Below are 57671 nucleotides of genomic sequence, written 5' to 3' on the forward strand. Positions count from 1 at the left end.
GATGGTGGCGCTCTGCGTCGGGCTCGACGGGGTCGCCGAGATCTGGAGCGACGAGGGCGACCGTGAGCTTCCCGTCGCCGAGCTCGTCACCGGCAACGGCACGACCTCGCTTGAGCGCGGCGAGGTGCTGCGCGCGATCCGCCTGCCGGCGGAGGCACTGCGCTCCCGCGCCGTGTTGCGCAAGATCGCCCTCGCCGAGCACGGCCGCTCGGGAGCCGTCGTCACGGGCCGGGTCGACCCCGACGGCGCCAGCGTCTTCGGGGTGACGGCGGCGACCTGGCGGCCCACGGTGCTGCGCTTCGCTGCGCTGCCGGATGCCGCGACCCTCGCCGCCGCGATCGAAGACTCCTCGGGGTACTACACCGATCCGCTCGGGTCGGCGGACTGGCGTCGGGGCGTCGCCGTTGCACTCGCGGAGGACATCCGGAGGGAGCTCGCATGAAGTGGGTCGTCGACGGCGCCGAGGTGGATGCCGAGCCGCGCCCCGGCCAGTGCCTGCGCACTCTCCTGCGCGAGACGGGCCACACCGAGGTCAAGAAGGGGTGCGACGCGGGCGACTGCGGCGCCTGCACCGTGCTGCTGGACGGCGACCCCGTGCACTCCTGCCTCATTCCCGCCGGTCGCGTCGAAGGCCGACACGTCACCACGGCGGCCGGACTCGCGCCGGGTGACGAGCTGCATCCGGTGCAGGAGGCGCTGGCGACCGGATTCGGGTTCCAGTGCGGGTTCTGCACGCCGGGCATGAGCGTGACGGCCTCGACCCTCTGCGAGAGCGATCTCGACGACCTCGACCGTCGCATGAAGGGCAACCTCTGCCGGTGCACGGGGTATCGCCCGATTCGCGAGGCGATCATGACCGCGGTGCGCGAGACGGGGCGGTCGGCACGGCGCGAGGATGCGGATGCGGCGGCATCGGCATCCGCCGTCGTCGGCCGCTCGGTCGCGCCCCCCGCCGGCCCGCGGCTGACGCAGGGGCGCGAGAGCTTCACGTTCGACCTCGAGCCGGATCACCCTGCGGCCGACGCCCTCGTGCTGCGGCTGGTGACGAGCCCGCACGCACACGCGCGGATCACGGCGATCGACACCACGACCGCCCGCGCGGTGCCGGGCGTCGTCGCGATCTTCACCCACGCCGACGTTCCCGACGTGCGCTACTCCACCGGCCGTCATGAGCACCGCACCGACGATCCCGACGACACCCGCATGCTCGACGACGTGGTCCGCCACGTCGGGCAGCGGGTCGCCGCGGTGGTCGCCGAGACCGCCGAGGCGGCGGATGAGGCGTGCCGGCTCGTCCACGTGGACTACGAGCTGCTGCCCGCCGTCTTCGATCCGGCACAGGCGCGACGGCCGGGAGCTCCCCTGCTGCACCCCGACCGCACGCCCGCCGACCGGGTCGACGAGGCCGGGCGCAACGTCATCGCGAGCGTGCACGCCGGCCCCGACGCCGCCGAGCTCGAGGCCGCGCTGTCGGCGAGCGCCGTGACGGTGACCGGAACCTGGCAGACCGCGCGGGTCACCCACGCGCAGTTGGAGACCCACGGCTCGATCGGCTGGCTCGACGGCGACGGCCGCCTCGTGCTGCGATCGTCGACGCAGGTGCCGTTTCTCGCCCGCGACGAGATCGCGCACATCTTCGGACTCGACCGCGACCGCGTGCGCGTGCACACCGCGCGCCTCGGCGGCGGCTTCGGGGGCAAGCAGGAGATGTTCACCGAGGATCTCGTCGCCCTCGCGGTGCTGCGCACGGGCCGTCCGGTGGCGTTCGAGTTCAGCCGCGCCGACGAGTTCCAGCGCGCGGCCGTGCGGCATCCGATGCGCGTGACGGTCACCCTCGGGGCCGATGCCGACGGACGGCTCACCGCCATGGCGATCGATCTGCTGAGCGACACCGGCGCCTACGGCAACCACTCCCGCGGCGTCATGTTCCACTCCCTCGCCGAATCGACGACGATCTACCGGGTTCCCCTGAAGCGTCTCGATGCGGAGGTCGTGTACACGAACAACGTGCCGTCCGGCGCCTTCCGCGGATACGGGCTCGGGCAGGTGGTGCTCGGGGTCGAGTCGGCGATGGACGAGTTGTCCCAGCGGTTGGGCATCGACCCGTTCGAGCTTCGGCGGCGCAACGCCGTCACGCCGCAGGACGACCCGGGCCACGACGACCTGGTGTGGGGAAGCTACGGCTTCGACCAGTGCCTCGATCTCGCCGAGTCGGCCCTCCGCCGCGGCAACGGCGTCGAGGCCCCCGCGGGGTGGCTCGTCGGCGAGGGCGTCGCGGCGGCGATGATCGCCACGATGGCGCCGTTCGGCCACATCGCGCACACGAGCGTCACGCTCCGCACCGACGGCACCTACCTGCTGCGCGCCGGGACGGCCGAGTTCGGCAACGGCACCACGACGGTTCTCCGCCAGATCGCGGTGACCGACCTGTCCGCCGATCCCGACCGCATCGAGCTCTGGCACGCCGACACCGACGCGGTCGCCCATGACACGGGCGCGTTCGCGTCGGCGGGCATCACCGTCGCGGGCAAGGCGCTGCACGCCGCCTGTCTCGCGCTCGCGGAGCGGCTGCGCGCCCGCGCCGCCGAACTGACCGGCACGGATGCCACCGAGGCGCGACTTATGCCCGACAGCGTATACACGCCGGTCCGCATCGTGTCGCTCGGTGAGCTGACGGCGGACGGCGAGCTCACCGCCGACGGCAGCGAGCGGGGTGAGCACCGTTCACTGGCGTTCAACGTCCATGCCGTCCGCGTCGCCGTCGATCCCCGCACCGGTGTCGTCCGCATCCTGCAGTCGATCCAATCGGCGGATGCCGGTTTCGTGATGAACCCCGCGCAGTGTCGCGGACAGATCGAGGGCGGGGTCGCGCAGGGCATCGGCAGCGCCCTGTACGAAGAGGTGATGGTCGAGGACGGCAAGGTCACCACCCCCGCCTTCCGGCTGTACCGCGTGCCCCAGTTCGGTGACATCCCCGAGACCGAGGTCTACTTCGCCGACACCGCCGACGATCTCGGCCCGTTCGGTGCGAAGTCGATGAGCGAGTCGCCGTACAACCCCGTCGCGCCGGCGATCGGCAATGCCATCGCCCGCGCGCTCGGCGCCCGTCCCTACGAGCAGCCGTTCCGCCGCGACCGTGTCTGGCGCCTCGCGTCACACCACCGAAACACGAACGGGCAAACGCCGGAAATGTGAGGCACCTATCGTCTCCAGAATCACCGCAGCCCGTTCTGCATCCACAGCACATGACACCGCACCCGGGAGACCCGATGCCTTCACGCTCCACCCGCCGCCGCGGCGGAATCATCCTGGCGGTCGCCGCCGCAGCCGCCCTCGCTCTGTCCGCCTGCTCGTCGGCGGGAGGCGCAGCCAGCCCCTCGGCATCCGGTGAGGCCGCCAGCTACGGCGACATCAGCGTGCAGTACTCGTGGATCAAGAACGAGGAGTTCGCGGGCGAGTTCTACGCCTACGACAACGGCTACTACGACCAGGCGGGCTTCTCCAAGGTCACCGGCGTCGCGGGCCCCGACACGGGTGTCGCCAAGCTCCTGTCCGGCTCGGTGCAGGTCGCGCTGACCGATGCCGCATCCGTCGGCGCCGCCGTGTCGGAGCAGAGCGCTCCGCTGAAGATCATCGCCACGACCTTCCAGAAGAACCCGTTCACGATCCTGTCGCTGAAGAACAAGGGCAACATCGCGACCCCGAAGGACCTCATCGGCAAGAAGATCGGCGTGCAGGACTCCAACGCCTCGGTCTTCAAGGCGCTCCTCGCCGCGAACGGCATCTCGGAGAGCCAGCTGACGATCGTGCCCGTCGACTTCGATCCGACACCGCTCATGAACGGTGACGTCGACGGCTTCATGGCCTACCTCACCAACGAGGCCATCACGGTCGAGATGGCGGGATACCCGACCACCAACCTCGCCTACGCCGAGAACGGTCTGCCCTACGTCGCCGAGTCGTACGCCGTCACCGACCAGTACCTCGCCGAGCACAAGGACCTGCTGAAGGCGTTCCTCATCGCGGAGATCAAGGGCTGGACCGACACGTTCACCAAGCCCGTCGACGACACCGTGACGGTCGTCACCAAGCACTACAACGACTCCGCCGCGGCGGGCGACCTCACCTTCGGCGAGCTGAACCCCGCCAAGGTCAAGGCCGGCATCGAGGCGCAGGCGAAGCTCATCTCCACCGACGAGACCCAGGCCAACGGCCTGTTCACGATTTCGGACGACCTGAAGGCCCAGACCCTCGCCTCCCTGAAGGCGTCGGGCTGGGAGCTGACGGCCGACCAGCTGTTCGACACGTCGATCATCGACGAGATCTACGCCGAGCACCCCGAGCTCAAGAAGTACCTCCCCTAACGAGATGTCCGTGTCATCCACGATGGATGCCGGTGCCGGCGCGACGGCCGCCGGTACCGGCATCCAGATCTCCGGGGTCTCGAAGTCGTTCACGCTGCGCGGCGGACGCTCGCTGCAGGCACTGCAGGGCACCGACCTGCACACCGACAAGGGCTCGTTCCTGGCCCTGCTCGGCCCCTCGGGCTGCGGCAAGTCCACGATCCTACGGATCCTCGCCGCCCTCGATCACCCGACCGACGGCGTCGCACTGGTCGACGGCGAGACCCCCGACCAGCTGCGCGCCAAGAGCGAGCTCGGCATCGCCTTCCAGGACCACGCGCTGCTGCCGTGGCGCAGCATCCGAAAGAACATCGAGCTGCCGTTCGAGGTCGCCGGCCGTAAGGTCGACCGCGCCTACGTCGACGAACTGATCGACCTCGTCGGCCTGCGCGACTTCGCCGACGCGAAGCCCGCCCAGCTGTCGGGCGGCATGCGCCAGCGCGCGTCGATCGCGCGCGCCCTCGTGCTGAAACCGTCCGTCCTGCTGCTGGACGAACCGTTCGGCGCGCTCGACGACATGACCCGGCAGAACCTCAACCTCGAGCTGCTGCGCATCTGGACCGAGAAGCCGGCGACGACACTGCTGGTGACGCACGGCATCAGCGAGGCGATCTTCCTCGCCGACCGCGTCGCGGTCATGTCACCGCGGCCCGGACGGGTCAAGGAGATCATCGAGGTCGACCTGCCGCGTCCGCGGACGCCCGAGATGATGCGCACGCCCGAGTTCCACGCGCTCGTGGACCGCGCCTCCGAGCTGCTGTTCGGACACGACGGCCGCGCCGAGGCCGAGGCGTAGCCGTGGCTCGCGTGCGCGTGCCCGGCTGGGTCGCGGGACTCGTCGGCGCCGTCGTGCTGGTGGGCGTGTGGTGGCTGTTCTCGCTGACCGCCTTCCGTCCCGCGGACGGCACGAGCTACACCCCCGTCCCCTCACCGTGGGCGGTCGTGGACTGGCTGTTCGTGCAGGGCAACATCGCGGGCGCCTGGGGCGTTTTCCAGCCGACGATCACTGCGGCGGCGATCGGCTACCTCTGGGGCAACGGCATCGCCCTGCTGCTGGCGACGGTCGTGCTCGTCTTCCCGCGCACCGAGACGGTGATCACCCAGATCGCCGTCGTCACCTATTGCCTTCCGATCGTCGCGGTCGGGGGCATCTCGATCGTCGTCCTCGGTGGCGCGAAGAACCCCGGCGACCCGTCGGCGACCGCGATCTTCCTCGCCGCTCTCGTCTGCGTGTTCACGACGGTGGTCGGCGCGATCCTCGGGTTCACCTCCGCCGACAAGGCGGCGCTGGACGTCGTGCGCGTCTACGGCGGCGGCCGGTGGACCCAGCTGCGCAAGGTGCGCTTCGTCGCCGCCCTTCCGGCGATCCTCACGGCGCTGCAGATCGCCGTGCCGACCGCCTTCCTCGGCGCGGTGCTCGGCGAGTACCTCGGCGCGATCACGGCGGGCGTCGGGCCGACGCTCATCCGCCTGCAGGGCCAGCTGGACTCGGCCGGCGTCTGGTCGGTGTTCCTGCTGTGCGCCGTGTTCGCCCTCGTCGCCTACGGACTGTTCGGCCTGCTCATCAGACTCGTCACCCCGTGGGTGGCCGGAAAGGCGGTGTGAGCGTGGACGTCATCGACACGACCCCCGCAACACCCGCGGCATCCCACGTGGGCACCGCCGACCCCATCGCCGTCGCGCGCCTTCGCGCCGAGCGGCGCCGCGGGCTGCGCCGCACCCTGCTGCGCTCGCTCGGCAACGCCGGCATCACCCTTCTGGTGCTGCTGCTGCTCTGGCAGGCGATCGTGAGCCTCACCGGCATCTCGCCCTACATCGCCAAGGGCCCGCTGGATGTGTGGACGTTCCTCGTCACGGCGCCGAAGGCGGAGGCCAACCGCGCACAGATGTTCCCGCTGGTCGGCCAGACGCTGCTCGACGCGTGGATCGGATTCGTCGTCGGCATGATCGTCGCGATCGTCCTGGCGATCGCGTTCAGTCTCTCCAAGGCGATCGAGGCGGGCGTCATGCCGCTGGTCCTCCTGCTACGGACGATCCCGCTGGTGTCGATCGCCCCGGTCATCATCCTCGTCACGGGACGCGGGACCCCGGCATCGGTCGCCGTCATCGGCACCGTCGTGGTGCTCTTCCCGGCCCTGGCCAACGTGCTGTTCGGGTTGAGCCGCGCCAGCCAGCAGAGCCTCGATGTCGTGCACGTCTTCGGCGGCGGCCGGTTCACGGCGCTGCGCAAGGTCAACCTGCCCGGCGCGCTGCCGTCGGTGTTCGCCGCGGCGCGCGTGTCGGTGCCGGGAGCCGTGACCGGTGCGCTGCTGGCGGAGTGGCTGTCGACGGGCACCGGCATCGGCGGGTCGATCCTGAAGTTCAACGCGCAGGCGCAGTTCGCCCAGCTGTGGACCTCGATCGCGCTCATCACGCTGATCACGCTCGTGCTCTACAACCTCGTGCAGATCGTGGAGAACATCGTGCTGGCCCGCATGGGCATGGCTGCCGGGCGCTGAGGCCACGGGCGCTGACCCCACCACCGCACCGCACCCACCACCAACCACCGCCACCGCCACCGACCCGAACTGCAAGGCCGGCGGGCCGACACGCCGTCGGTGGCGGCGCGGATGCCGCGTGTCGCACGGCATCCCTTGCAGTTCGGCCGGGCGGGGACAGTGCGGGCGGCGGGGGTCAGTGCGGGTGGCCGCGGAGCGGGATCACGGCGGCGGGCAGCTCGTGCACCTTCGCGGAGGCTTCCTCTGCGAGCGGGTTGGTCGAGACTCCGTCCGCGTTCACGAGACGACCGCCGACGTAGACGGCCTTCAGATTGCGCGGGCTCATCGCCAGCACGTACGAGCGCACCGGGTGCCAGAGCGGCCCGACGTCGGGGCGGCGCGGATCGACCACGACGAAGTCGGCGAACTTGCCGACCTCCAGCGATCCGACGCGGTCGGCGACGCCCATGATCTCGGCCGATCCGAGGGTGTGCAGGCGGAGCATCTGCTCGGGCATCATCGACAGCGGATCCTTCGTGCGCGCCCGCTGTGCGTAGATGCCGATGCGCATGTTCTGCCACGGATCGCTGACGTCGGTGCAGGCCTGGTCGTCGAGGCCGACGCCGACCTTCATCCCCATCGCGAGCATCTCGGGCACGAGCGCGGTGCCCGAGGCGAGACGACCGTTGGATGCCGGCTGCCACGACATCGCCGCGCCGCCGGCGACCGACTGCGCGATGATCTCCGGCGTGGTCTGGATGAAGTGGCCGAACACGAGCCCGAGCTCGAGGGCCCCGGCATCCCGGTAGAGCGCGAACTTCGACTGCTGGTGCTCGACGGCCTCGGGCGACTCGAGGAAATGGGCCTGGTTGGTCACGCCGTACCGGCGCATCGCCTCGACTTCGAAGGCCGCGGCATCCGGGTGGGGAGACCACTGCACCTGACCCATGATCGACGAGCCGAGCGCGAAGTCCGGATCGAAGGTGCGGGTGTGGGCGACCTCGGCGGCGAAGCGGTCGAAGACCTCGTCGGGGGTGCCGGCGGTGACGTCCATGCCGGCGGCGTCGACGAAGCGGATGCCGGAATCCCGCGTGCCCTCGGCCTGACGCCAGTGGTACTCGAGGCCCCGCAGGCCCGCGGTGCCGGTGCGCTTGCCGTCGACCATCGGCTCCCACGCCTGCAGCGGGTCGGTGAAGTTGTACGCCGTGGTGACCCCGTTCGAGAGGAAGTCGAGGGAGCCGTGCAGCGTCGCCCAGTAGAGCTGGTCGGCGCTCATGTGCGCAGTGGTGCCGAGCATCGCGTCGCACCACCCGTAGAGGGTGTCGGCGACACCGAGCCCGCGCAGACCGCTCGTGAACAGGTGCGAGTGGCTCGACACGAACCCGGGAGCCACGAAGGCGCCCGCGACGTCGAGGGTCTCGTCCGCGGTCGTGCCGACCGGCGGGGTGCCCGCGCCGAGGGCCGCGATGCGGCCGTCGTCCCCGACGAGCATCCACCCGTCCTCGACGTATCCCGGGTCGTCCGTGCCGGCGGGGACGGTGATCAGGCGGGCGTGTGTGACGAGCAGCGACATGCTCTGCACGCTAATCAGGCCATGTTTCCGACCTGTCACGGCTCGGAAACACCCGTGCACGAAGCGGAAACACGGGCGGATTAGCGTCTGGTCATGTCGCGATTCACGGTCACGGTCTTCTGCGGATCATCCCCGGGCTTCGACCCGGTCTACGTCGAGGCGGCGCGCGCCGTCGGCACGGCGATCGGCCGCTCCGGCATGGCGCTGGTCTACGGCGGCGGCCACGTCGGTCTGATGGGCACGGTGGCGGATGCCGCCCTCGCCGCCGGGGCGGAGGTCACGGGCATCATCCCGCGGGCGCTCCAGGCCCGCGAAGCCGTCAACGAGGACCTGACCGAGCTGATCCTCGTCGACACGATGCACGAGCGGAAGATGCTCATGGCCGACCGCGCCGATGCCTTCCTGGCGCTTCCCGGCGGACCGGGCACGCTCGAGGAGCTCACGGAGCAGTGGACGTGGGCGCAGCTCGGCATCCACGACAAGCCGGTGGGACTGCTCAACGTCGACGGGTACTTCGACCCGCTGCTCTCGTTCGTCGCGAACATGCGCGACCGCGGCTTCACACACCCCCGCTACACCGACATGCTGGTCGTCGCGACCGAGGCCACTGAGGCGCTGGCACGACTGCGCGACTACGTACCCCCGGCACGCACCGAGGCCTCGCCGGGCGCCGAGATGACCGGCGCGATGGCGTTGCCCGTGCGCCCCTGAGGGCGGTTGCGACGGGCGGCGGGCGGCGCTGAGCGAGAAACCACTCTGGTGCCGAGACACCTCCGGAGCGACGGTTTCTCGGCGCGGAAAGTGTTTCTCGGGGCGCTGTGGACCGCGGCAGCGAGCGGAGGCTCCCCGGCACCTCACAGCACTCAGCGGACGTAGCGGTCGCCACTCATCTTCTCGAGCCCGCGGCCTCTGGTCGATCGCGGCGGCGCCCAGCGGCACCTAGCGCCCGATGACCACCCCTAGATTCGCCGGCAGATCGCGGCCAGACAGGTGCCCGCCGGCGACGCGTCGTCGGCCACGCGATCTTCAGGAAGAGAGATCCCGTGCAGAAGAGAATTGTTGTCCTGGCTGCCGTCGCGCTCGCGGTGCTGACACCCGTGGCGATGACCTCCGCCGGTTTCACGGACACGACCCATGCCGCGTCACGTCTCGCCACCGCATCCGCACGCCTCGACGAGCCTCCGGTGTACTTCAACTCCGCCAGTGGCTCGGGGCTGTGGATCACACAGTCGGGCGAGCTCTATCTGTCGGGCGATCGCCGCGCGGGAGACGGGGCGGGCGGTACGACCTCGAACGGTTCCGCGCCGACCAAGGTCGCCATCCCGAACGACGTCCGGATCATCGACGCCGTCGGGGGAAGCACCGACTTCCACTATCCGATCGGCGAGAGCTGGTACGCCGCACTCGATGACCGGGGGCGGGTCTGGACCTGGGGCACCGCGCAGAACGCGTTCAACGGCGAGAAGGGACGCGACTCGATCGGTCGAGGGAGCCTCTTCCAGGGGGAGCAGTACCGCGCGGGGCTGGTGGTGACCTCAGACCGACGCGTGCTCAGCGGGATCGTCCGGATCGCCCGCACCGAGAACCAGATTCTCGCCCTCGACGCCGACGGCAACCTCTGGACCTGGGGAAGCATCGACAACATCGCCCGTCCGGACGGTCGCAACGTCGCCACGCCCTTGCCCATTGTGTCCAACGACACGTGTTGGACGCCCGGGTCGGGGCGGTGCACGCCGGACAGTCCCGACACCGCGGGGAAGATCCGTTGGCGCTCGGTGTGGAACGGGGCGAACCTGGGTCTGGGCGTCGGGCGCAATGGATTGATCTACACCTGGGGGTGGGACAACTCGAACGGACTGAGCTCCGGACAGGTGCACACCTACGCGCCGACCTTGAACGAGGGCGCAAACCTCACACTCTTCGCCGCCTACCCCGAGCTCTACCGCACCGGCGACGGCCTCGTCTACGACCCGAAGGTGCAGACGACGGCGCAGGCTCGACACCGCACGTACGTTGCGATCGTCACGGCGATGAAGGACAAGGTGCTGCCCGGCTGCGACGGAACCCTCGGGCAGCTCGACCGCGTCGACGACACCTGCCCCGTGCGCCAAGCCGCGATGTTCGATCTGGCCGGGAGCTTCCTGCTCCAGAACGGCGCCCTGTTCACCTGGGCCGTCAACGACGCACGTAACGGGTACGCATTCCTCGGCCGCGCGAGTACCACCGACTCGACGTGGAGTCTCGATCCGACCTATCGATACGCCCCCGGACGTGTGAGCGTCGCGGGTCAGCAGACCACGTTCCGCTCCTACAACGCCACCCTGACGAGCGTGACGGCGATCACCGCCGCCGGCGACGTCTACGGCTGGGGTGTCAACAACTACTGCCAGGCCATCGGTCGCCATCTGGACGGTTCCGTGCCGTGCACGACAGGGATCCCTGCCGAACGCGTCCTCCTGCCCACTCGCATCGCGGCCCTCGACGACGTCGCCGTCCGCGAGATCAGGACGGCGGCCTGTACGACCTGGGCGGTGACACGCGACGACGGGCTGTACACGTGGGGCGGCACGCAGAACGTCGCGGCCTACGACTACGCGTGGTGCGGACGATACCCCTCCGGTGCCCAGTCGTTCTCGTTCCTGAACGTGAACGACCCGACCGCGCCGGCACTTGTCTTCTCCCGTCCGCTGGCCGAGGTCGCAACGGGGACCGTTCGGGTAAAGTGACGGCGCGGCCCCGTGAGGGCTCACCGGCTGATCAGCTGGAAGAGCTCCTGCCTGTTCGTGGCACCCGTCTTCTTCAGGGCGCTGTGGATGTGATTCTCGATCGTGCGGACGCTGAGGCCGAGCCGGGATGCGATCGCCGCGTTGGAGTGCGTGCGAGCGAGCAACGCGATCTCGGTCTCCCGCGCGGACAGCGCGTCGGCACCGTCGTCTGCCCCCGCTGTTCGAGAGACCGATGCGGTCAGGGGGATGTCGGCATCCGCTTTCAGTGCGTCGAATGCCACCCGGATGGCGACGCCGAGCTCCGACGACGGGCTCTCGCGCTCCTGCCTGCTGCGCGCCGCGAGAAGGAGCAGCGCCAACGGCACGGTGCGGTCGTCGCCGAACTCTCTCGCCATCGTGACGAGGCGCTGGGGGTCGCTGAAGGAGGCCACCCCCAGCGCGAACAGCTTCTCCGGATCTTGGCCGTACGCCTCGATCATGTAGCTGCGGAAGAGCTCCAAGGAGGAGATGTCCGGCCAGATCGCGAGCCCGATCCGCACGGTCATGAGGGCGGCGAAGAGTCGACGCTCACCCTTCAACCGCTCGGCGAACCCGCGCATCGCCTCCATCGCGCGCGTTGGAGCATCTTGGATGAGGAGCCGGAGGATGCCGCCGAGCTCGCCCTGCATCCCGGGCAGAGCGTCGTCGGAGACATCGAGACTCTCCGCTTCTGCCTCGAAGAAGGCCGCGATGCTCGTGTCCCCGAGCCACAGGTTGATGAAGGAACCCATCCACAGCAGGGATCGGTACAAGCCATTGTTGACGGTGCCCGACGGCCCGTAGGACAACGCCGAGTCGACGACGTCGAGGGCCTCAGCCCAGCGGGCGAGACCCAGCAGCGACAACGACGCGACGTAGGCATGCAGCAGAATCCCGGCATGGTCGCGAGCGTCCTGCGCTTCCTGTAAGCGCGCGAGGCTGCGCTCGAGGGCGCGCTGCGCCTCGCCGCCGACGAGTTCGGTGAGCGCCTCGACGAAACCGACGAAGCGCCGGACGATCTGCAAGCCCGAGTCCGGAACACGCGAGACCCACTCCGCCGCGACCGCGAAGCGTCCCTCGATGAGGCTCGCGTAGGCGAAGGTGGAGATGCAGAGCGCCTCACCGGCGGTTCCGACGATGCCGACGTCGGAAAAGACCTGCGTCGGATCGTCGCCGATGCTGTCGGCGCCGTGCGTGAGAAGCCGACTGAAGATCTCGAGCGAACGCGCCCAGACGGGAAAGAGTGTGACCAGTTCGTGGAAGATCTCCGACGATCGCGCATCACCGCGACGACTGCGCCCCGCCCACAACGAGTGGAGGAAGGCGAAGTCGAAGCCCTCCTCGGGCGTCGCGGCCGATGCCAACGGGGTGACGTCGAAGACGGTGCGCAGGGTGCGCTCGCTGCGGGGGACATCCATCAGCGTCTGCACGTAGGGCAGTGCCGTGCGCACGGTGGGAGTCTGCTCCCAGGCCGCAGCGAGCTCGAGAAGGCGTTGATCGACATGCTCCCGGAAACCCCGCACCGACAGGGCCACGCTCGCCGGGGCGAGAACGCCCGGAGTGAAGGAGGCGGCCTCAGAATCGCCCTGCAGCCCCGCGAAAGCATGACCCGAGGTGTCGAGGAAGAAGTCCTTCAGCGCGGGCGGATTCAGGGCGATGCTGTGGCCTGCCGATGTGGTGATCATCGAGATCAGGCCACGCCCCTCGAGGTCTTTCACGGTCTGCTCGTCCACCCGAGTACAGGCCTCGGGTTGCGGGCGTGAGTGTACGACGGCCAGATGCTCCAGTCCGTCGAACGATGAGGGATCGAGGCCGGCAAGCCTGGTTTCGAGCCAGGCGTCCGTATGGGGGTTGCGGAGGTTCTGGCCGGTCATGACCCATCGGTCCCCGCGAAGCTCGATCAGGCCGTTGTCGCGGGCGCCGTCGAGGGTCGCGAGCGCGAGGCCGGTAATGCCGTGCGACTTGGCGAAGATGCGCGACACGATCTCGGTGTCGGGGCGCCCACCCAGCCGATCCTGGAGCAGCGCCGCAGTAGCGACGAAGTCCAGCGGGCGCAGGTCGACGCGCCGGCCCGGGTCTCTCGTGTAGCGCACCCCGTTGCGCACGAGCGCCCCGATGCTCCACGCGCGAGACAGCACGACCGGTGCCCCCGTGCGGTCGGCGGCCGCCTGGATCACACTCAACGTGCTCCGGTCCACGTTCTCGATGCTGTCGATGATGACGGCGCGCTGCGCAGCGCCCAGAAGGGCAGCGGATGCCGCATCCACGAGACCGGCGTACGACACGGGAGCGCGCGAAGCCGGCAGCGTGACGAGGGACTGCTGTAGCGCGAAGAACTCCCGATCGCGCATGTAGGGCGTTCCGGTGATCACGAGCAGAGTGAAGCCCTCCGCTTCGAGCGTCGTCCGCAGCTCTGTGAGCAACGTCGTCGCGCCCACGCCGCCCGGACCGCAGACATGGGCGGATCGTCCCTCGCGCACACAGGCGAGGAGAGTTCGGAGCTCGTACGTGAACATGAACATCGTCTCCCCACTCTGTCACCGGGGGAACATTTCAACCAGACGCGCGCTCGCGCGCGGGGAGCAACCCGAGGCCGATGACGGCGATCACTGCGACGACGAGCGCCGCCATGATCGGCGGCGACTTCACGGCGACAGCCACGTAACCCGCCCAGGGAATCGCGAGCACGACGCGCTCCGCTGCTCCGACGACATAGGGGTCTGGATCGACCGTGGCGTTGGCGTCCCCTTTCAACTCGACAGTCGCCCGTCCGTCGACGACCGACGTCGTCACCACGCGATGCGTGACGAGACCGCGACCACCCGGTCTGTTCACCGTGATGATGTCACCCGGTCGGATCTCGTCCGCGGCCGTCGGCACGACCAGCAGCAGCGAGCCCACCGGCAATGCCGGCTCCATCGATCCGGAGATGACGACCTGGGGGCGCATCTGGAAGAGGAGGCACACGATGACGATCAGCGCGCTGGCGACCCCGAGGAGGGCGCCGAGCCAGAGACCGGCGCCCCGCAGCATTCGAAGCAGACGCTGGAATCGCCGCGGCGCCGCTGCACCGGCATCCGCCGCGGCATCGCGCTCTGCCATGGGCGAAGAGGGGAGGGAAGTCGTCATGAGATATCAACCGTTCGAGCGTGGTGGAGGGGGGAGGTTGGGTGTCAGGCCGAGCGCCCGACGACCTCCAGGTGGAGTGTGAGGTCTCCGCCGGTCAGATCGTGAAGGCGGGGATCGTCGAGCAGATGCAGCTTCACGGTCAACGTGCGCACCGCACGGGCCGCGGAGCTCGGAACGGTGTCGCCGTCGGCGAGCCGAATACCGGCCGAGGCGACGAGACCGAGGTCGGCGCGAAGGCCGTCACCGCTCATCGCGACACCGGTCGCGGGGGTGTCGGGCGTTCCCGCGAGAACGCTCGACGAGCCGTCGGCATCCATCGACACGCTGTAGCGGACGAAGGGAGCGAGTGTGCCGGCGGCGGTGAGACGAAGGGCCATGCGGCCGTCCGCGGCGAGTGAGTTGTTGAACACAGCCAGGGTGAGAACGGCGGTGTTGCCCGGCACGAGGTCGCCGGAGTCGACGTAGGAGACGGTGACGCGGCCATCGCGCGGCAGGCGCGCGATACCCGCGCTGTCGCGAACGGCGATGCCGAACTGACCGGACGAAGCGACGGTGACCGCCGCCTCGTCGGTGAACGCGGCCCACGATCCGACGGCGAGCGCGCCGACGACGAGGACGCCGCACGTGCACACGGCGACACACGCGAGGCGCCGCGCGCGGCGGTGGGCACCGCCGATGAGCAGCAGACCGGCGACGAGGATGAGCGCGAGGCCCGCCGCGACCGCCACAGCCAGGTGGTCGCCGTTCATGCCCGTCGCCGCGAGGGCTCCACCGGGCCGGATCCCCTCGCTGTCGACGCGCAGCGTGACCTCGCCCGCCGCCGTGCGGAAGGAGTCGTCGGCGGTGGTCGGCATCTGCGCCGTGAGGACCACGCAGGCGCTCTCATCCGCGGCGAGGCGGCCGAGGTCGATGTGGGTGCGGCGCAGCTCGTCGGCGCTCAGCCCGTCGGCGAGTACGAAGCCTCTGTCACTTCGCAGGGTGACACGCAGGCCGTCCTCAGCCGTCACCGCCGGCCCCGCCGTCGACGGCACGGTGAGCGTGGCGGTGCGCGTGAACCCCGGCGAGGGTGCACAGTAGCGCGCATCGACCGCATGGCCCGGCGCCGGCGCACGAACGGCGATCGATTGGCTGCTCTGTGCCGCAGCCGGCAGCGGTACCGCTGCGGCGAGAACGAGCGCACTGCCGAACCCGAACGCCAGGACGGCGGCCGGCCGGCGCAGACGCCCGGCCCTGCGCGCCACGCGCCCGGCCCTCCGCGTCGTCGTCGGGGCGGTCACGAGAGCTTCTCCGTCAGCGTGACGGTGCGACCACCCGTCGTCTCCGCAGTGACGGCGATGGCGGGCACGACCGTCGCGGCAAACGCGGATGGCGGCGCGGCCGGCGCGAGCCACACACACACGGTGAGAGCAAGCCCGTCCGCGGCGGGAGTGGGCAGAGGAAGCCCCGCCCCGCCGTCCAGCGCGGAGATCTCGGTAGCCGTCAGGGGTGCGCCGGAGGGCAGCAGGCTCGCATCCGCCACGCGGACGTCGAACAGCAGCCACGGCGCGTCGGGGTTGGGGTCGACCAGTCGCGCATGCATGACCACGTGCGGGGTCGGAGTGAGCAAGTGGACGTTGACGGTGAAGGAAGCCGTCGCCACCGAGGGCGGCCCCACCGGCGCGCTCGCGAGGTAAGCGACCTTCTGCGCACCGTCGGTGTCCACCGTGATCTCATGCGGATGGGCCGCGTCAGGATAGCGGTCGTCCTCCGACGGCCCCTGGGCGAGACGAACACCGCCCGACTGGGTCGTCGCGGCATCCACCCCGCTGGTGAACGCGGCACTCGTCGCCACGACGGGTGGCACCGACAGAGCCACCACGAGCCCCGTGGCCAGGACGACGAGGCCGCCGCGCCGAGGGCGCGGGCGCTCGGCCCCATGGCGGAAGGCGGTCACGGTGATTCTCCTGTCATGTCAGCGGTTTTCCGCGTGGACGTGAACACGCACGCCGGTGATGCGATCGATGAGGGACGACGGCGCGTCGGCGGGAAGCGCCACCGTCAGGCTGACGCGGCGGACCTCACCGGCAGACAGCTCGCGGTCGACGAGTCCCGCGACGCGGCCGGTTCCCTCGAGTACCTCTCGACCCTCGGTCACGGCGCGGAAGCAGAGGTGATCGAAGAACTCGTCCTGTGCCTCCTGCTGGAGCGGCGGCACGATACTCATCGTGACCGCGCCGGAAAGCTCAGCGCTGGCGTTGCGGATGAAGAGGTACACCGTGACAGCGCCACCGGGATGCAGGTACAGCGGCCCTCCATCCGTGCGCAGCGGCACGACGCTGCGGCGACCGCCACCCGGACGCCAATCCTCCGCGGTCGGGAGCCACCGGTTGTCGGCCGACGCGGCGACCGACAACCGGAAGGCATCCTCTCCGGGTGCCGAGAACACGACGAGACCCTCGTCCGCCCCTCGCGGCACCCCGAGCGTGGCGGTGACCCCACCGGCGCCCAGCAGGACGGCCGCCAGCGCGACCAGCATCGCTGCGGACGAGGGTCGTCGTGCCCGCATGCGATCAGTCCGTGCTCTTCGAGGTACCGTCGATAACCGCCTGGATGGCGACGGCCCCGCCATTCGCAGCGTCGGTCACTGCCTGGGTGGTGCCCTCCTTCAGCGTGAGCTTCAGGTAGAGCACCGTTCCTGATTTAGGGCTCAGCGTGGACAGGTCCACCCCGGTACTGCTCGATCCCGCCTCGGCGGGGATCGTCAACCCCGTCTTGGTCCACGTCGTCGGAACCTTCGATGCATCGGCCGTCTCGGCCACATCGACAGACAGCAGCTTCATGTAGGCGGCGTTGCGGTCGCCCTGATCCGACGTCGACGCCGCCGGCGTCGTGTTCTTGAGGGAGAGCTTGAGCGTCGACTTCCAGTTCTTCGACTCGTTCAGCACGGGGATCTTCACGACCACCGAACCGCCCGGAAGGAGGTTGCTCGCGCCCGGGATATCGGTGATCGCTGCAGAGTTCGGGAACGCTTCGACCCAGGTCTTCACGTCGCTCACCTTGTTCTCCATCCCCGTCGAGACCTGGATGTTGTACTTGTTGTCTGTGCTGCCGAACCCGCCGCCGCCGTTGAGATCGAGCAGCGCGGAGTCGGTGAAGTAGGCGCTCGTGGCGAGCGCACCCACGCCGAGCAGCGCGCCCAGGGCGAGGAAGGCCCTCTTGCGGCCGCGGCGATCATCGTCGCGGGCGGTAGCTGTCGTTTCGGTCGTTGATGTCATCGGGATCAGTTCCTTGTCTGTGTGATGCGCGGTCGTGTCGACGATGCGGGTAGTGCGGGATCACTCCACCGCACGCGATCGCGACAGAGTGCTTCGGGCCTCCGAATGAGCGCCGCGCAGGAGCATGCCCCCATCGAATGAGTGATCGACGCGGCGTCAGGGAGTGTTCGCATCCCCACGCGCGATGACACGCATTGCCCTGCGGAGCCGCGCCGGTTCACCGCGACGCACGGTGGGCAGCGCGATCGCGGCCGCCACTCAAATCCCGGGGCTCGGCACTCAGCGCCGCACTCGGACGCCTCCCACGCACGCGGGAGGCACCTGCGCTCGTGCTGCGGTGGTCTCCGGTGTGCACGGAAGGAAGGGCCTTCGATGCACGAAAGGGGAGAAGACCATGACCGTGAAGCAGACGACGAACCCATGGGGCCGGTCGTTCGAGCGCGAGCGCGACGAGTCCCTCCGCATCGCACGCGCCATCATCCTGGGGCTGATCTTCTCGCCCATCTTCTGGATCGTGGTCGTCATCGGCTCGCGTCAGGTTGGGGCGCTCCTTGACTTTCAGTGACCGCCGGTGCCGCATGCACGCCGCCGGCGATCGAGCAGAACTCACAGACGAGTACGCCTACGTCATCGTCGAGACGGGCCTGCAGTCACGCACCGACGCCGACGCCGAGAACTCCGATCAGATACGACATCGTTGGTCGGAGCTGAACGAGTGGGGCGCGATGGGGTACGAGCTCCTGCACACCGTCACCATCTCCACCGGGAGCCGGACGACGATCTTCGACACCCTGCAGTTGCACGTGCGCCCCTGAGCGCGGCGGCGGGCCGCGCGGAGCGAGAAACCACTCTGGCACCGAAACACCTCCGCAGCGAAGGTTTCTCGGCGCGGAATGTGTTTCTCAGGCGGTGTGGAGCGCGGCGGCGGGTCAGATCCGCTCGGTGCCGCGCAGCAGCACGGCTTCGGCGAGGGCGCGGATGCCGTGGGCGACGTCTCCCGCGGAGACGGACTCATCGGGGTGGTGGCTGACGCCGTCGGGGTTGCGCAGGAACAGCATGCCGACGTCGGTCACGGCCCCCAGCGACATGCCGTCGTGCCCGGCGCGGCTGAAGATCACGGGCGGCACGTCGGAGCGCGGCGGAAGGGCCGCCCGGATGCCGCCGGCCACCACATCCTGCAAGAGCGGTGCGCAGAACACGGCCGGAGCGCTGTGCACTTCGCGCGAACGCCAGCGCAGGGCCCGCCGGCCCATGATCTCGTCGAGCTCGCGTGCGAGCGCATCCCACACGCGGTCGCGCTCGCCGTCGAACTCGCCGCGCAGGTCGAGGGAGAACTGCACCTCACCTGGGATCACGTTGACCGCGCCGGGGAACGCCTCGAAGCGCCCAACGGTGCCGACGATGTGGTGCTCGGCCGAGCAGATCCGCTCCACCGCGAGCGCGGCCTCGCTCGCGCCCAGCAGCGCGTCGCGACGCATGTCGTAGGGCGTGCCGCCGGCGTGGCGGGCCTCACCCTCCACCATCAGCTGGAACCGCCGCGCCGACGCGATCGAGGAGACCACCGCGAGCGGCTCGCCCGCGCGGTCCAGCTCGGGCCCCTGCTCGATGTGCGCCTCCAGATAGCCCACGAGCTCATCGGGCCGACGGGCGGCCTCGCCGACGCGCGCCGGGTCGAGCCCGAACTCGAGGAATGCGCGGCGCAGGCTCACGCCATCGGCATCCGTCAGCTCCCACCACGCATCGCTCCACGTGCCGGCGACCGCGGACGATCCGAGCAGCGCCTTGCCGAAGCGGGTGCCCTCCTCATCCGAGAACGCGACGACCTCGATCGCGAACGGCAGCGGCACGGTCCAGCCGTCACCGGCCGCGTCGCCGTCACGACCCACCGGCACGCGCAGCAGACGCACCACCTCCAGCGCCATCAGCACCCCGGCGATGCCGTCGTAACGCCCGGCGTCGAGCACCGTGTCCAGGTGCGAGCCCAGCATCAGCGCGGGAGCCGCCGGATCGCCGATGCGGCCGACCTGGTTGCCCGCGGCATCCTGCCACGTGCGCATGCCCAGCTCGCGCATCCATTCCGCCGCCAGCCGGTTGACACGGGCGTGCTCGGGCGAGAGGTAGACGCGCTCGATGGATGCCGCATCCGCGCTCACCCGCGCGAGTTCCTCGCACCGCGCCATGACGCGGCGCGCGGCGGCGGCGATGACGTCGGGCGCGGCGCGCAGGAGGGATGCCGAGCTCACGCCGTCTCCGCGGACACGGCGACGGCCGCACCGGCGCGCGGCGCGTGCAGCGCCACGGGCGCGGCGGCGAACACGTCCGCGGCGGCCTCGACGCCCCCACCGGCCGGAACCGCGGCCCCGAACCGGCGCAGCACGCTCTCGAGGGCGGCGAGGGTGGTGAGCACGGCATCCTTCCGGGCGTTGTAACCCATGGTGCCGATGCGCCACACCTTGCTGTGCAGCGGGCCGAACGAGGTGCCGATCTCGATGCCGAAGTCCTCCAGCATGGCCGACCGCGCGGCATCGCCGGGCACGCCCTCGGGGATCTCGACGGCGACGACGTTGCTCATCTTGTGGGCGACGTCGCCGAAGACCACCAAGCCCAGCGCCTCGACGCCGGCGAGCATCGCTCGTCCCGCCAGCTCGTGGCGGGCGATGACGGCGTCGCGGCCTTCGAGAAGCAGCAGCCGCGCGCACTCCCGCGCGCCGTAGAGCATGCTCGTCGCCTCGGTATGGTGGTTGAGTCGGCGCGGACCCCAGTAGTCGAGGATCTGCCCCAGGTCGAAGTAGTTCGAGCGCACGAAATCGGCCGACGACTCGTCGCCGGGCTCGCGGATGCCCGCCTCGACCTTCTTCCGCGAGCGGATCACCTCCACGGCGCGTGCGCTGAGCGTGATCGGCGACGATCCGCTCGGACCGCCCAAGCACTTCTGCAGGCCCGCCGTCGCGGCATCCAACCCCCACGCGTCCGCCTCGAAGGCGTTGCCGCCGAGCGATGCGGTGGCGTCGGAGTAGAAGAGCACCCCGTGGCGGCGGCAGATCTCGCCGATGTCCTCCAGCGGCTGCAGCATCGTCGTCGAGGTGTCGCCCTGCACGAGGGCGAGCAGCGCCGGCTTCACCCGCTCGATCGCCTCCTCGATGACGGATGCCGAGAACACCTGACCCCAGTCGGTCTCGATCGTGTGCACCTCCGCGAGTGCCCGCTCGGCGATCTCGGCCAGCAGGTGTCCGAACCGGCCGAACACGGGGACCAACACCCGGTCGCCCGGCTTCACGAGCGAGACGATCGCGGCCTCGATACCGGCACGGCTCGTGCCGTCGACCAGCAGGGTCGCCTCGTTGCGGGTGCTCCACACTCCGCGATACAGCTCCTGCGTCTCGGTCATCGTCGCCGTCATGAACGGGTCGTATTGGCCGACGAGCGGCGCCGACATGGCGGTCAGGACGCTCGGGTACGCCGAGATCGGCCCTGGGCCCATCAGCAGCCGCGCGGGCGGGGCGATCGGGCCGGGGAGGTTCATCGGGCCGGGCGAGGAGGTGCTGCTCATACGGATTCCGTTTCGGTGATGCGGGCGTGGAGGGCACGGCCGAGGCGCACGAGGGCGATGTCGGTGCCGGCGCGCGAGACGAGGCTGACGCCGACCGGTGCGTCGCCGCGGTCGGTGGCGACCGTGAGCACCGGCACCGACAGGGCGGGCAGGCCGCCCACGGCGGCCGGGGTCGTCAGGCGGAGGGTGTCGGTGCGCACGGCATCCACCTGCGCACCCGTGGCCGAGCGCGAGGGCGCCGGCCCGGGCACCGTCGGCAGCAGCAGTACGGCGTCGCGGACGAGCGCGTGCAACGTGTCGCGGAGGGGTTCCAGGGCGGCTCGGGCGGCGGACTCGTCGGCGGCGGTGACCGCGGCGGCGGCGCGGAAGCGCGCGGCCACGGCGGGTCCGGTCGAGCCGGGATGGGCGCGCAGCCAGTCGCCGTTGTTGCGCCAGGCCTCCGCACCCTGCACCGTCCGGAACGGCACGAGATAGTCGTCGAGGTCACCGAGCGAGACGTGCTCGATCGGCAGAGCGGATGCCGCAATCAGCTCCTCGAACGCCGCCCGCGTGGCCGGCTCGGCGGCGGCGAGCGCCTCGGTCGGCACCCGGAACCGCCACGGGAGGTCGGCGGCGGAGGCCCCGAAGACGGAGTCGGTCGAGTCGGAGCCGTCGTAGCTCAGACACCAGTCGGCGACCGCCTGCAGCGTCGCGCCGTCGCGGGCGAGCCAGCCGACCGTGTCGAAGCTCTGCGCGAGAGGCAGCAGCCCCTGCCGCGGCACGAGATCGTGCGTCGTCCGCAGGCCCCACAGGCCCTGATACGACGCCGGCACGCGCACGGAGCCGGCGGTGTCGGTCGCGAGGGCGATGTCGGCGTGGCCGAGCGCGACGGCGGATGCCGGTCCGCTCGACGAGCCGCCCGGCAGGGCGCCGGGCACCGCGGCGTTCGGCGGGGTGCCGTAGTGCGCGTTGTCACCCGCGATCGAGTACGCGAACTCGTCGGTGCGGGCGATGCCCCGCAGCGACGCTCCGCCGCGCAGCAGGTCGCTCACCGCCGGCGCGCTCGTCGTCTCGGCCCGGGCGGAGTCGAGGTAGGTCGGGTTTCCCGCGCCGATGCGATAACCCTTGATCGCGAAGAGATCCTTCACGGCGACCGTGAGGCCGGACAGCGGCCCCTCCCATGCGCCCTGGTAGAGCGGGTCGCCGACAGTCCGCCAGATCGAACGGTCGAAGGCCACCGAGCGCGGGGTGACGTGCGCGGCGGTGATGAGCCACCGCCCCTCGATCTGCTCCCACACCTGGGTCTGCAGGCCGGTGCCGCCCGCCGCGAACCGGGAAACGGCGACGATGAGCGCCACCCCTTCGGCGAGCGGCCGGTACTCGACGCGCTCGATGGTGCGAGCCGACACCCCGCCGCGGGCGCCGCGGAACGAGCTGATCGCGTCGTGTCCGACCAGCAGCCCCGCGCCGTCGCCGCGGAGCGTGCGGTCACCGGGAGCGAACGCGGCATCCAGGGCGTCGAGGTCATTCGTCAGGATCGCCCGCTCGTACGCCTCGAACGCCGCGCGCAGCTCGTCGGGCATGGTCTGAGCCGCGGTCACGGGCGCCCGCCCCGCTTCATGGCCCCGCGTGCACAACTCCGGAGTTGTCGTCCCGGACGGCCGAAAACAGCCCGGGACGGGCCCGTGGGCACCGAATCTCCGGAGTTGTGAACGGCGGCAGCCGGGCGGGGAGCGGCGGCAGCCGGGCGGGGAGCGGCGGCAGCCGGGCGGGGAACGGCGGCGACCCCGCGTGCACAACTCCGGAGTTGTCCTCCCGGACGGCCGAAAACAGCCCGGGACGGGCCCATGGCCACCGAATCTCCGGAGTTGTGAACGGCGGCGCGCGGAGGCGGCGACATGCCGCGGCGGCGGACGGTCACGAGGCGTCCTCGCCGACCAACCAGGCCGGGCGGACGGCGGCGAAGTCCGCCTCGCGGATGCGGGCGTGCACGCCGCAGACGATGTCGACGACCTGCGAGATGTCGAAGTCGGTCGCGGCCGACAGGTACGCGTAGGCCAGGTGCTCGGCCATGCCATACCGGGCCTGCAGCAGGTCGAGCGCGGCGCGCACGGCCTTGCGCATCGCCTCGTCGAGATCGACGTCGAGCCCCGTGGGCACGAGGTACTCGTCGGTGCGGACGAGCGGGCCGGTCACCTCGCCGAACGACGCGAGCGCCTCCGCGCGCGGCACCACGTCGAAGCGCAGCGTGGCGCGCAGCGACGCCTCGAGCGCGGTCAGCGCGACCTCGCCGTCGCCCTGCGCGAAGTGCGGGTCGCCGACGTACGCCAAGGCGCCGGCCACCTGCACCGGCAGGTACAGCACCGCGCCCTCCACGAGCAGGTTGATGTCGATGTTGCCGCCGTGCGCGCCCGGGGGCACCGAGTGGGGGCGCTCGTCGCCCGCGACGGCGACCCCCATCGTCCCGAGGAACGGGGCGAGCGGAAACCGCACGACGCGCTCACCCCTGTCGACGAGGGGGAGGATGCCGTTGCCCTCCGATACCGGGGTGAACACGCTGACGTTCTCGGGCCCGCGCGGGAGCACCCCGACGAGGGCCCCCTTGCCGTGCCGGTTGGAGATGACGCCGTACGGCACGCGCGGGGCCAGGTCGACGACGGTGATCTTCAGCAGGTCACCGGGGTCGGCCCCCTCGACGAAGATCGGCCCGGTGACCACGTGCGGCCCGTCGAGCGCGGCGTCGCGTGCGACCGTCGCGGCGATCTCGATCGCGTCGGTGAGCACGTGTGCGGCCGGCACCCCGTGACCGGTGAAGTACCCCAGGGGGTCCTGGCCCTGGTCGGGCAGGATGCCTTCGTGGCTGACGGTGTCGATCGTCACCGTCTCGCCGGCGGCGATCCTCAGCACGGGCGCATCGGCGGCGCACGGCAGCCGCCCCCAGAGCACCGTCTCCGGGGATGCCGGGAGGTAGTGAGCGCCGGCGATTCGGCCCGATCCGGGTTGCAGGATGTCGATGGTCTCGGTCATGAAGTCGCTCCTTCGCGCATCGGGTGGGCTGGAGTCGCGGGCGCTGCCCCGGCATCCGCACCGGCCAGCAGCTCGATCCCCGGCCGGGACCGCGCATCGTCGTCGCCCGCACGGTACACGGAGATGCCGCCGACCACGGTGGTCACGATGGCGCCGCGCATGGCGCGACCATCCCACGGTGACAGCTTGTGCCGGTAGAGCAGGCGGTGCGCGTCAACGGTCCACGACCGTTCCGGCGCGAAGACGGTGAGGTTCGCTCGCGCCCCCGGCGCGATGACGCCGAGTCCCGGCATCCCGGCGATGCGGGCCGGTCCGGTGGTGAACAGCGGCAGCAGGCTCTCCAGCGGGATGCCGCGGCGCGCCGCCTCGGTCCAGACGCTCGCGAACCCGGTCTGCACGCCCGCGATGCCGCCCCACGCCAGGCCGAAATCGCCGCCCCCCGCGGTCTTCAGCGCCAGAGTGGCGGGTGAGTGGTCGCTGACGATGGCGTCGATCGTGCCGTCGAGCACGCCCTCCCACAGCAGGTCCTGGTTGGCGCGACCGCGGATGGGCGGGCAGCACTTGAACGCGCTGGCCCCGTCGGGCACCTCTTCTGCGGACAGGGTGAGGTAGTGCGGGCAGGTCTCGACGGTGAGGCGGACGCCGTCGGCCTTCGCCGCGCGGATGGCATCGAGCGCCTGTCCGTCGGCGACGTGCACGATGTGGGCGCGGGCGCCGGTGGCGCGGGCCGCGTCGATGACGGCGCCGATCGCCGCCTCTTCGCTCACCGGCGGGCGGCTGCGCAGGAACGTGTCGTAGTGACGTCCGAGCTCTCCCGCCGGCCCCGCGCCGACGTCGACGGCGGCCTCGTGCAGGTGCGCCTCGTCTTCGGCGTGCGCGATGAGCAGGCCGTCGAAGGCGGCGATCTCGGTGAGCGCGGCGTGCAGACCGGCACGGTCGAGGTGGCCGAACTCGTCGATGCCGCTCGGCACGAGGAAGCACTTGAAGCCGACGACGCCGGCGCCGGCGAGATGGCGCAGACGGCCGAGGTTCTCGGGGACGGCGCCGCCCCAGTAGCCGACGTCGACCGCGAGCTTGCCCGCGGCCGCGGCCCGCTTGGCGGCGAGCGCCTCGGGCGTCGTCGTGACGGGCACCGAGTTCAGCGGCATGTCGAACACGGTCGTGATGCCGCCCGCCGCGGCCGCGGCGGTACCGGTCGCGAAACCCTCCCAGTCGGTGCGTCCCGGCTCGTCGAGGTGCACGTGCGAGTCGACGAGTCCCGGCAGCAGCACCTCGTCGGCGCCGAGCACGTGGAGGTCGGCGGATGCCGCGGCGTCCGCTTCCGCCGAGCGCCCGGTCAGGGTGACCTCGGCGATCACGCCGTCGACGATCCGCACCTCGGCGGGGCGGAACGCCCCGTCGATCCAGGCGCGTTCGGCCCGGATCACGCTCATATCTGCCACAGCATCGCCTCTCGTGCCCTCGGTTGCGGATGCGGCGTCATCGCGGCGTCCGAAGACACGTCCGACGCTATCGAGGCGTCGTTTCGCGGGTGTTTCCGCACGGGCGGGGGCGCGTACTCGCCCCGCCCGCCGGTGCGCACGCCCATGCGTGCCATGCCGATCGCGAGCCCCACGGCGGCGGCGACCCCGTCGATGACGGGAGCGTCGACACGCGCCGACAGCTGCGCGCAGAGATCGGCCATGCCGGCGCACCCGAGCACGATCGCATCGACCGGGTCGCCGGACGCCCCGACCGCCCCGAGGGCGGGAGGATCAAGCGCGGCCCGGCATTCGCGTTCGATGCGGGCCAGGGTGTGCTCGTCGGGCTCCTCGAGGGCGAGCACGGGGATCTCCACGGCGCGGTACTGCGCGCAGGCGCGGTCCATGCCGTAGCGGGCGACGAGGTCGCGGGCCCGTCCGAGCGTGCGTCCCAGCGTCGTCACGATCGCGAAACGGCGCCCCGCGATCGCCGCAACGTGCATGGCGGCTTCCGCGATGCCGATCACCGGCACCTCGACGAGTTCGCGCGCCGCGTCGAGACCGGGGTCGCCGAAGCACGCGAGCACGTACGCGTCGCTGCCGCCGGTGGCGAGGTCCGCGCGGACGAGCTCCACGACGGCCGCGGCCGCCGCCACCTCGTCGACGTGGCTCTCCACCGCCGCCGGTCCCCGACCGGGCTCGGGGCAGACGGCGACGATCTCGGCATCCGCCCCCGCCACCTCCCGAGCGGCGGCCGCAATGGTCGCGGTCATCGCCCGGGAGGTGTTGGGGTTGATCAGGAGGATCCTCACGGGGTGCCGGGTCCCGCCGTCGTGCCGGTGACGGCGGCCACGGGGATCTCGGCCGAGATGGCGGGCGGCTCGGCCGCAGCGGTCGCGGCGGCGCCGTCGAGCGTGCCGTCCGAGACGCCGTCGCTCTCGCCGTCGAACGTCGGCACCCGCGGGTCGAGGCGCTCGAAGAGCACGAACGCGGCATAGCCCAGGCCGCAGCCGATGAACCAGCTGTAGTCGCTGATCCACGAGATGTCGAACAGTCCCATGTCGGCGAACAGCTTCGGGAAGACACCGAGGAAGACGGCGGGGATGCCGGCGACCAGCAGCGCCTTCATCGCGTTCGGGTTGAAGCCGCGGCGGTACCAGTAGGGGCCCGTCGGGTCCATCGTGAACATCGCATCGGTCTTGATGCGCTGGCGTCCGGCGACGTAGTAGCCGGCGATGAGGATGCCGAACAGCGGACCGATGAGCGCACCGAGCAAGCCCAGCGTGTAGTGGATCGCGTCGTCGTTGGAGTACCAGTTCCAGGGGGTCAGGAACACCGACCCGACGGCGGCGATCATGCCGCCGTCACGCCACGAGATCTTCTTCGGGGCGACGTTGGAGAAGTCGAACGCCGGCGAGATGAAGTTCGCGACGATGTTGATGCCGACCGTCGCGGTGACGAAGGTCAGGCCGCCGAGGAGGATCGCGAACCAGCCATCGATGGCCTCGACCGTCTTGATCGGGTCGGTGATGAGCTGCCCGAACACGGGGACAGTCGCCGACGCCGTGATCACGGTGAGCAGTGAGAAGAAGAGGAAGTTGATCGGCAGACCCCAGAAGTTGCCGCGCTTGACCGCCGCGAAGCTCTTGCCGTAGCGGGCGAAGTCGCCGAAGTTGAGCATCGGGCCGGAGAAGTACGACACGACCAGCGCGATCGCGGCGCACATCACCGGGATCGACGACCAGAAGTCCAGCTGCTTGGTCGACAGGTTGAACGAGATGTTCTGCCAGCCGGCCTGCGACACGAGGTAGACGGCGAGCGCGATCATCACGACGTAGACGGCGGGGCCGGCGAAGTCGATGAAGCGGCGGATGACCTCCATGCCGTTCCAGAACAGCAGGAACTGCGCGACCCACAGGATGCCGTAGGAGATCCACCCGAGGGCCGACAATCCCAGGAACGACACGTCCAGCAGCGCGGCCGAGCCGGGGATGAACTTGAGGAACACGATGTTCAGCGACTCTGCGGCCAGGAACGTCTGCACGCCGTACCAGGCGATGGCGATGAGTCCGCGGATGATCGCGGGGATGTTGGCTCCGCGGATGCCGAAGATCGCCCGGTTGACGACGGGATACGGCACACCGGTCTTCTGGCTGGGCTTGGCGACGAGGTTGGCGAAGTACTGCACGATGACGATGCCGACCAGCAGCGCGATCAGCACCTGCCAGCTCTGCAGGCCGAGGGCGAACAGCGAGCCGGCGGTGACGTAGCCGCCGACGGAGTGCACGTCGCTCATCCAGAACGCGAAGATGTTGTACGCGCTCCACTTCTGCTTGCGCAGCGGTGCGAGGTCCTCGTTGGCGAGGCGCTCGTCGTACTGCGGCTTCATGTTGCCGGCGCCCGTGGGCATGCCGGCGGCTTCGACGATGTCGTAGACACCGGTCGACGGTGGGGTCGACGGCGGGGTGAGAGAGGTCATGGGTACCTTCCAGGGGTTCCGAGGCAGTGACGGAGGTGGGGCGGACCGCGACATGGAGTCCGTGGCCTGGGTGGTGCGTAATGTGAAGTTATTGCTTCACGCCTCCCTCGCGATTTCGCTCGTGTAACGGCTGTGTGAAGTTGGACCTTCACATGTGACGAACGCGTGAACCCCGACCGGAGCGGCGCCCGCTCGGCATCCGCGCCCGATACGATCGCGACATGACCCGCGCCCCCGCCGTCGATCCGCCGGAGCTCGATGCCGATCGCGCCGACAGCGCGACCGAGGGAGTCGGTGAGCGGCTGCGCGCGCTGCGGGTCGCCCGTGGCATGTCGGCGCGCGACCTTGCACGTCGACTCGGCATCTCGCCGAGTGCGGTGTCGCAGATCGAGCGCGGCGTGATGCAGCCGAGCGTCTCGCGCCTGATCGCGATCACCGACGAGCTGGACGTGCCGCTGACCTCGGTGTTCGACCCCTCGGGATCGCAGGCGCCGGCCACACCGACGAGCTTCGGGCTGCGCCGGGCCGAGCACGACACGACGATCGTGTTGGAAGACGGCGTGACGTTCCGCCGCATCTCTCCGGTGCCGACACCCGGTGTCGACTACTTCGAGTCGACCTACCCGCCCGGCGCGACCGCCCACAGCGATGCCGGGCTCTTCCGTCACGAAGGCTACGAAGTCGGCACCGTCGTCTCGGGCGAGCTGACCGTCGACTTCGATGACGAACGCGTGGTCCTGCGCCCCGGCGACGCGATCAGCTACCCGTGCTCGCGTCCGCACCGGTTGCACAACACGTCCAGCGAGCCCGTCGTCGCCCGCTGGCTCGTCGTCCACGGAGCCCGCTGAGCATGGCCGCCGAGATGAGCATCGACGCGTTCGACGCGCTGCCCGCGGATGCCGCGGCATCCACCGTCCGCGTGTGGGCGGCGATCCCGACGTGGGTCGACGCCGTCGTCGCGGCGCGCCCCTACGGCACACGCGAAGCGCTGATCACCCGGGCGGACGAGCGTGCCCGCACCTGGACGCGCACCGAGCTCGACGCCGCCCTCGCCCACCACCCGCGCATCGGCGAGAAGCCGCAAGGCGCGGGAGCCGAGGCCGCCGCCTCACGTCGCGAACAGGCGTCGATGTCTTCCGCCGGGGCTGCGACGACGGCGGCGATCGCCGACGGCAACGCCGCCTACGAGAAGCGATTCGGCCGGGTCTTCCTCATCCGCGCCGCCGGGCGCACGCCCGAGCAGATGCGCGCGGAGCTCGACCGGCGGCTCGGCAACGACGACGAGACCGAGGCCGCGGAGGCACTCGATCAGCTGCGCGAGATCGCGCTGCTGCGACTGGAGACGACGATCGTATGACCCACCTGACCACGCACGTGCTCGACGGCTCGGCCGGAGCCCCGGCATCCGGCGTCGAGGTGAGGCTCCTCGACGCCGACGGGACGACCGTGGCGAGCGGGCGGACGGATGCCGATGGCCGCCTCGCCCTCGGACCCGACGAGCTGTCCGCGGGGACCTACGCGCTGGTGTTCGCGACGGGGCCGTACTTCGCGGCGCGCGACACCGAGACGTTCTATCCGTCGGTCACGGTGGCCTTCACCGTCGCCGACACCCGCCACTACCACGTGCCCCTGCTGCTCAGCCCGTTCGCCTACTCGACCTACCGCGGCACCTGACCCCCCTCCCCCCCTCCCTCCCTCCCCCGCGACGTCCGCCCTCCCCCGCGAGACACGGGCTGTGCACCGAGACACGTCGTGTGCAGCGGTGTCTCGGTGCGTGGACCGTGTCTCGCGGACTGCGGGGGCGGGCGCCGGGCGGGCGGGAGGCGGGTGCGGTTACCCCGAGGAAACGTCGCGGTGACACGGCATCCGTAGCGTGGCCGGCATGAAGGTGATCGTCGTCGGAGCGGGTGTCGGGGGAACGAGCGCGGGCATCGCGCTGCAGAAGCTGGGCCACGACGTCGTCATCTACGACCAGATGCGCGAGAACCGTCCGGTGGGAGCAGCCCTGTCGCTGTGGTCGAACGGCGTGAAGGTGCTGAACTGGCTCGGACTCGGCGCCGAGGTCGCCGCTCTCGGCGGCGACATGGCCGACATGGTCTACCTCGACGGGCACACCGGCGAGACCCTGTGCGACTTCTCCCTCGCGCCGGTCACCACCCAGACGGGGCAGAAGCCGTACCCGGTCGCCCGCGCCGACCTGCAGGCGCTGCTGATGGAGCGGTTCGGCCTCGACGGCATCCACCTCGGCAAGAAGCTCGTCGGCATCGCCGACGACGGCACGACCGTGACCGCCACGTTCGCGGACGGCACGACCGACACCGCCGACATGCTCATCGGCGCCGACGGCGCCCGCTCGATCGTGCGCGACTACGTGCAACCCGAGGGGGCGCCGCCGATCGAGCGCGAGTACTCGGGGTACACCAACGTCAACGGGCTCGTGCCGGTCTCGGCATCCATCGGACGCCCGACGGCGTGGACGACGTACGTCGCCGACGGCAAGCGCGCCGCGGTCATGCCGATCGCCGGCAACCGCTTCTACTTCTGGTTCGACATCCCCCAGCCATCGGGTCTGCCGTATGACCCCGCGGAGGGCGTCGCGCCGTTACGCGAGGCGTTCGGCGACTGGGCGCCCGGAGTGCAGGAGCTGCTCGCCGCGATCGACCCGGCCACCTCGCTCAACCGCGTGGAGATCTGGGACATCACCCCGTTCGACACCTGGACGAAGGGCCGGGTCGCGATCCTCGGGGATGCCGCGCACAACACCTCCCCCGACATCGGCCAGGGGGCGTGCTCCGCGCTCGAAGACGCCTTCGCGCTCGGCATCGCGTTCGCCACGAACACGCTGGGCGTCGCCGACACCCTCCGCCGCTACGCCGCGATGCGCGTGGAGCGGGCCGGGGAGCTCGTGCTGCGGGCGCGCAAGCGCGCCTGGGAGACGCACGCGTTCGATCCCGCCGTGACCGACGCCTGGTACGAGAGCCTCCGCGCCGCCGACGGCACCGGCATCATCCGCGGCATCGTCGGCAACATCGAAGACAGTCCGGTCAACCTCGGCGGCGGTCTGCTCGCGGGTTAGCCGCGCCGCGGCATCCGTCGCGCCCCGACGACCCCGTCACACCGCGCCGGCCTCGACGACCCCAGGCCGTCCCCGACCATCCCCCGACCGAAGTGCAAGGGATGCCGCGAGAAACGCCGCGGCAAGGGTCGCCCCGCCGGCGCGGCGGCGCGAAAGCCCTTGCATTTCGAGCAGGCGTGATGCGGCAGACGAGGGCGCGGCCTCAGAGGCGGCGGGCGATGGATGCCGCGACCGTCAGCCACGCATCGCGGGTCTCGGGCGACAGAGCGTCGAAGTCGATCGGACCGCCGTCGACGAGCGCGGCGTCGAAGGGCACGTGCACGACCTCGGCCGTGACCTGCGAGAAGTGGCGCTCCAGGCGCTCGGCGAGCTTGCGATCGGGCTTGGCGGACGGCGCCGCGAGGATCGTGACGGCCTCGTCGATCTTGTGGTCGAAGCCCTTCTCGCGCAGACCGTCGAGCAGCCACGCGGCGCTGGCGGCGGTGTCTTCGCGCACCGTCGAGACGATGACGAGCTGGTCGGCCGCGGCGACGGCAGCGACCCAGTTCGAGGCGCGCATGTTGTTGCCGGTGTCGACGATGAGCAGGCGGTAGTAGCGCGAGAGCACGTCGTGGAGGCGGTCGAAGGCGGTCGCGTCGATGGTGGAGGATGCCGCGGCATCCTCGTCCGAGGCGAGCACATCGAACCGCGCGTCGACCTGCGTGCGCACGTAGGTGTCGAGGGCCGCGAGGCTCGCACGATCGGGCGTCGCGAAGCGGTCGAGATCTTCGAGCAGGTCGACGGCGGTGCGGTGATGCGGCGCGTTCTGCGCACGCCAGCCGAGCGTGCCACGGGTCTCGTTGTTGTCCCAGGCGAGCGTGGCGCCGCCGCGCTGGGTGCCGAAGGTGGCGGCCAGCAGCAGCGTCGACGTGGTCTTGTGCGCCCCGCCCTTCGGGTTGAGCACGACGATCGTGCGCGGCGCGTCGAGGCGGCGCTGCACGAGACGCTCGCGGTCGAGGCGCGACTGCTCGGCCTTGCCCGGGCGGGGGGAGATCGCGCCGCCGGTCAGGCGACGGATCGCGCCGCGCCACCCCTCGGTCGCACGCGGCCGGGCGCGGTCGGCGCGGGAGTTGAGCAGGTCGTCGACGGTGGGCGTCGCGCGCTGGGCGGGTGTGCGCTGCGCGCCCTCGCGGCGGGTGCCCCCGCTGCGAAGGGGCCCGTCGGCAACGGGCGCAGCGGGCACGGCGGTCGCCGTGGCGGCGGACTCGACGGCCGGAGCCGGGTCGGCGGGAACCGATGCGACGAGCACCGCGGAGATCGGTGCGGCGGCCGGTCCCGTCGGCGCGGCCGCCGCCACGGGCACGGCAGCCGCGTCGGAAGCGGGCGCGTCGGCCGCAGACGCGGTGGCCTCGGTGAAGCTGCCGTCGGGGCTGACGACGAGCGCCCATCGCGTGGCGCCGTCGACGACGGTCGCGGTGACCGGCTCTCCCGCCGACGCGGCCATCAGGCGGATCGACTCGACGATGCGACTGCGCAGCCCCTCCTGGGTCGAGGCGAAGACCTCGTCGACCTCACCGGCGAGGTGGATCTCGGCGGCGGTCTGCGAAGTCACGAGAACGGTCGGTTCGAAAGTCACGCCTCCGAGTATCCCATCCGGTGCTGCTCGCCGCCGATGCTCGAGCTGGCGCGTGCGCGTGGCCGCGGTAGACTGGCGGCGCGGCTGCACCCCGCCTCGGGGGCGTCAAGGGTGCTGCGCAGATTCCTGAGGAATCCCAGCAGAGCAGGCCCTTGACCCGCCCTTCGCGAGTCGCAGGGCGGCGGGTATCAGCGGATGGCGATGCATCGACTGAACAGCCGACGACTGCGGAGAGGGCTACCAACGCTTAGCGTTCAAATGGCGGCGTACGACCCACAGGGATGCTGGAAGTGCACAGCACTGCGGCTTGCCGATATCCCGTTCAAGGTCGTCGACGCCCACGCGGCGGGCCTGGTCGACGAGCTGCCCACCCACGGTGCCCGAGAGCTGCCTCTGGTCACGACGTCGACCGGTGAAGGTTGAACAGGGCAGCGCGTCGACGAGCGTAGAGCTGCGCCACGCGAACCTCAGCAGCACGTAACGTTTGCCGCTCAGTCGCCTTCGCGATCGGTGAGGAGGAAAAGCAGACAAGCGGCAACCCGGAGGCTCTCCAAGCTCGCTGGACCAGTGGACGAGGCATGCCGACGCCAGCGGAAGCAAATCTCGTTTCTCGGCGAACGAGGCAGCGGCGAAGTGGCTCTGGGCGGTCGCAAAGCGGCGGGAACGGACGCGACCGAGATCATGACGCTCGCTCTCGTGCTCATCGTTACTCAGCAGAGTTGCAGAATGAGCGTCAGTCAAGCCGACGCTTGTCAGCACAAAACCGCATTGCGGGTCGTAGCCACCCGCCCATGACATGTCCCGAAACTCCCGGTCACCGTTCATCGACCCGAGCGTGAAGGTCGTTCGCCACGCCGGCGATCTTGTTTGCCTCTTGAGCGGTCTCGTGCGCCGCATCCGCGTATACCGCTGATGCGGCTGCCCCAGGGCTGAAACAATGGCGATGACCAGGCTGGGAACGTCCACGCGATCAGCTTCGCTGCTTGCTATTCAACATGGGGCGCGCTGCTAGCTATGTCCACTTGCGTTCAAGGCACCTATCAGCGACCTCGCACTCTCGAAGCTAGGCGCCCCCTCCCATCAGCTCGGGCGGGTGACGCCGGAGGCGAGCCCCTTCCACCCTGGGAGCAGGAGGTCCATTCGCCGCTCCCAGTCCGTGGGAAGACGACCAAGAGATCGATCGACGCGACGATTGGCAAGCCACATGAACTGGTTAGCCTCCGCTGTGTCGAGCGCATTCCGATGTGGCAGTCTTCCGCTTGCGGAAACCCAGGCGCAACACGCTTCCAGTCCTCTCGAGAAAGCCCTACTCGACTCAAGAGAACGTTGCAGGAAGCTATCTAGGTGCATACGCTGCGCCTCGTTCAGCCTGCCTTCGGCGCTGGCACGCTGAACGCCGATGAGCCAGGATCCGAGCTGTCTCTCAACTCCGTTCGACGCCGTCCTATCTGGAAGACGACCGACTCTCCGATACCACGCGGCACAGAGTTCGACTATTCGGGAGACGGCCTCCTGTTCAGGGTCCTGCATACGTGGGCGAGCACCATCTTGCTCGTCGGGTTGAGGCGCCCCCTTCGGCATACCTTCCATCAAATGAACTTCCCTCTCGGACCGCCCGGGGCCGGGGCCCCAAGAAGGCGGGCACTCGCTGGACGGCTCCTTAAGCGGAGTCCGTCCGTGTTGGCGAACTTGCCTGGGAAGCTAAGCCCGCCGGAAGGGGTTGCCCCGGGGGAACCACCCGTCGTCGGATGGGCAGAATGAAATAGTTGTTTCCGCATACGTGGCACTGCTGCTCACAAAATGGTGCGGATGCGTGGGTGCGAATGGTAAGGGAACCCGACTCGTCCCCAGCAACCTCAAACGAGGTCGGCCACCGCTCTACGCTTTGGGGCACCGGGTCGGCCGTTTGTCAGTTACTACATGAAGTTTCACGGAGCGTCGCCTCGCGAACCCTTTCGCATGATGAAGTAGGAAAGCGCCACCGCCCCCGCGATCGCCGCAATACTAAGGACCGACCCCGCGACAGTGTGGGCCCATCCATAGCCTTCGACCCCCCACCACGACAGGGCGGCACCAACGAATGCGATGCGTATCTCGTTCACAGCCACAATCAGACTCACGCTCAGGAGCAACGACACCATAACCCGTGTCACCCTGAACCGCCGCGAGAGCAGAAGGAGAGCCGCGACCACGAGGAAGGGCGCTGTGAGAAAGACGGCACTGCACTCAGTGGTGACCTGGAGCACGTAGGTTGGATCATCCATGTAGACGACGTAGGGAAGCGTTGCCGGCGAGTATGCCGGAACACGGAATATTGCCGTTAGCAACCGCGACGCAAGACCAGCCTCAGCCGCAAGCACACGAGGAAGGAAGCTGAAAGCTGAAACCAGGACGCCCACTACGACTAAGGCAATAAGCCAACGCGGGAGCCACCGTAGGATCGCAGCCGACGTTGCGGGGGCAGACGCTTGAGCGGCCAAAAGGGCTCTCTTTCCGTTATCGATACCAGCAAGTAGCGCCGACCACGCAGGTGGCGGATGGGCCGGCTCGGTCTGAGGCGGCTGAGAGGGGGATGCGGCAAGCATCCCCTCTCAGTCGCCTCTAGTCCGGTTACCGAGTGGCCTCCAAGGCCTCCGCCTGGTCCGCAGACGCCCTGCGTCGACGAGTGATCAGGAAAGCGATCCCCACAGTCATCAGCCCGGCAAACAGTGCTCCACCCGCAGCCGGCCACGAGATCGCCGGAGTACCTACCGTGACAGATCCCGGGATGTTCGTGTTATTCGCAGGGTTGGAGTCGACCCACGTCGACCCGGGAGTCAAACTGACCGTGAACCCGTTGAGCACGGAATTGGCAGGGACCGACGCGTCGATCGTAATCGGGACGTCGAAAACGATACTCTGCGCTGGGGCGGTTCCACTGCCGAAGAACTGGACGCCAGAGCAGATGAGCTCGGTGTTACCGTTCTGCAAAGTGCATCCAGCGGACGTGGTCTCCGCCGTCAGACCGCTCGCCGGATCGGTGTTGTGGAACGTCAGTGGCAGAGAGAACGTAGCGCCCGCCGGCGCGGTGAACTTCAGCGGAGCAACCCACGCGCCGGCGTCCAGGGTGTCGGGACCCAGATTCGTCGCAATCACCGCCATCGTGCCGCTGCCGCCCGGTTGGATGGTAGGAGCGAAGGTGAACAACGCGATGTCAGCGTTGAAGTTGGGAGATGCAGCGCTGGCGCCCGACGCCCCCAAGACTCCGATAAGGACGGCACTTGTGGCAGCGGCTGCTGCGCCTGCCAGGTATCTGCGAAACTTCATGGTTTCCCCTTCAGGATGATGGAGTGGATCTCTTCCAAGAGAGACCAATCAAGCGAGCAAAGTGACGCAGTACCCCTTGAGCGGGGCTGGAATACGAGCCGAGACCGGTCCCCCGGACGATGAGAGCAGAGCGACAGCGCTGGGAGCGTCATCGCCTATTCGCCTCGTCCGGCTTGAGGGGCATCCACGGCCGACTCACACAGCTCGCCAGACCGATCCGCACCTCTCTGAGAACCCATTGGCGGCGCGTTTTGGCGCGAGGTGGGGTCTTTAAGCTGCTGGCACCCGCTCCACCAGTCGGTCATGGAGCGGCTGCGTGGGACGGTGATTGGCTGAGTAACGTGACGTCAGCTCAGCAAGCTGGGAGGACGAGATCGTGATCGGGGTGAGGTAAACGTTCCACCTCACCCCCTCGGTGCACGGCGGCGTGGTGAGCGATCCCTCGTATTGGGCGGAGGGAGATCCTGACGGAAGGAACACGGAGGGATCGATGGGCTTGGTAAGAGCGGTGACATTGTCCGGAGATGCTGAACTGCTCGGTAGCTTGGATAGCATTTCGTCCAGGGCGGACGACGCATCGCCCAGTTGTACCAAAACCCCTAGAACCAGAACTTTCCCATCCACGGATTTGTTGACGAAGTGAAGCTCCGCGGCCGAGTAGCTACCGTCAAGAGTGTGCTCACTCGAGACATGAAAGTGGAACTGCTGCAGATAATAGGTGGTGCCGTCAGCTGTAACTGAGTCGGCAGTAAGGTTTTCTGGGACGGCCTCAACCGCATGACCGGTATTCTCCGCGCTAAAAACAGTGGGTCCATAGTTGACCATCACAGTCTTTGCCGACGTCGCTGGCAGTAGCTTCGCCAGTTGGATGTCAATGGGAGACTCTCGGGAACCTTCGCCGTCCCGGCAAGCCGCCGCTATTTCGCCCCAGTTGTCAGGACCGGCGCTGCCCTCATATGACCACGTACCCATGGTACTGGTTTGGCTCGGAGTAGGCGGAACCACGGCACCCGTGCTGGTACAGGCAGCCACTACCACAACGATGGCCATTGCGGAGCCGAGGGAGAGCAGGTCGCGGACAAGTCGGGATATCATATGTGCCTCTTACGCTGAAGCTCGAGTTGTAAATGTAGGTCCAACGTGGGCTGCTGCCGAACGGAATCCGAGTGAGTCGCCCGGGCCACGATGAAGCCTTGGAGCAGATCCCCGCTGTACCCCTGATGAGAGCGCGATACAGTTACGAAAGTGACGACGAGGGGACAGGACGCTGCTATCGGCCATCGCCACTTGCCGCCCGATCGTGGAGCAGGATGAGCCACAGCCGCCTCCAGTACTTTCGCCCTGCAAGAGCGGGATGGTGCGCCCGAACCACCGGGGAGAGGAACACGGCGGCGAGAAAGATGGTCAGGACGGCAGCCGGCCCCGACCCGGGGGCTTCGGGGCCGGTAAGCACAGACACGTACAGAACCACGCCGGAGAGCGCACTCCCAGCCAGACCGCTCTTCGCTGGGAAGACGCCCGCCGCGAACAGCGCGAACGAAGCCCCTGCGAACAGTCCGATCAAGATGACTGACGCGTAGATCAAAACTGCAGCCACAGCGCTCCTATGTATCGACCGGCCCAGAGGAGGCCGTGATTTCCCAATGTCGTTCCGCGCTTGAGCTGGCGTCCAGCATCGCCGCTACGAATGCAAAGAGCGCGGTCATGAACGCGGCTGAGGAGCACTCGACCGGTTCAATCGGCAGATCGTCGGGCAGTCAACCTGGCCGGCGCACCCACGACTCGCAGATAGCCAAGCTTCTGAAGAGTCGATCGCCTTCTGCCCGCGGCGGTTGCTGCGCCCCTGCTCCTGGGCGAGGCCGCGGGGACGGCGTGAAATCGTGAACGTCTGTCAATCGGTCCCTCACCCCTCCTCCCGGTGAAGTCCCAGGGGTGGGGCCCTGACCGGGGGCAGGGCCCCACCGGCGGACCCGTTTGGGGAGCGAGTCCGCAGCAAGAGACACGCCTTGGGGAGACATATCTCTCGTGGGGAATGCGGTGAATCGCCGAGCCGAAAAGCCCGAGCGCCTACCCGCCTTCTCACTTCATAGAGCGGTTAATGGGCAAAAAGGTGACGCGCTCAACAGCGGTGCATCTGGTGGCACGTGTGCCGTCGGCCGACGTGTTGGCAATGTCGTTTCTGCATCGACACATGCTGGTTCCGAACGGTTCGCGCTCTTCAACTCGTTGATATCGTCCGGCGCGGACGTAGAGCGGCCGAAGATAGCGGTCCTCCACACGACGTCGTTAGGGACTCAGTCACCTGGACCCCCGGCCGTGCTCACTCAAGGTGAGGGAGTACGTCAGCACGTCCTCATAGAGGGAGATCCGCCATCACACCTGCAGTCTCAACGTTCGCGGCAAACACCGTGCTGGGGCAGCGGTGGGTGGCTTCTCCTTGCTCCTCGCTCGTCAAAAGACGGAACAGCGCGGTCCCGGCGTGATCTGAGGTCTGCACGAAACGCCATCGAAGTGACGGGATCGCAGCAGTGAGAATGCTGGCCTGCTGACTGGCCATCGGGGCTCGACAGGAGGTTGAGTACGCCCCGGAGCGGGTCCCAGCCAGCGCAATATCTCCGGTGAGCGCGAGACGAGCCACCAACTTTGTTACGACTCGCATCACCTCAGCCAAGTTTCAAACCTCTCCTTCACAAGGAGTCCCAAACTTGAAAGGACACGTCTCAAATGAAAAAGACCTTCGGAGCGGTGATCCTCGCCGGCGGAGCAGTGTTGGTCAGTGTGATGGTGGCAACGCCGGCACTGGCAGACACAGTCACCACAGGCGGGCTTATCTTCGGCACATACGGTCGGGGGGAGACGGGATATGTCGGGGTGAACATCCAGAACCCACAGTATGAGCTTGAGACCGGGACGACGACGTTCACGCTGAACGCTCCGCCTCATTCCACGTTCACCCAGTCCACAGTGAGCGGGACCCCGCTGCAGTGGGACACCGCGAATGGATACCAGCCGACCGGCGCGGATGAGACGTGGGCGTGTGCTTTGAGTAACGGCAACACTCAACTCACCTGCAGCAATATCACGCTCAGCGTCCCGCAGCTCACGAACTCCTACCCTGGAACTGTTCAGCTGAAGATCCCGGTCGCGATCGACAACACAGCCCCCTGGGCAACCACCGTCTCTAGCGCTTCCGGTTTCAACATGACGGCAAGCCCCGAGATCGGAGCAGGCGGTCTGCCGCGGCTTAGCGCGGCGACTCAGCCGCTGAGCTATCAGATGAAGGCGGACCCGGGCAGTCCCGCGATCCCGGTCGAACCGATCTCTCTGGCAATCGGCGCCCTTGTACTGGGGGCAGCGGCTGCCGCTATTGGCGTGCTCCGCCGGAAGCGCATCGCTACGCAGTAGGAACGGCCTTTTATTTGCGGCGCTGTTCCGGTTCAATCCCGGAACAGCGCCGCAAATCAGGGCCGCTGAGCAGCAAAGAGGTAGTCCGTGACTCAGAGTATGACTACAACAAGGTTTTCATACCGACCCATCTCAAGCATCTCGCGATGGGTAGTCGCTATCGGCCTTCTTTGCTCGATCGTGGCCGGGGTAGCACTGCTCAGCAATGTGCTCGCCTTCGAAGCAAATATTGCGGCTCGCGTGCTCGAGTCGGTCTTCATGGTGCCCGCATCGGCACCATCTGGACAGGCATATATCCGTTACGTCGCGGACTATCCCTATGTCCTCGTTGTGACCCCGGAATGCAGCGCAGTTTTTCTTACCGCGCCTTTCATCGCAGCGAGCGCTTTGCTGGTGCTTTCGGATCGCTTCACCGTGAAGCGGATCATGGCTACTCTATCGGTCAGCATCGGCGTGATCTTAGCCATCAACGCTCTGCGTATTGCATTCATTGCTGCCGCCCTCGCGTGGTGGGGCATGGATGGTTACGGATGGTCTCACACGGTAGTTGGATCCACCCTGAGTTTCATCGCGATCGGGGTCTCCACAGTCATTTTCTACGTTGCACTTACACGCCCGCGGGCTCCACGCCGGCCCAGGACATAGCTGCAACCGGGAAAAAGGAGCCCACCGTGGGACCCGATCGTCACGCTCCCGATCAACCGACGAAGGTGCTGTTAGCAGTCCGGCGACCGTGCAGCGAGGAACACTGGCGACACGCTCGTCCACGAGCACGGGCATCGCTCTGTTGTGAATTCGGCCGGGGAGGGAGCGAAAGAGTCGCGCAAAGGGCGGCGAATCAACCCAAGCTCACAATTCGGCCCCTCGTGAGGCCGGATCCACTGCGATCAGCCAGCTGGCGGTACTCGCAGCAGCAATCCCAATAGACAGCAATGCAGTAGGCAGCAACCCTTGCAACAGCGGCTGCTCACTCCATCCCCACCAGCGCATGATCGAGTTAAGAAAGACAGCCTCCAGCATGCTCGTTTCGACGAGGATTGCTGTTGCGACCGCCAGTGCCTTCAGCACCTTTGAGATCGAGAACCGCGTGGAAAGGACCATCACCGCCCCCGCCATAAAGAAGGGGACGATCAAGAACACGACGGAGGAAGACTCGGCGATGGTGACCGTGAGCGGCAGACTCCCGGAGACGCCAATGCGCAAAGTCAAGGCAGGTAGGACGGCGCTGACTACAACAAGGGGCGCGTTAATCATCGCTGAGGCCGCACTGGCCTCGATGACTCGAATCTGTGGGCTGCCCCAGACCGCGGCAGCGCACAGAAGAATCAGAACGGCGCTGACACCGGCTCTTTGCAAATAGAGATCCGACTCTGTGATGTCCTCATCCAAGCCCGCTGACTACCCTCCGAGGCTCCTCCGTCGGAACCTTTCCACATGATCCTTACTCGACGAAAAGCAGCGCAAACGACCCTCAGCTCCACTCAGTACAAATCGGGCCATTTCATCGAGTTGCACTGCGCGCTGAGGCATCGAAGCTCCTAGCAGGCTCCTCGGCGCTGCTGGCGAGTCGAGAGAGATAGGAAGCCCGCAGCCCTTGCTTTGCTCGGCGTAGCAGAACCGTGAAGCTGTTCGGGGACAGCCCCATCCGTTCAGCAGTCGTCGCTCGAGGCTCTCCTTGGATCACAGAGAACCAGAGGGCGTCCTGCCAGCGCGAAGGAAGATCACCGAACGCAGCCCGCATTTCATCGTTAATACTCTCTGTGGCGTCCGGGACGATCGAGTCAAGTATTTGGTTGTCATCCGTAGGCTGAACCCTCGCGCGCTCCTGAAGAACAGCGCGAGAACGGTTGCGGACAGCAGTAAACAGGTAGGCGCGAAAGTGAACGGCCGGACCGTTTCCGTTCTCGATCGCGGTCACGACGCTGTGGAACGAATCAACGGCCACATCCTCCGCGTCTGCGGCGGAGCGAAGTACGCTCAAGGCCACGCGCTGTGCGGCGCCGCCGTGACGCAGGAAGAGCTCCGCTACCGCCGAAGAGTCCCCAGTCCGCACACAAGCTATCAGCTGCTCGTCATCCAACTGCGGATATTGTGTGCGCGCACGTTCGACGTTCATATCGGACTCCAGCTCTTGCAGTCGCCGAGGGGATGTGCGCCTCGCACCGGCGACTACAGAACATACCCCGCCTGCAGTGAATCTGAAGGATCGCAAGGATGCGGTTTTTCTCACCGAAGGTGTGAGCCGGGGTGTGACCTGATTGACCCCGCGATCCCCGGGATGGGAACGCTCCCGCATCCTCCCTCCGTTCGAAAACCTGGCTTCTCGTCACTCTCAGCCCTCTACGTACCTCTCAAAGACATGACCGCTAAACAAGCTTGGGAGGCACTTTGCGCGTTCGTAACGGATCAGGTGCCCAACCAAACCACATGGTCGACGCTGGACTATTCGCTTCTCAACACTGTCGCTGAACTGGCGAGTGAACGCGCAGTATTACGCCACCACGACCTAGGTCTTGAGATCACTCTGCCTCTTCGTTCGTACGTAACGGAACTCTGGGCGGCGGACGAGGATCTAGCCATCTCCTTCATCGCCGCATTGCTTCGTCAGATCAGAGCCCGCTGGGCGCACCTTACGGAGAAGGAACTGCTCAGGAGCCTAGCCAAGGACCATCTCGCCGGCTGGCATTGCCTCAGCTCATTCGTTTCCAAAGCAGCGTTCGAGCTGCCCCGGTACACACCTGTCGCGCTCTCGGTATCGGAGTGCACCCTGTGAAGCTGATGCCGATCTACGGGACCCGACCAGAAGCGATCAAACTGGCTCCCGTTATAACAGAGGCCTCTCGGCGAGGTCTGGAGTTGTCCATCGTTACTACCGGTCAGCATCGAGAGATGTGCGCCGAGGTCAACGGAATATTCGGAATAGTTCCGGACCACGACCTAGACATCATGAAGCCCAGTCAAACGCTTGCCGAGATATCGAGCGAAACGTTGAGAAAGCTGGCCCCCGTCCTTCTAGAAGAGCGGCCGGATGCCGTGCTCGTCCAGGGCGATACCTCCAGCGCGACCGCTGCGGCTTTGGGCGCCTACTACCAACGCATTCCCGTCGTTCACGTCGAAGCCGGTCTTCGAACCTTCAATCTCTACTCACCGTTTCCTGAAGAGGGTAACCGGCGAGTCATCAGCGCGATCGCGAGCCTTCACCTCGCCCCGACACACCTTTCCCGCTCCAATCTGGTAAATGAGGGCATTACCCGGGAGGCCGTTGTGGTGACAGGAAACACGGTCATTGATGCGCTGGAGTGGGCATCCGAGCAACGCGTAGAGATGACGGATCCTCGCCTTGAGGACCTGCTTCGGAGTTTCAGACCCTTCATCCTTGCGACGGTCCATCGGAGAGAGTCCTTCGGTCGTCCCATGCGCGAGATAGGTACGGCGATCCGTATCCTGGCGAAGCGCTTCCCCCACATCAAGTTCGTGATCCCGAGCCATCCGAACCCGTCCGTCGCCGAGTACTTCATCTCAGAGCTTCGCGGTATACCTAACGTCCTGATCACGCAGCCTTTCTCATACCTCGAGATGGCTCAGGTGCTGCGGGCTGCACATATCGTGATGACCGATTCGGGCGGGCTACAGGAAGAAGCCCCCACATTCGGAAAGCCAGTACTAGTGCTTCGTGAGAGCTCTGAGCGCCCTGAGGCGATCCTGGCTGGCACCTCGAAGCTGGTCGGAACCGACGTCGCAACCATTGTCTTTGAGTGCGAGCTGCTAATCACAGACCAGGGAGCCTACGAATCGATGGCCAGAGCTGCGAGCCCATTCGGGGACGGGCGGGCGGCAAGGCGAAGCGTGTCCGCTATCCAAGCACTACTCGGGGAGGGTACTCACGAGCCCGAGTTCGACCCGCAAAGTCACGGCCAGATCTCCTAGCGCAGCCTCACAGGGAGGAACCCTACGAGATCTCGTCATCCTCGATCACGACGGGCACAGACTCACGTTCACACAGTGGGCATGAGAAGTACCCGATCATGAGGTTAGGGCCTATCCGCCTCGAAGTGGACGCCGGGGGGATGCATCCAGTGCGGAGTGGGCAACTAGTAATAGAACAGCTGGCACGAGCTTTGGCGTTGCGCGACAGATGGTCGGACAGCAGGGGGAAACGCTCTTCAGAGTTCGCGTGGTCGATCACTTCAGCACAATGGGATAGGAAAGGGCGATTTGAATGCATGGGAGCGTCGATGACGGCCCCCCGGCTCACTACGCCGAGACGCTTAGCTCCGGCAAAGACATCCAGGGGCCGAGTCTACAGATGTTTCTTGGGGCAGAGGCCGGCGCCGTCCAACGCGCTGTCCCCTTTCCTCCAAGTCGATTCATAGCACGTCCGCGCGTCACAGCCCGCATACGCGAGGCCCTGACCTGCGGCGTGGCAGTCGTGCGAGCCTTCAGAGGTTCCGGAACGCGAACGGCTGTAGCAGAGCTAGTCAATCAAGACGGCATCGCCACGAAGACAATGTGGTGCACCGTAGAGGAACTAGGTCAGCTGGAGGCGCCCAGCGCCAGGAAGGACCCGATCGCGCTACTTGTGGTGGAAGACAGACACGGGACCGCCGCGGACCGGGTCATCGAACTTGCTCAGCGGCTCCGCACAGCAATGGGCTCACAGATCTGTGTCATTACACGAGATTCCGCCCCGTATCAACGACCCGCGACCATATCCAAGCTTGACCTAGAGGTTGTCGATGCACAGACCCTCCTCTTCTCTGAAGAAGAGATCGCTGCTTTAGCTGAAACATTTGGGCTTCGGATCACGCCCTCAGCCATGGAATCTATCGCTCGGGTCACGGGTGGATGGGCAGAAGGACTCAAGGTTGCTCTGAGCAGCTTCGCTCGAGCTGATAGCTGGATCGATGACGAGAATGTCGAGGCGATGCTTCGACCGGGGATCGAGTGGGCACGCGAGCTGGGTCCGACGGCCCTGGATGAAGCGCCCTCAACTCAGCTATGGACACCGATATCGATTCCCTCCTTCGTGGATGAGAGCCTCCTGGAGGCGACAGAGACGAACCCCGAGCTGGCCAAGAAAGAACTCAAGAAGCTGGTCAGGGATGGGGTGGCTACTCGCGAACTGCAAAACGGAGAGTACCGGTGGAGACTAAACCCGCTTCTGCGATCGGCATTGGTGGCATCCATCGACGAAAAGGACGTCCGGGAAGTCGCGGGCCTCATGTCCGAAGTGCTCCTGCGACAGAACAAGCTCGCCGAAGCCATTCGTCTGTCAGCCACTTCGAACGCAACCGACCGGGTACTACGCGCGACGAACCGGGCCTTCGGCCGGTTAGCTCTCGATGATTGGCTCCAGCTCGCCACAGACGTCCCGCCTGCCGCCCTACTTCGAATGCCGACCCTCATCTCTTTGCGGGGATCAATCGAGGAACGTCTGCCTCAGAAGGACCGCCTGGAATGGCGCACCAACCCGCAGCGCCCGGTACCCGACCCCCTAGAACTGGCCGGGCTAGCAGCCGAGCTCCGCGCCCAAGGCGATTTCACGGGCGAGCTCAATCTACTTCCGATACTCAGCAAGGCCCGATCTCAGGCAACGAGCATCGAAACCCTCAGCGCTCTACAAGTCCAAGAGATATCCGCCCTCCTCAGCCTCGGCAGGTTTACGGTGGCTTCGCGCCAAGCAACACTCCTCGATATCGAGCCCGGCATGCCGCTCTTCCGTGCGCTCTACCTCGCCGCCCTCCGCACACTGAGCCAGGCCGCGATCGGCAACACAGCGCAAGCACGGACAGAAGCGAAGGTAGCGCGAAGTATTGACGCCCGCGAGTTCTACATAGGATCCCAAGCAGACGCCGAGTTCAGACTGGCAGCAGCGCTCACAGATGCGTGGGCCGGGCGTCCAGCGTCGGCCGAAAGTGCTTTGGAGACACTCAAAGACGATGTCGGCCCAACCCCATATCAGCTCCTTCGCCGAGTCGCGAAGGCTCTCGTCTATTTCTTCCAAGGCGATACCGACCGCACACGGCATCAACTACAGAAAGCGGCTGTTCTCGCTGAGATCGCATCCGCCGACGAGGCTCGAGAGCTTGTGGAGTACTTACGTGCACGGATCTCGCTGATTACCGATGAGGTTCAGCCGGTAGAGCACAGTTCGCGGGCTTCTCGCCCCAACCAGTCAGCTTGGGGCCACCTGACCTCTGCACAGTACGCGCTCTTACGACACGACTTCGAGTCGACCCAGACCGCCGTGGAGGCAGCTCTTCATCTATCACCCCCCCAATCGGCCTCCCACCTCACAGGCCTGTTTCTGTTGGCAGCCGCGCTCTACCGCGCAGCAAACCATAACAACGCGGCCAAGGTCGCCAGCACAGCTTTCTCAGCTGCCCAGTCCGGCTCGACCGTGTTCCCGTTACTGGCTATCCCTCATCCCGACCTTGTCGCTCTTGCCGAGTTAGTGGACGAGGAGCCCTCTTCCCTTGTGCAGTCTGCGAGAGATCTGCAGGCCTTGGCACTCCGCGGCGATATGAAGGGTCGCACGCTAACCCGCCGCGAACGGCAGATAGTCGCTGAGCTTGCGTCAGGGGACACATTCGAGCAGATAGCTCGCAGGTTGTTCGTCTCGGAGAACACGCTCCGCAGCCACACCCGAAGCCTTTACCGAAAGCTCGGCGTCCAGTCGCGACATGATGCTGTAAGCCGCTCTCTTCAGTTCGGAATACTGCCGCCGCACCCATCGACATCGGCCAGGGGCGGCAACGGCTCGATGTCGAGCCGCGCCTCCGCGAAGGAATTCCAGAGACCCGCGGAACCTTCGGTCGACCCGGTCCGCTCTCCTCAGGGACGCTAACGAGGGAGGACTCCTCGGTTGACAAAAATTGCCATCCGAGGAGTCCTCTACGACACTCCGGGCTACGCGCGCGGCTGATGATCCGCCGACTTGCGACGACGAAGAACAGCGATCGCGGGCACGAGAACACTCGCTCCCAAGAGAACCGCGGCTGCGGCGGGGGTCATCGCAGGAGTTCCCAGAGCGACGTTGTAGACGCGAGAGTTGTTGCTGAGATTCGAGTCGGCCGTCGACTGGTCGTCGGGCAACACTGAGACGGAACCTGAGTAGGTTCCGGGCACAGCATCCGAGTCGGCCGTCAGGGAGAACGTGATCCTGCCGCTGTTTCCGGGTGCAATCGGTGACCCCGAAAGCGATGACGGGTCACAGGTGAGGGTCGTACCAGCCGTATCGGTACTGCATGCATTATTGGCTACTAGCTGTTCTCCGAGAGGCCCTACCGTGACCGCGTTGCTGGTGAACTTGGTGTACTGGGGAGCCTTGACGACGATCGTCCAACCTTCCGACGAGTCGATTGGATCTCCCGCCAGGTTATAGAAGTCGATGTGACCTTCGCCTGACTCTCCGGCGTTAAGGTCCGGAACCGTCACGTTCTGGACCTCGAGATCCGTCGTGTAATGAGTGGCGGCGCTTGCCATCTGAGCGCCTCCCAGAACACAGAGGGCGCCCGCTGCGAGAACGGGAACAACAAGCCAGCGCTTTTTAAGGGACATGTTTTGGGACCTTCCATCCGAGATCTCATCTCGGTCGTGAATAAGAACGGTTGCGCTCAACTGAGCGCAAGGCTGCTGGAAACAATGAGCACGGGTTCCAGCTGGGGTATGTGTAGAGGGTGGGCTGAGCTCAACGGAACTCCCCCGTGAATCCAGCCCACCCCTTGCCCTCACGGGTTAGACAGTGAGGTTCTTCCATCCCATAGAGGTGTGCTGCCAGATGCCGCTGCTTGCGACAACCCAGACGACGCCATCTGCACCAATCTGGGCAGCGACAATCCCCGGCGTAACAAGCGGGTCCTTAATCGCAGCGACCGTGCATGCTGCAGGATCAGAGAGCTGCGTGGGGTCGTAGGCGTAGCACTTCCAGCTCGTCACGTCACCGGTGGCGCCATTGACGGAGTCACTCGCCCAGACAACGCCGTTCGAGATATGCGCCACATGCGACTTGCTTCCCACCGACAAGTTGTCGGCTCGAGTGTTGGGCTGCTGGACCCAGCGGATGCTGGTGCGGTCCAGTCGATAGAGATGGTTATCGGTTCCCAGACCCCAGATTGTGCCATCGACACCCACGGAGGTTCCGAGGACCTGGCCGAGGAGATGCGTCCAGCTTGCGCCATCCCAGTACCAGTCGTCGTGCGACGTCGCGGTGAGCACGACGTTGTTCTGGCTTGCCACGTCAAGGCCACTCCACCAGTCAGTGACACCCATAGCGGTCCACTTAGCTCCGTCATACCGGTATGGCGTGCGGGTGCCGCTGGCGTCGCCGGCGAGGACCCACAGTTCACCGTCGCTACCTTCGGAGACGACCTGAACCTGCGGGATTGTGCTGGTGTCGATCGTCTTGGCCGTCTTACCGTCGTATTGCACCACCTTGTGGGCGGACGTGAGAACGACAGCGTGGTTCGCGTCGCCGGCATCGAAGCTCAGGATCTGAGTCCGCGGAAGAACACCCGCGTCACAGGTGATCGCGTATCGCAGCGACGAGACATTCGCCAGCGCAGCGGGGCTGGGCGCCAGTTTTGCGAGCGCACGGGGGGACGGTGTCGACGCCTGATTTGTCGTTACCTGAGAGGCAACGCTCGGAGTGGCATCAGGGGTGATCCAATCCCTGGCGTAGGAGGTGACGTAGTTCTCGTCCACGAAATGAGTCGTGCGACTCATCAGCGCGGTACCGTCGCTATTGGGAGTAACCCAAGACGGCGCAAGAGGGTCCTGTCCCTTGTCCCGGGTGAGGGACAAGAGCTGTCCGATGGGGATGGAGATCTCTTTGCCGCACTTGTCAAGTACGACGTTTCCCGACAACCGAGCAGTGGTCTTCGCATCACCGGTGAAGGTGCCCTGAACGACAGTGGCCTGGTGGTGCGCAGTTGAGTGCGCGGGGGTCGTCACACTGGAACTGGCGTAGTTCACAGTTACCTGACGGCTGGTGCTCTCAGTGTGCTGCGTTCCCCAGGACTCCTGATAGGAATACGAGAGCCCACCCGCCACGGGAGCGTACGGATAGGGAACTGCAATCCCACCACCGGCGCCCAGGCTGCTCGATACGGTGTGGTCTGTCGTAGTCGTCATAGTCGCGGTCGAAGACCAACTGCTACCCGAAAACGCCTCGCTTTGCGTGAGGTCAGTGTCGTTGTGGTGCGCTTCATCCGCGTTGAGAAATGTCGTCTTCGGCAGGAACTGCTGGTTTGAGACAGCAATCTCCTCGATGTTGGAGTGGACGCCGGACGTGTCGACTAGGTATCCAGCCAGCTCGGGGGCGTTCGCTAGCACCGCCTGAAGGTCAAAGTCAGGAGTCGAGGTGGGTGCCCCCGACTGGGCAGATGCGGGGCTCGCGATTCCTGCGAGGACAACGATCCCAAGCGCACTGGCTGCTGCGAGAGCGCAGCGACCTAGTTTGGATCGATTCTTCATGTATTCTCCGTTGGTTTGCTTGCATTCTGGTGAATTAGTTACCAGTCTGAACAATGCCGAAAAGCCGGCACATCCAAAGAGAGAGAAGACGCGCCCACTACGTGACGCCAGTGCCTGCCAGATCACCCCCTCGGGCACCCCCGATCGTCACGCTTCTAGCACGCTTGATCTCGGTTCCATGCCGCCGCCGCTCGAACTGTGGGCGCTTAGGACGTGGTGCTAGATGCCTCCGAACGCCTCGTGCAGGAGTCTTGAACGCGTGTCGTGCGATGTGAATCGGCCTGTCTTTCGTTCCGTTATTCAAGCAAGGATGGAACTCGATGATCAGTACGAGGTCGACGCAGGTGTGAAGCCGGGGCTCACCGCGGACGCGGAGGCAGTGAACAACCTCTACAAGACCGAGCTGATCCGCCGGCAAGGGCCATGGTGCACCGTCGAGCGGGTCGAACTCGCGACCCTCGAACGGGTGTGGTGGTGGAACAACTCCCGCCTCCACGGCGAGCTCGACATGCGCACTCCGGTCGAGGTCGAACAGACGTATTACACCGAGCTCGATTCAGCCAGTCCGGCACCTGCCGGACAAGGCTCCCGATAGGAACAAGAGTCAGGCCGACTCAATGTGATCTCCTATGAAGCGTGGTCTGTGAGCGAACCGCTGTTCCCGACTGCAAAGTTAACGGGTCGGCCGCCGGTGGACCGCCGTGCCGTGGTGGAGGCGACGGCGTGGCCGTTCCGGACCGGGCACCGTGGCGGGACGTGCCGGAGCGGTTCCGGAGCTGGAGCACGATCTATAGGAGCTTCAACCGGCGGTCCGAGCAGGGTGTGTGGGCACGGGCGTTGGAAAGGTCGCAGTCGCTGGCGCAGCAGTCCGGGGATCTGAGTTGGGTCGCGCCGGTCGACTACATGGTCGTCCGCGTATATCAGCACGGCACGATACCTCCGCGCGAGATAGGAGGCTCTGTCGAACTGCAAGAAGTTCGGGGAAAGGTCGGCGGATCATGCCATCGGCCGTTCTCGCCGCGGGTTGACGACAGAGAACCACCTCGACTGCGACGGGAAAGCGACGTGCTCTCACCTTCGTCCTCACGCCTGGGCAGCCAGCGGACACCCGCATGCTGACCGCGACGCTGAGCGAGATCCGCGTCGCCCGCTCGAGAGGCAGGGCACGTTCGAGGCCGGACCGGGTGATCGCCGACAAAGGTTACCCGTCGATGGCGAACCAGGCATGGCTGCGCGAGCGCGGCATCGCCGCGAAGGTCCCCGAGCGTGACGATCAGATCGCGCACCGACGATGCGCTCAGGCAAGACCGCACGGAATCACCACTCCGCGCTCTGGCTCGCCGCCACCCTTCACTGGTTGGGCTCGCGTGTGATCATTTCTCATGCCCTCTCTCCCGGGGAGCAGCCTTCCCTCCGCACCAGACCGTGAACCGGACATCGATGACGACTTCAGCGCCGGGCTGAGCCCACAACGATGGGTTGCAAGCTATCTGCCGCAGTGGACGACCCCAGAGCGGGCGCGCGCGCATTACGGAATCGTCGCTGCCGGGATCGAGCTGCGGATCGACACTGATCAGCTGGACTGGCGCCTTGAAGACGCACCTCTGCGCGTCTCCAATCTGCAGACAGGTGTGTATTCCGGGCCGGTCGGCTCACAGCTCGGAACACATCGTCACCGCTTCGATCTCGACGTCCGCACCGAGACACCGCAATGCCTCCTGTTTGCGCCGTCACGCGGGCGGGTGGAAATCACTGTTTCCGCGAGCCGCGCCACCAACTGCATGCTCGCAGCATGGCTGGTTGGAACCGAGCACCGATCCCCGACAGAGTCCGGGGAGATCTGCATCTTCGAGATCGACGCCGACGGCATCGGCGAGGCCACGGTGCCCCGCACCGGCATCAAAGCGCACAACGACCCGCGGCTGACCACCGACATGGGCGAAGTCGTTGTCCCCTTGGACGCATCCTCTCCCCACACCTGGACGGTGATCTGGGGGCCGGGCGAGACGCTTATCGGATGCGAAGGTCGACCACTGTGTCGGATCAAGCAGGCCCCCGACTATCCGATGTTCCTCATGATCGACCTCTTCTAGATCGGACCTCGCGGCGGCAGCTACCCCAAGTCCGCCACTATCCACCATGTCCGCGCCTGGCAATGACAAGTGAACCGAATCGGTTTGGCAACACGTCCTAGCGGCAACTTGCGGATGGAGCGACGTCGCACGAACCCGAGGAGATGACGCTGATCCCGCTCCCGCCGCGGATGTCGGGGCGGGGAACTCCTTAGCTCTCGCGGGCGACCGGCTGACCTATGGCGGCCTCGGAATTTCGCCGAGTCTTGGCCCAGCCCGACCTTCCGGTAAGGAGGCGCCCAAAGGCGCGCCAGGTGGTCACATAGAAGGCGTATACGTAGAGCACATAAGCCCAGCCCCAGCCCACGCCACGCCAGTAGCCCTGCTTCCGCTCACACTTCGCGATGTAGACCGGTCCCCATAGAAAGAAGGGCGCAAGACCGGCGACCAAATAGGTGCCGAGCAAGGCGGCCCCCCCTCTGGTCAAGAAATCTACGAGGAATTCCGTGTTCGAGAGAAGCGCAGTCGCAAGAAAGATCATGGGGATGGGGTACACAAAGGTACCTATCAGGGTCAACCACGGCTGCAGGAAGTAGTAGGTCATCTCGACGATTCCAGCATTCGAGATCTTGCGACTCGACCATACGGCCGGCCAGTAGCGAATGCACTGCATGACACCTTGTCCCCACCGAGTCCGCTGCGTGAGGTAGCGCCGCAGATCGAAGAGAGCTTCCTGGTCAACCCAGGTGTCTGGACAGAACCGGTTTTTCCAGCCGGCGAGAAGCAGGTGGACGCCGAGTTCAAAGTCCTCGAGCAGAGAACCTCGCCAAGCTTTACCGTCTCCCCCATCAAGAGACTGCAGCGCCGACAAGCGCGTGAACTGCCCATTGCCGCCCATACCCACTGTTCCCGTGTAGATCCGGGCCGATTGGATTGCGGAGATTACAGTCCGGAACTCAACGTCCTGCATTCGCACGAGTGTTCGTGCGAAGAAGTTTCGGAGCCTTCCAGAGGAAGGGAGGGGCGTGTGGACGTCGCGGTTCATCATTCTCACCACGATCTGGACGCCGCCGACCGAAGAATCCCCGAAGTAGTCTGGGCCAGCGACGGCGCGCAAACAACCAACGGCGGGGCGCCCATCAGCGTCTACAACACCGACAATGACCCGCTCGGCATCAACACCGTCTCCTAGCCAGGCTATGAGCTCAGCGTAGGCCGCATTCAGTGCGTCACCCTTCCCTGTTCTAGCCTTGGGCCTGCGACGCTGGACGAGATGAACGAGGGGTGAGGCTTGCATCCACCCGGCGACAATGACCGCGGTGTCGTCATCTGAGTCGTCATCTATAACCCACACATGAGTATCGGGGAAACTGCCGAGCAGGTACTCAAGAGTCTCCCCGATTACCGCCTGCTCATCTCGGCAGGGGACGAAGAGGTGCCACTCCAGGTCGCCCGGCTCGCCCGATCGACGCGATCGACGGCGAAGAAAGGGCACGACTATGAGCAAGACATACAGGGTGAAGATCACTGAGAGGATGAGCGAGAGCTGCATTGAGACAGCAAGAACGATCTGCAACTTCTCTACCTACTCTCTTGAGGCCCACGTCCAATCAAGCGTTATTACCGCGCAACCTCGTTCTCGCTTGCTCTGTTGCGGCCAGACCTAAACAGCAAGGCCCCAGAGAGCATCAGTCCCAGCGATCCTGCGACGACCAGCAACGCAGGAAAGTCCATCCCTGTCGTAGCAAGGACCGCAGCAGCCCCGCCTCCACCAGCGATTCCGCCATAAGGGGTGTACAAGTTCGTGCCTCCGTCTTGGATGGGGTACTTCCCCGTCCACTTCCAGTTCATCTCTTATAGAGGAGAGAGCAACCGCCCCATCAAGGTGACGGATAGGGACTGGCGAGGTACCCCGATAGCCCCAGGGGCCCTCTGCGCTCTACAAGATCTCTCTTGAGGTTTGGCAGGGCGAGTCGCCCCCGGATTCCTATCGGGAGAACTCGCCCTGCAGACGCCAGCCAGGCCCCGTAGGTACTCGCCGCTCGAGGAGCTGCCCCCAGCAACCACGAAGCTGCGTCCGTATATGGAGAGCGACATCCGGCCGGAAAGTGACGCAACCCAGACAACGGTGATGCGCAGCCTCACCCACGAGCATCTGATTCAGAAGCCGCTTTCAGCGACTCACACGAACATCGACGGGGGGTGAGGTGAAGGCTTCGCCCCAAGGTTCCGATGGGTCTCGCGCTCAAGGCGCACTCAGGATCTCGGGACTAGCACGCTGCTTCCGTCTTTTCATGACGAGGTAGGACATCGCGACAGCTCCCACGATCGCCCCGACGCTCATGAGCGACCCGGTGACGGTATGGGACCACCCATAACCATCGATCCCCCACCAGACCAGGGCGGCGCCGATGAAGGCGATGCGGACTTCGTTGATGATGACGATCACGGTCACGCTCAGTAACAGCGCTAGCAAGATTCGGGCGGGCGAAAACCGTCGCGACAGCAAAAGAAGCGCTGCTGCCGCAGCGAAGGGCGCGGTGAGGAAGACTGCGCTGCACTCCGGGGTGATCTGGAGTACGTAGGTCGGGTCGTCAACGAAGACGATGTAAGGGAGCGCGAACGGCGCGTATGAGGGAACGCGAAACACTGCGCTCAGTACGCGCGCCGCGAGGTCTGCCTCGATAGCGAGCACCGCAGGCAGGCAGATGAATGCTGACGCCATGAGTCCGACAAGACTGAGCGCAAGAACCAGACGCGTCACCCATTTGAGTGCTGTGCCCGAACTTAGTGCACCTGCCGATTCAAGTACCATCCATGCTCCCCTGCCCTCTCCTGCGCGTGTCTCCTCGAGACAGACAGGTCCCCCTGACTGCACGAGGCGCTTGCCTCTGTATAGAGAGTCCCGGATGGAAGAGTGAGTGACGAGAGCGACGACAACCCACTATCTCCCGAGTCGGGGCCCAGCGTGTTGTTCAGGCCCGCACTGATCCGCACAGGGGGGGGGCTCGCGTCCATACCACCCGGGTAGACACGCTTCAGCCCTAAAACAGAACCGTGGGCGGATGTGCTCCTAACGCCGCGGAGTAGCCCGACAAACGCGCAGGCTACGTGACATCTGGCCCAACCGTGCCGGGAAGTCTACGACGATGAGGATGCTCAGCCCGGGTCGGCCGACGGTTGGGCGACCAAGGAACGTCTCAAAGATTCGCTCGGAATGAGCATCACTTTTCCGGTATTCCCAGGCTCTTCATGGCATGGAGAGGACCCCTCACCGTACCCCGCATCTCAGCAGTGGGAGCGCTATCCACTCTGGCTACCGGTGCACTTTCACTCGGTGGGTTCGCGGCGAACCCACCGTCACGATCCCCTTCTCAACGAAGGGTCTTTCCTCTACTAGTGACCGTCGATCGCCATCCGACCTGAGTAGGAAAATGAGGGCGCCAAGATGACCCCGGCGTGCGATGCGTGTTGAAGAGCTCGAACCTAACGTGAAGCCATGATTGAAGTTAGGAACCTGAGCAAGCGCTACGGGAGGAAGACAGCGGTCAACGATGTTTCCTTCACGATTCACCCCGGACAAGTGACGGGGTTCCTGGGGCCGAATGGTGCGGGCAAATCGACGACGATGAGAATGATTGTCGGCCTAGACCGACCCACGTCGGGTCACGCGATGGTCAATGGGAAGCAGTATGCAGATCATCGCGACCCACTACATCAGGTAGGCGCGTTGCTGGAGGCGAAGGCGGTCCACACCGGTCGTAGCGCATACAACCACCTGCTTGCTTTGGCAGCTACGGCATCGTTACCAAAGTCTCGAGTTCACGAGGTGATCGAGATGACCGGACTAGAAGGAGTTGCCTCCAAGCGGGTCGGCGGGTTCTCTCTCGGAATGGGACAACGCCTTGGAATTGCAGCGGCACTTCTCGGTGACCCGCAGACCTTGATCCTCGATGAGCCTGTGAACGGCCTGGACCCGGACGGCGTCCTCTGGGTGCGGCAGCTGACTCGGTACCTCGCCTCCCAAGGAAGAACAGTTTTTCTCTCTAGCCATCTGATGAGCGAGATGGCTCTCACCGCCGATCATGTGGTCGTTCTCGGCCGCGGTCGCGTGCTCGCTGACGCCTCGATCGAAGCGCTTACAGCGCAGGCCGGCGCAACACATGTGTCAGTGCGTACCTCCGCGGCACAGGTATTGGCAGCCGCAATCGCTGGCCCAAACGTCACAGTCACGCAGATGCCCGATGGCGGTCTGTCCGTGGTTGGAATGGATGCATCAGACGTGGGGGCGGTAGCTCTTCGCGTCGGTGTGCCCATTCAGGACTTGCGTACAGTCTCAGCCAGTCTCGAACAGGCCTACTTGAAGCTCACCCAGGACGAGGTTGAGTACCGTTCGGAGGTGTCAGCGTGATGTCTTCCACAATGCCTAGGATCTCGACCTCTCTTAATGCCCGACTGAGCGCCCGTGGAGTACTGCGGTCCGAATGGGTAAAGCTGCGCAGTGTGCGCTCAACGGCGTGGTGCTACGGAGTTCTCATCGCACTGATGGTTGCCATCGGTCTACTCGTTTCGAGCCTTAGCTTCAGCAACTCGGGATCGGAGTCAACCACGGGGGACCTTGCTCGATCCATCGTCGTCGACGTCAACACCGCCGGGCTCAAGATAACGGTCCTCATCGCGTGCGTGCTGGGGGCGCTCATCGTGACCGGTGAGTACTCCACTGGCATGATCCGTTCCACGTTCGCCGCTGTCCCTCGACGTACAGGCGCGCTCATCGCGAAGGCCGTTGTTCTCGCAGTGACTACCTTCGTTGCAACTGCAATCGGAATCTGGCTCTCCGCGTTCGTATCCTGGCCGTCGCTGGCGAGCCAGCAGATCGACGTGGATCTGGGAAGCCCTTCGGTCTTCATGCCGTTGATTGGTGGCGCGGTCTACACGACCATGGTGGCACTCCTCGCCTTTGGCTTCGGCGTCATCTTGCGCAGCACCGCTGGGACGCTGGCGGTGGTTCTCGGTCTCATCTTGGTTGCACCGGTCATCATTCCGATGCTGGGAGGAATGGTCGACGCCGATTGGGCTCGCACCCTTAGCGCGCTAATGCCGCAGAACGCCGGCGGACAACTGTTCGCGTTCTCCGGAGACGCGTCGATCCCGCAGTCCGACACCGAGGCTCTCAAACTGGATGGCTGGGGCGGTTTTGGCGTGCTGGCCGCGTGGGATGTAATCGTTCTGGCGGCAGCCATAGCACTGGCTAAGTGGCGCGACGCATGATTGCTCGGCAACCGCAGGCCCTCGCTGCTAGTGGAACTAACGCCGCAGACCTGCGGTTGCCGAGCACCCCCGGTATTTTCCGTCGCTACCGTTCGCGGCACCCGCGATTGATGGACATCCTCCTCGTCCTCGCCATCGTCGATATCGCAGGAAACTGGGCGTTGGGCATAGCGGCATCGGAGATTCCCCAGGGAGCGTCGATCCTGCTAACGGCGTTGCTTGCCGCGACTACTGCTACAGGGGTGCTGTTCCGCCGCACGCGACCTCTTACGGCATTGAGCGTGATGGCAGCCGGCGCCGTCGTCGTCTCAATCTGGCCGCCCAACCAATTCGTTCTACTACCCGCAGCGTTCGCTGTGTACTCCCTCGCTGTCTACAAATCGGTGCGATCCGGATGGGCTGCGGCTGCGATCGTTGGAGCCTCAGCCGTCACGGCAGCCCTCATCAGAGAAGCCGGCCAAACGACAGTAGGCAGCTTTAATCCCCTACTCAATCCCAGTCCTGATGCCCCGACGCCGCTATGGGTGTCCGTCCTCTCCTTCTCAGCACAAATAGGGGTCGTGCTAGCGGTGAGTCTCGCGCTAGGTATCACCATCGGCGACCGCCGCCGCTACCTGGCGGCGCTCATAGAACGAGCCCGAGAGCTCGCCGTCGAACGAGATCGGCAAGGAGAACTCGCAGCTGCTGCAGAACGAAACCGAATTGCCACGGAGATGCACGACATCGTTTCCCACAGTCTGACGATGATGATCGCCTTGGCGGAGGGTTGCGCCGCCAAGGCAGATAGGGCTTCACCTGAAGCTGCCGATGCGATGCGTAAGGTCGCTAGCACTGGCCGGGCAGCAATGGTGGACATGCGCAGGATGCTTGGTGTCCTGGGCGGAGATCCTGCCGAGACCGTCCCTCAGCCGAACCTGGCGGATCTTCCCCAACTGATCGAACGATTCCGTAATCTCGGCGTCCCCATCACCCTCCGCATCGACGGCCACCCTCCGGGCGACCCGACTCTACAGCTGACGATTTATCGGATCGTGCAGGAAGCACTGACAAACGCAACCCGATATGCACACGGCCCAACCGAAGTCGCCGTCCGCATCGCACTAGACGCGACAACTCTCACGACAACGATCATCGATGATGGGCTACCCGGTTTTCCATATAGGTCAGCCGGGACTGGTCGAGGACTTCTGGGGATCCGGGAAAGAGTCGCCGCGCTCAGTGGCACGGTCGACGCTGGGCCAAGAAAGGACAACCTCGGGTGGCAAGTCAAAGCCACCCTGCCGCGCGGCGACGCGAAGGAAGGATGGACGTGATCAGAGTCCTGATCGCTGACGACCAAGAGCTCATTCGGCTCGGATTTCGCATGGCACTGGCCGA

Annotated in this window: 51 protein-coding genes and 1 pseudogene (2 of these 52 only partly in view); 28 read left to right on the forward strand and 24 right to left on the reverse strand. The window is 66.6% G+C overall.

The window, feature by feature from the left end; genetic code table 11:
- From DEU37_RS11395 to DEU37_RS11420, 6 genes are all read left to right on the forward strand, one after another.
- Nucleotides 1–442 carry the 3' portion of a xanthine dehydrogenase family protein subunit M gene (locus tag DEU37_RS11395; protein WP_121190789.1) on the forward strand. The gene continues 362 nt to the left of window position 1, outside the view, so only the last 442 of its 804 coding nucleotides appear in the window; its start codon lies beyond the left edge, outside the window; it ends in the stop codon at nt 440–442.
- Nucleotides 439–3195: a molybdopterin-dependent oxidoreductase gene (locus DEU37_RS11400; RefSeq protein ID WP_121190790.1), complete on the forward strand. Its 2757-nt coding sequence runs from the start codon at nt 439–441 to the stop codon at nt 3193–3195. Before DEU37_RS11395 ends, DEU37_RS11400 begins: the two co-directional genes overlap by 4 nt.
- Nucleotides 3196–3269: 74 nt before the next feature.
- The gene (locus tag DEU37_RS11405; protein WP_016463973.1) at nt 3270–4364 is read left to right on the forward strand and encodes an ABC transporter substrate-binding protein; all 1095 of its coding nucleotides are present in this window, start codon (nt 3270–3272) and stop codon (nt 4362–4364) included.
- A 22-nt stretch (nt 4365–4386) separates the two neighbouring features.
- Nucleotides 4387–5199 (forward strand): ABC transporter ATP-binding protein, encoded by an 813-nt coding sequence (locus tag DEU37_RS11410; protein ID WP_121190919.1) that lies wholly within the window; start codon nt 4387–4389, stop codon nt 5197–5199.
- 2 nt (nt 5200–5201) lie between these two features.
- Nucleotides 5202–6008 (forward strand): ABC transporter permease, encoded by an 807-nt coding sequence (locus tag DEU37_RS11415; protein WP_121190791.1) that lies wholly within the window; start codon nt 5202–5204, stop codon nt 6006–6008.
- Between the two features lie 2 nt (nt 6009–6010).
- Entirely contained in the window at nt 6011–6901 is an 891-nt protein-coding gene (locus DEU37_RS11420; RefSeq protein WP_121190792.1) for an ABC transporter permease, read from the forward strand.
- A 175-nt stretch (nt 6902–7076) separates the two neighbouring features.
- Here DEU37_RS11420 and DEU37_RS11425 read toward each other — a convergent pair whose 3' ends face one another.
- Entirely contained in the window at nt 7077–8453 is a 1377-nt protein-coding gene (locus tag DEU37_RS11425; protein ID WP_121190793.1) for an amidohydrolase family protein, read from the reverse strand.
- Nucleotides 8454–8546: 93 nt separating this feature from the next.
- On the opposite strand from DEU37_RS11425, the gene DEU37_RS11430 reads away from it, so the two are divergent.
- Complete coding sequence (locus DEU37_RS11430; RefSeq protein WP_121190794.1) at nt 8547–9164, forward strand: TIGR00730 family Rossman fold protein; 618 nt, start codon at nt 8547–8549, stop codon at nt 9162–9164.
- Nucleotides 9165–9496: 332 nt separating this feature from the next.
- On the forward strand, nt 9497–11179 hold the full coding sequence (locus tag DEU37_RS11435; protein WP_121190795.1) for a hypothetical protein: 1683 nt from the start codon (nt 9497–9499) through the stop codon (nt 11177–11179).
- Between the two features lie 20 nt (nt 11180–11199).
- Here the strand turns inward: DEU37_RS11435 and DEU37_RS11440 are convergent, their stop codons facing one another.
- From DEU37_RS11440 to DEU37_RS11465, 6 genes are read right to left on the reverse strand one after another with little or no spacing between them, the layout of a single operon-like run.
- Entirely contained in the window at nt 11200–13719 is a 2520-nt protein-coding gene (locus DEU37_RS11440; RefSeq protein WP_121190796.1) for a LuxR C-terminal-related transcriptional regulator, read from the reverse strand.
- Between the two features lie 31 nt (nt 13720–13750).
- The gene (locus DEU37_RS11445; protein WP_121190797.1) at nt 13751–14326 is read right to left on the reverse strand and encodes a signal peptidase I; all 576 of its coding nucleotides are present in this window, start codon (nt 14324–14326) and stop codon (nt 13751–13753) included.
- Between the two features lie 44 nt (nt 14327–14370).
- Nucleotides 14371–15603 carry a hypothetical protein gene (locus DEU37_RS11450; protein WP_220699841.1) on the reverse strand — a complete coding sequence of 411 codons (1233 nt, stop codon included), beginning with the start codon at nt 15601–15603 and terminating at the stop codon, nt 14371–14373.
- Entirely contained in the window at nt 15600–16259 is a 660-nt protein-coding gene (locus DEU37_RS11455; protein ID WP_121190799.1) for a hypothetical protein, read from the reverse strand. Before DEU37_RS11455 ends, DEU37_RS11450 begins: the two co-directional genes overlap by 4 nt.
- Before the next feature lie 18 nt (nt 16260–16277).
- Nucleotides 16278–16871 carry a hypothetical protein gene (locus DEU37_RS11460; RefSeq protein WP_147424872.1) on the reverse strand — a complete coding sequence of 198 codons (594 nt, stop codon included), beginning with the start codon at nt 16869–16871 and terminating at the stop codon, nt 16278–16280.
- A 4-nt stretch (nt 16872–16875) separates the two neighbouring features.
- On the reverse strand, nt 16876–17580 hold the full coding sequence (locus DEU37_RS11465) for a hypothetical protein (RefSeq protein ID WP_121190801.1): 705 nt from the start codon (nt 17578–17580) through the stop codon (nt 16876–16878).
- Nucleotides 17581–17974: 394 nt separating this feature from the next.
- Between DEU37_RS11465 and DEU37_RS14885 the strand changes: the two genes are divergently transcribed.
- Entirely contained in the window at nt 17975–18145 is a 171-nt protein-coding gene (locus tag DEU37_RS14885; protein ID WP_183043667.1) for a hypothetical protein, read from the forward strand.
- Between the two features lie 13 nt (nt 18146–18158).
- Nucleotides 18159–18395, forward strand: a complete 237-nt coding sequence (locus tag DEU37_RS11470) for a hypothetical protein (RefSeq protein WP_121190802.1) — start codon at nt 18159–18161, stop codon at nt 18393–18395.
- 114 nt (nt 18396–18509) lie between these two features.
- Here the strand turns inward: DEU37_RS11470 and DEU37_RS11475 are convergent, their stop codons facing one another.
- The 7 genes from DEU37_RS11475 to DEU37_RS11505 form a co-directional block, all read right to left on the reverse strand.
- Nucleotides 18510–19823 (reverse strand): Zn-dependent hydrolase, encoded by a 1314-nt coding sequence (locus DEU37_RS11475; protein ID WP_121190803.1) that lies wholly within the window; start codon nt 19821–19823, stop codon nt 18510–18512.
- Nucleotides 19820–21130: an alanine--glyoxylate aminotransferase family protein gene (locus DEU37_RS11480; RefSeq protein ID WP_121190804.1), complete on the reverse strand. Its 1311-nt coding sequence runs from the start codon at nt 21128–21130 to the stop codon at nt 19820–19822. The genes DEU37_RS11475 and DEU37_RS11480 overlap by 4 nt, the downstream gene beginning before the upstream one ends.
- Nucleotides 21127–22710 (reverse strand): AtzH-like domain-containing protein, encoded by a 1584-nt coding sequence (locus DEU37_RS11485; RefSeq protein ID WP_259457262.1) that lies wholly within the window; start codon nt 22708–22710, stop codon nt 21127–21129. The genes DEU37_RS11480 and DEU37_RS11485 overlap by 4 nt, the downstream gene beginning before the upstream one ends.
- A 316-nt stretch (nt 22711–23026) precedes the next feature.
- Nucleotides 23027–24136 carry an acetamidase/formamidase family protein gene (locus tag DEU37_RS11490; RefSeq protein WP_121190805.1) on the reverse strand — a complete coding sequence of 370 codons (1110 nt, stop codon included), beginning with the start codon at nt 24134–24136 and terminating at the stop codon, nt 23027–23029.
- Nucleotides 24133–25578: an allantoinase AllB gene (allB, locus tag DEU37_RS11495; RefSeq protein WP_121190806.1), complete on the reverse strand. Its 1446-nt coding sequence runs from the start codon at nt 25576–25578 to the stop codon at nt 24133–24135. Before allB ends, DEU37_RS11490 begins: the two co-directional genes overlap by 4 nt.
- Nucleotides 25566–26408 (reverse strand): aspartate/glutamate racemase family protein, encoded by an 843-nt coding sequence (locus DEU37_RS11500; protein ID WP_121190807.1) that lies wholly within the window; start codon nt 26406–26408, stop codon nt 25566–25568. Before DEU37_RS11500 ends, allB begins: the two co-directional genes overlap by 13 nt.
- Entirely contained in the window at nt 26405–28075 is a 1671-nt protein-coding gene (locus DEU37_RS11505) for an NCS1 family nucleobase:cation symporter-1 (protein WP_121190808.1), read from the reverse strand. Before DEU37_RS11505 ends, DEU37_RS11500 begins: the two co-directional genes overlap by 4 nt.
- 221 nt (nt 28076–28296) lie before the next feature.
- Here DEU37_RS11505 and DEU37_RS11510 point away from each other — a divergent pair, with 221 nt between their 5' ends.
- From DEU37_RS11510 to hpxO, 4 genes are all read left to right on the forward strand, one after another.
- Complete coding sequence (locus tag DEU37_RS11510; RefSeq protein ID WP_121190809.1) at nt 28297–28923, forward strand: helix-turn-helix domain-containing protein; 627 nt, start codon at nt 28297–28299, stop codon at nt 28921–28923.
- Between the two features lie 2 nt (nt 28924–28925).
- Nucleotides 28926–29432, forward strand: a complete 507-nt coding sequence (gene uraD, locus DEU37_RS11515; RefSeq protein ID WP_121190810.1) for a 2-oxo-4-hydroxy-4-carboxy-5-ureidoimidazoline decarboxylase — start codon at nt 28926–28928, stop codon at nt 29430–29432.
- On the forward strand, nt 29429–29749 hold the full coding sequence (gene uraH, locus DEU37_RS11520) for a hydroxyisourate hydrolase (RefSeq protein ID WP_121190811.1): 321 nt from the start codon (nt 29429–29431) through the stop codon (nt 29747–29749). Before uraD ends, uraH begins: the two co-directional genes overlap by 4 nt.
- Nucleotides 29750–29957: 208 nt before the next feature.
- Nucleotides 29958–31151, forward strand: a complete 1194-nt coding sequence (gene hpxO / locus DEU37_RS11525; RefSeq protein WP_121190921.1) for an FAD-dependent urate hydroxylase HpxO — start codon at nt 29958–29960, stop codon at nt 31149–31151.
- 202 nt (nt 31152–31353) lie between these two features.
- Here hpxO and DEU37_RS11530 read toward each other — a convergent pair whose 3' ends face one another.
- Nucleotides 31354–32766 carry a chromosome partitioning protein gene (locus tag DEU37_RS11530; protein ID WP_121190812.1) on the reverse strand — a complete coding sequence of 471 codons (1413 nt, stop codon included), beginning with the start codon at nt 32764–32766 and terminating at the stop codon, nt 31354–31356.
- A 258-nt stretch (nt 32767–33024) separates the two neighbouring features.
- On the opposite strand from DEU37_RS11530, the gene DEU37_RS11535 reads away from it, so the two are divergent.
- The gene (locus DEU37_RS11535; protein WP_259457263.1) at nt 33025–33189 is read left to right on the forward strand and encodes a hypothetical protein; all 165 of its coding nucleotides are present in this window, start codon (nt 33025–33027) and stop codon (nt 33187–33189) included.
- A 1505-nt stretch (nt 33190–34694) separates the two neighbouring features.
- Here DEU37_RS11535 and DEU37_RS11540 read toward each other — a convergent pair.
- From DEU37_RS11540 to DEU37_RS15170, 3 genes are all read right to left on the reverse strand, one after another.
- A complete protein-coding gene (locus tag DEU37_RS11540) occupies nt 34695–35351 on the reverse strand; it encodes an exosortase/archaeosortase family protein (protein WP_121190814.1) in 657 nt (218 codons plus the stop codon).
- Between the two features lie 25 nt (nt 35352–35376).
- The gene (locus DEU37_RS11545; protein ID WP_121190815.1) at nt 35377–36072 is read right to left on the reverse strand and encodes a hypothetical protein; all 696 of its coding nucleotides are present in this window, start codon (nt 36070–36072) and stop codon (nt 35377–35379) included.
- A gap of 270 nt (nt 36073–36342) precedes the next feature.
- Nucleotides 36343–37167 carry a carbonic anhydrase family protein gene (locus DEU37_RS15170; RefSeq protein WP_121190816.1) on the reverse strand — a complete coding sequence of 275 codons (825 nt, stop codon included), beginning with the start codon at nt 37165–37167 and terminating at the stop codon, nt 36343–36345.
- Nucleotides 37168–38796: 1629 nt separating this feature from the next.
- Between DEU37_RS15170 and DEU37_RS11560 the strand changes: the two genes are divergently transcribed.
- Nucleotides 38797–39477 (forward strand): hypothetical protein, encoded by a 681-nt coding sequence (locus DEU37_RS11560; RefSeq protein ID WP_121190818.1) that lies wholly within the window; start codon nt 38797–38799, stop codon nt 39475–39477.
- A gap of 180 nt (nt 39478–39657) precedes the next feature.
- Nucleotides 39658–40122, forward strand: coding sequence for an exosortase/archaeosortase family protein (locus DEU37_RS11565; protein ID WP_183043670.1), 465 nt, complete (start codon nt 39658–39660; stop codon nt 40120–40122).
- Nucleotides 40123–40326: 204 nt separating this feature from the next.
- Here DEU37_RS11565 and DEU37_RS11570 read toward each other — a convergent pair whose 3' ends face one another.
- Both DEU37_RS11570 and DEU37_RS11575 read right to left on the reverse strand, forming a co-directional pair.
- Nucleotides 40327–40866: a hypothetical protein gene (locus tag DEU37_RS11570; RefSeq protein WP_121190820.1), complete on the reverse strand. Its 540-nt coding sequence runs from the start codon at nt 40864–40866 to the stop codon at nt 40327–40329.
- Nucleotides 40867–40978: 112 nt separating this feature from the next.
- Nucleotides 40979–41593, reverse strand: a complete 615-nt coding sequence (locus tag DEU37_RS11575; protein ID WP_183043671.1) for an RNA polymerase sigma factor — start codon at nt 41591–41593, stop codon at nt 40979–40981.
- A gap of 243 nt (nt 41594–41836) precedes the next feature.
- On the opposite strand from DEU37_RS11575, the gene DEU37_RS14760 reads away from it, so the two are divergent.
- The 3 genes from DEU37_RS14760 to DEU37_RS15110 all read left to right on the forward strand — a co-directional run bounded on the left by DEU37_RS14760 (nt 41837) and on the right by DEU37_RS15110 (nt 46324).
- Nucleotides 41837–42250 carry a hypothetical protein gene (locus DEU37_RS14760; protein ID WP_147424875.1) on the forward strand — a complete coding sequence of 138 codons (414 nt, stop codon included), beginning with the start codon at nt 41837–41839 and terminating at the stop codon, nt 42248–42250.
- A gap of 5 nt (nt 42251–42255) precedes the next feature.
- The gene (gene wecB / locus DEU37_RS11580; RefSeq protein WP_121190922.1) at nt 42256–43404 is read left to right on the forward strand and encodes a non-hydrolyzing UDP-N-acetylglucosamine 2-epimerase; all 1149 of its coding nucleotides are present in this window, start codon (nt 42256–42258) and stop codon (nt 43402–43404) included.
- Nucleotides 43405–43897: 493 nt separating this feature from the next.
- Nucleotides 43898–46324: a LuxR C-terminal-related transcriptional regulator gene (locus DEU37_RS15110; protein WP_183043672.1), complete on the forward strand. Its 2427-nt coding sequence runs from the start codon at nt 43898–43900 to the stop codon at nt 46322–46324.
- A 62-nt stretch (nt 46325–46386) separates the two neighbouring features.
- Here the strand turns inward: DEU37_RS15110 and DEU37_RS14765 are convergent, their stop codons facing one another.
- Both DEU37_RS14765 and DEU37_RS11595 read right to left on the reverse strand, forming a co-directional pair.
- Nucleotides 46387–47037: a hypothetical protein gene (locus DEU37_RS14765; RefSeq protein WP_220699842.1), complete on the reverse strand. Its 651-nt coding sequence runs from the start codon at nt 47035–47037 to the stop codon at nt 46387–46389.
- Between the two features lie 177 nt (nt 47038–47214).
- Nucleotides 47215–48951 (reverse strand): ETX/MTX2 family pore-forming toxin, encoded by a 1737-nt coding sequence (locus DEU37_RS11595; protein WP_121190824.1) that lies wholly within the window; start codon nt 48949–48951, stop codon nt 47215–47217.
- 310 nt (nt 48952–49261) lie between these two features.
- On the opposite strand from DEU37_RS11595, the gene DEU37_RS11600 reads away from it, so the two are divergent.
- From DEU37_RS11600 to DEU37_RS11615, 4 genes and pseudogenes are all read left to right on the forward strand, one after another.
- Entirely contained in the window at nt 49262–49546 is a 285-nt protein-coding gene (locus DEU37_RS11600; RefSeq protein WP_183043673.1) for an IS3 family transposase, read from the forward strand.
- 128 nt (nt 49547–49674) lie between these two features.
- The gene (locus DEU37_RS15175) at nt 49675–50070 is read left to right on the forward strand and encodes a transposase (protein ID WP_183043674.1); all 396 of its coding nucleotides are present in this window, start codon (nt 49675–49677) and stop codon (nt 50068–50070) included.
- Nucleotides 50025–50324 (forward strand): annotated as a pseudogene (locus DEU37_RS15180) (transposase); the annotation flags it as partial. The gene DEU37_RS15175 and the pseudogene DEU37_RS15180, both read left to right, overlap by 46 nt.
- Before the next feature lie 9 nt (nt 50325–50333).
- Nucleotides 50334–51044 (forward strand): glycoside hydrolase family 16 protein, encoded by a 711-nt coding sequence (locus tag DEU37_RS11615; RefSeq protein ID WP_259457264.1) that lies wholly within the window; start codon nt 50334–50336, stop codon nt 51042–51044.
- 190 nt (nt 51045–51234) lie between these two features.
- Here the strand turns inward: DEU37_RS11615 and DEU37_RS11620 are convergent, their stop codons facing one another.
- Together DEU37_RS11620 and DEU37_RS11625 are read right to left on the reverse strand one after the other, a co-directional pair.
- Complete coding sequence (locus DEU37_RS11620) at nt 51235–52599, reverse strand: glycosyltransferase family 2 protein (RefSeq protein ID WP_259457265.1); 1365 nt, start codon at nt 52597–52599, stop codon at nt 51235–51237.
- Nucleotides 52600–53268: 669 nt separating this feature from the next.
- A complete protein-coding gene (locus tag DEU37_RS11625) occupies nt 53269–53838 on the reverse strand; it encodes an exosortase/archaeosortase family protein (RefSeq protein WP_121190829.1) in 570 nt (189 codons plus the stop codon).
- Between the two features lie 684 nt (nt 53839–54522).
- On the opposite strand from DEU37_RS11625, the gene DEU37_RS11630 reads away from it, so the two are divergent.
- The 4 genes from DEU37_RS11630 to DEU37_RS11645 form a co-directional block, all read left to right on the forward strand.
- Complete coding sequence (locus DEU37_RS11630; RefSeq protein WP_121190830.1) at nt 54523–55434, forward strand: ABC transporter ATP-binding protein; 912 nt, start codon at nt 54523–54525, stop codon at nt 55432–55434.
- An 11-nt stretch (nt 55435–55445) separates the two neighbouring features.
- Nucleotides 55446–56294 (forward strand): ABC transporter permease, encoded by an 849-nt coding sequence (locus DEU37_RS11635; RefSeq protein WP_259457279.1) that lies wholly within the window; start codon nt 55446–55448, stop codon nt 56292–56294.
- A 110-nt stretch (nt 56295–56404) separates the two neighbouring features.
- The gene (locus DEU37_RS11640; RefSeq protein WP_183043676.1) at nt 56405–57607 is read left to right on the forward strand and encodes a sensor histidine kinase; all 1203 of its coding nucleotides are present in this window, start codon (nt 56405–56407) and stop codon (nt 57605–57607) included.
- Nucleotides 57598–57671 carry the 5' portion of a response regulator transcription factor gene (locus tag DEU37_RS11645; RefSeq protein ID WP_121190833.1) on the forward strand. The gene runs 574 nt beyond the window's last position, so the window shows 74 of its 648 coding nt (coding positions 1–74); the start codon lies at nt 57598–57600; its stop codon lies off the right edge, out of view. Before DEU37_RS11640 ends, DEU37_RS11645 begins: the two co-directional genes overlap by 10 nt.

The sequence above is a fragment of the Microbacterium sp. AG790 genome (genome assembly GCF_003634765.1).
Taxonomy (GTDB): Bacteria; Actinomycetota; Actinomycetes; order Actinomycetales; family Microbacteriaceae; genus Microbacterium.

Bases quoted from the DNA above. Each gene is read 5' to 3' on its own strand.
- DEU37_RS11400 (WP_121190790.1), top strand. From the start codon at position 439: ATGAAGTGGGTCGTCGACGGCGCCGAGGTGGATGCCGAGCCGCGCCCC.
- DEU37_RS11405 (WP_016463973.1), top strand. From the start codon at position 3,270: ATGCCTTCACGCTCCACCCGCCGCCGCGGCGGAATCATCCTGGCGGTC.
- DEU37_RS11410 (WP_121190919.1), top strand. From the start codon at position 4,387: ATGGATGCCGGTGCCGGCGCGACGGCCGCCGGTACCGGCATCCAGATC.
- DEU37_RS11425 (WP_121190793.1), bottom strand. From the start codon at position 8,453: ATGTCGCTGCTCGTCACACACGCCCGCCTGATCACCGTCCCCGCCGGC.
- DEU37_RS11430 (WP_121190794.1), top strand. From the start codon at position 8,547: ATGTCGCGATTCACGGTCACGGTCTTCTGCGGATCATCCCCGGGCTTC.
- DEU37_RS11440 (WP_121190796.1), bottom strand. From the start codon at position 13,719: ATGTTCATGTTCACGTACGAGCTCCGAACTCTCCTCGCCTGTGTGCGC.
- DEU37_RS11445 (WP_121190797.1), bottom strand. From the start codon at position 14,326: ATGACGACTTCCCTCCCCTCTTCGCCCATGGCAGAGCGCGATGCCGCG.
- DEU37_RS11460 (WP_147424872.1), bottom strand. From the start codon at position 16,871: ATGCGGGCACGACGACCCTCGTCCGCAGCGATGCTGGTCGCGCTGGCG.
- DEU37_RS11465 (WP_121190801.1), bottom strand. From the start codon at position 17,580: ATGACATCAACGACCGAAACGACAGCTACCGCCCGCGACGATGATCGC.
- DEU37_RS14885 (WP_183043667.1), top strand. From the start codon at position 17,975: ATGACCGTGAAGCAGACGACGAACCCATGGGGCCGGTCGTTCGAGCGC.
- DEU37_RS11470 (WP_121190802.1), top strand. From the start codon at position 18,159: ATGCACGCCGCCGGCGATCGAGCAGAACTCACAGACGAGTACGCCTAC.
- DEU37_RS11480 (WP_121190804.1), bottom strand. From the start codon at position 21,130: ATGAGCAGCACCTCCTCGCCCGGCCCGATGAACCTCCCCGGCCCGATC.
- DEU37_RS11490 (WP_121190805.1), bottom strand. From the start codon at position 24,136: ATGACCGAGACCATCGACATCCTGCAACCCGGATCGGGCCGAATCGCC.
- DEU37_RS11505 (WP_121190808.1), bottom strand. From the start codon at position 28,075: ATGACCTCTCTCACCCCGCCGTCGACCCCACCGTCGACCGGTGTCTAC.
- DEU37_RS11510 (WP_121190809.1), top strand. From the start codon at position 28,297: ATGACCCGCGCCCCCGCCGTCGATCCGCCGGAGCTCGATGCCGATCGC.
- uraD (WP_121190810.1), top strand. From the start codon at position 28,926: ATGGCCGCCGAGATGAGCATCGACGCGTTCGACGCGCTGCCCGCGGAT.
- uraH (WP_121190811.1), top strand. From the start codon at position 29,429: ATGACCCACCTGACCACGCACGTGCTCGACGGCTCGGCCGGAGCCCCG.
- hpxO (WP_121190921.1), top strand. From the start codon at position 29,958: ATGAAGGTGATCGTCGTCGGAGCGGGTGTCGGGGGAACGAGCGCGGGC.
- DEU37_RS11535 (WP_259457263.1), top strand. From the start codon at position 33,025: ATGGCGGCGTACGACCCACAGGGATGCTGGAAGTGCACAGCACTGCGG.
- DEU37_RS11540 (WP_121190814.1), bottom strand. From the start codon at position 35,351: ATGCTTGCCGCATCCCCCTCTCAGCCGCCTCAGACCGAGCCGGCCCAT.
- DEU37_RS11545 (WP_121190815.1), bottom strand. From the start codon at position 36,072: ATGAAGTTTCGCAGATACCTGGCAGGCGCAGCAGCCGCTGCCACAAGT.
- DEU37_RS15170 (WP_121190816.1), bottom strand. From the start codon at position 37,167: ATGATATCCCGACTTGTCCGCGACCTGCTCTCCCTCGGCTCCGCAATG.
- DEU37_RS11560 (WP_121190818.1), top strand. From the start codon at position 38,797: ATGAAAAAGACCTTCGGAGCGGTGATCCTCGCCGGCGGAGCAGTGTTG.
- DEU37_RS11575 (WP_183043671.1), bottom strand. From the start codon at position 41,593: ATGAACGTCGAACGTGCGCGCACACAATATCCGCAGTTGGATGACGAG.
- DEU37_RS14760 (WP_147424875.1), top strand. From the start codon at position 41,837: ATGACCGCTAAACAAGCTTGGGAGGCACTTTGCGCGTTCGTAACGGAT.
- wecB (WP_121190922.1), top strand. From the start codon at position 42,256: ATGCCGATCTACGGGACCCGACCAGAAGCGATCAAACTGGCTCCCGTT.
- DEU37_RS14765 (WP_220699842.1), bottom strand. From the start codon at position 47,037: ATGTCCCTTAAAAAGCGCTGGCTTGTTGTTCCCGTTCTCGCAGCGGGC.
- DEU37_RS11595 (WP_121190824.1), bottom strand. From the start codon at position 48,951: ATGAAGAATCGATCCAAACTAGGTCGCTGCGCTCTCGCAGCAGCCAGT.
- DEU37_RS11600 (WP_183043673.1), top strand. From the start codon at position 49,262: ATGGAACTCGATGATCAGTACGAGGTCGACGCAGGTGTGAAGCCGGGG.
- DEU37_RS11615 (WP_259457264.1), top strand. From the start codon at position 50,334: ATGCCCTCTCTCCCGGGGAGCAGCCTTCCCTCCGCACCAGACCGTGAA.
- DEU37_RS11625 (WP_121190829.1), bottom strand. From the start codon at position 53,838: ATGGTACTTGAATCGGCAGGTGCACTAAGTTCGGGCACAGCACTCAAA.
- DEU37_RS11630 (WP_121190830.1), top strand. From the start codon at position 54,523: ATGATTGAAGTTAGGAACCTGAGCAAGCGCTACGGGAGGAAGACAGCG.
- DEU37_RS11635 (WP_259457279.1), top strand. From the start codon at position 55,446: ATGCCTAGGATCTCGACCTCTCTTAATGCCCGACTGAGCGCCCGTGGA.
- DEU37_RS11640 (WP_183043676.1), top strand. From the start codon at position 56,405: ATGGACATCCTCCTCGTCCTCGCCATCGTCGATATCGCAGGAAACTGG.